Raw genomic sequence first — 55,507 nt, forward strand, 5'->3', positions numbered from 1 at the left:
AAATGCCGCGCTTCCGCAAGGCCGCGATTCGTATCGGGCCGCTTGAGAGCGAAATTGATTTGTTCCTTGACTTTGGAGTACTACCTTGAGAGCAGAACTGTACGCTTCCGCCGCTGGAGAATGAAATGACCGAGACCGCCCGCACCACCATCGACGCTTCGGAAATCGAGCATTTTTCGCGCATCGCCGCGGAATGGTGGAATCCGCAGGGCAAGTTCCGTCCCTTGCACAAGTTCAATCCAACGCGGCTTGCCTATATCAAGGAAAAGATCTGCGCCAAATTCAACCGTGATCCCAATGCGCCACGCCCCTTCGAGGGCCTGCGCCTGCTCGATATCGGCTGCGGCGGCGGGCTTCTCTGCGAGCCGATGGCGCGCCTCGGCGCGACCGTCATCGGGGCGGATGCTTCCACCACAAATATCGAAGTAGCGAAAATCCATGCTGCGCAAAGCAGCGTCGAGGTCGACTACCGCGCCACGACCGCAGAAGCGCTGGCTGAAGCTGGCGAGAAATTCGACGTGGTTTTGAATATGGAAGTGGTCGAGCATGTTTCAGACGTCGACCTGTTCATGTCCGCCACCAGCGAAATGGTAAAGCCCGGCGGGCTGATGTTCGTCGCCACGATCAATCGCACGCTGAAAGCCTATGGTCTGGCGATCATCGGCGCGGAATATGTCCTGCGCTGGCTGCCGCGCGGCACGCATCAATATGAAAAGCTGGTCCGCCCGGATGAACTGGAAGCTGCACTTGCGAAAGGCGGCCTGCGCCTCATCGACAAGCTTGGTGTGACCTATAATCCGCTGGCCGACAGCTGGAGCCGCTCCCGCGACACCGATGTGAACTATATGGTGCTTGCCGAACGGCCTGCCTGATCAAAGCACATCCCGAAAAGGGTGAAACGGTTTTCGGACAAGATGTGCGTAAAATAGACAGTTAGAACGCCAATCTGATTCAATCCGATCGAAACGGTCAACCTCTTTGTGCGCGTGTTGTCATGGCAACGCCTGCGCAGATGACCAGCGCGCCGATCCAGGTCAGCGGTGGATAATGTTCGCCGAGAAATAGCGTTCCGGAAATAAGCCCCAGTGCCGCTGCGACATAGCCGATCTGGCTGAGATAGACCGGCCCGCCAACCGCCTGCAGCCGGAAGAACAGGGCAAACATGCCCGCCGATGCGATCGACTGGGCCAATGCAGCCCATGGGGCGAATGCAAGTGTCTCGATCGGAAACTGGCCGGTGAATATGAGTATCCCCGCAGAAAGCATCAGTGCCGATGCGAGGTGGCTTCCGGCAGCAAGCTCGGTCGGATCGGAGTTCTTCGGCCAGTCGAGCGTGCGATAGACATTGCCGATGGCGAGAAACACCGGAATGAGCAATGCCGCGGCGATCCACAATGGATCAGCAGGTTTTCCCACTTCGCCGCGCGTCATTGCCACCATCACTGCACCGATAAACCCGGCAGCGATACCGCCGATCCCAAGTGCATTGGGACGCCGCAACCCGAACCCCATCGACAGAACAAGCGTGATGACCGGCGACAGCGTGTACATGATGCCGGTAAACCCCGCGCCAAGGCGTGGAATGGCGGAAAGAATGAGGAGATTGGGCACGGCATAGGAGATAAGCGCGGTACAGATATAGTAACGCAGTCTTCCGCCTGAAAAGCCGATCTTCTTCCCCTGCAGAAGAAGAACAGCGAACAGAATGATTCCGGCACTCGCCGAGAACAAAAAGGTCCAGATGGCAGGCGGAATACCAGCCTGCGCAGCGATCTTGCCGAGTGGCAGGATGAGGCCCAGCAAGGTGCCGGTTGCGATCAGCAAAAAAGGCGCAGAATCCGTCAGTTTCATGCGCCTTGTCTCCTGTACGGCAATCAGTTCTTGTCTTCTGGAAATACCGGCAACGGCAGAACGTCGACACCGTCTTCGAGCAGCGAATGCACATCCTCGCGCGACGCTTCGCCGTAGATACCACGTGTTTCGGTCTCGCCGAAATGGATCTTCCGGGCTTCCTCGGCAAATTTGTCGCCGACATAATCCGCATTCTCGCGAACCTTGCGGCTCAATTCCCGCATTTCGTCCAATATCTGCTTTTGCGTATCGCCCAGCGCCATGGCAATCTTTTCCTTGCCACGGCTTGTCGAGACCGCCGGCGCCATCAGCGACTTCTGAACGGCTTGCGAATTGCACACGGGGCAAGCGACAAGCTGCATTTCCGACTGACGGTCGAAATCAGCATTGTCGCGAAACCAGCCCTCGAATTCATGGCCCTGATCGCAATGAAGCGAAAAGCGGATCATGGAATTTACGCGTCCTCTTTCTGCTTCGCCGAAAAAGTCCGGACATCGAACTCCCGCGCATTCTTCAGGTTCGGTATCTTGCCGCGTGCAGCAGCGCTTTCCGCCACGTCGATATCAGCCAGGATGACGCCCGGCTCGTCGTGATCGGCTTCGGCGAGAATCTTGCCCCATGGTGAGACGATGATCGAATGACCGTAGGTTTCGCGCCCGTCCTCATGCAGACCGCCCTGTGCGGCAGAGATCAGGAATGCACCATTTTCGATGGCACGCGCACGCTGCAAGATGTGCCAGTGGGCCTCTCCGGTCTGTTTCGTGAAGGCGGCCGGACCGGTAATCACATTGGCACCGGCGAGAGCCTGAGCGCGGAACAATTGCGGAAAGCGGATGTCGTAACAGACAGCCATGCCGAACTTTGCGAAAGGCAGGTCGACAACGACAGTTTCCTTGCCCGGAATACAGGCATCCGATTCGCGCCAGCTCTCACCATTGTCGAGATCGACATCGAACATATGGATTTTATCGTAGGTCGAGACCTTCTCGCCCGACGGTGCAAAGATCGCGCCGCGATTATAGGATCTTCCGTCATCGCCCTTGATCAGGGTCGAACCTATATGAAGGAATATACCGTGTTTCGAGGCGAGCTTCGCCGCGGCAGCCATGACAGGATCGTTGGCCTCATCGCGCAATGACTGTGTGAGCAATGGCCGGTCACGCTGCATGATCCCGGTCACTTCCGGCGTCTGCACATATTGCGCACCTTTGACCGCCGCTTCCGCGACCAGTTTTTCCATGGCTTCAATATTGCGGGCCACGTCTGTGCCAGACCGCATCTGGACGGCTGCTGCGCGGAACATGCTCATCGACCTCTCCCTGTCCGATCGAATTCTAAACCAGTTCGCCAGTCTTGAGCAGGCCATCCAGCTTTCCCTGATCTTCCAGCTCGAAAAGATCATCACATCCGCCGACATGAACGGAGCCGACGAATATCTGCGGGAAGGTGTTACGGCCCGAACGCTGCTGCATTTCGGCGCGCAGTTCCGGCGATGCGCCTGCATCGATTTCATTATACGCAACGCCCTTGCGGGTCAGAAGATCCTTGGCCCGGGTGCAATAAGGGCAACCGACACGCGTGTAGATCGTTACATCAACCATCATAAACTCCAATCGTTTTGGCCACTATATAAGCGGCAAAGACGTTATCTGGAAGCCCCGACGCTTTTCACGAGCCTGTGTAGCCGGTTATCCGGCTCAATCCGGTAGAACGCGGCTGAACGTCAGTACATCCACGCTTTTCGCGCCACCACGCAGCAATGCCCGCGTTACCGCCTTGACCGTCGCGCCGGTCGTATAGACGTCATCGATGAGCAGAACCCGTCGCCCGCGCACATGAATCTCGTGTTCCTGCGGCACGCGGAACGCACCGTCCACATTGCGCTTTCGCTCCTTGATACCAAGGCCGATCTGCTGTTCGGTCCGACGCACACGCTTCACGCCTTGCGGCGCAAAGGGTTTCGATTCCAGTTTCGCCAGGGCACGGGCAAGTTCCGCCGACTGGTTGAAACGCCGCTGCCAGAACCGCCAGCGATGCAGAGGCACCGGAAGAATGACCTCGCATTCATCCAGTAATTCGCGACCCGCGCGTTGCATCCAGCGCGCCATCCACGGGGCCAGATCGGTCCGGTCGTGAAACTTGAGCGAAACCGCCATGCGCTGCGCTGCGCCCCGATGCAGGACGGCGGACCGGAGACGCCGGAAAGGTGGCGGATCGGCAATCGCCTCAGCACTCGTGAAGTTGTCGCCGAAATCATGGCTGAAAGGAATGCCCAGCACGGGGCAATAAGGCTTTTCTATAAAGCGTAGCTCCGGCCAGCATTTCGGACACAGCGTCCCCGGTTCGGATACATGCGCCCGGCAGCCGATACATGTCGGCGGAAACAACATGTCCGCAGAGGAGCGAAAAGCCCTGCCGGCAAACCGCCGAAGCCCTTCGCCCGCGCTGCGCAAAAAGGTTTGATGCGTTCTATCGTCATCCGCCATTGCATTCGCCCCCATTCGAATGCATCTATCCCCGCAACGATTGTACTGAACCTTGCTCGAAAGAGAAGACGGATTCCATGCCTGCGCCGACCGATGATAGCGCGATTTTCGATCGCGATCTCCTGCTCTCGTTTCGCCGTCGCGCCTTTGCGCGCGCCGAACCCGGCGCAGATTTCCTGTTGCAGCGCATTGCCGACGATCTCGCCGACCGCCTTGACGCTGTGGAGCGGCGTTTTCCCGTCGCCGTCGATCTCGCTGGCCATACCGGCGTAGCTGCAGCAGCCATCGCGCAGTCTGGCAAAGCCGACCTGATTGTCCGCATCGAACGCGACAGTGATTTCCTGCGAGGTCCTTTCCCGGCTATTGCCGGTGACGAGGAAATGCTGCCGCTGAAAGCTGGCAGCACCGATCTGATCGTGTCGCTAATGGCTCTTCACGCGACCAATGATACACCGGGTACGATGGTGCAGATCGCTCGCGCCCTAAAGCCGGACGGACTTTTTCTGGCGGCCCTTAGCGGCAGTGGAACACTCGGTGAATTGCGCGAAAGTCTTCTTCAGGCGGAAATCGAACTGACAGGCGGCGCCTCGCCGCGCATTTTCCCGTTCCCGGACGTGCGCGATGTGGGCGGCCTTCTGCAACGTGCAGGTTTCGCCCTGCCCGTAACCGACGTCGACAACATCACGGTGCGCTACGATTCGCTGTTCAATCTGATGGCCGATCTGCGCGCCATGGGCATGCAGAACATCCTCCGTGACCGTTCCCGCAAGCCGGTTTCGAAACGCCTTTTCCTGCGGGCCGCTGAAATCTATGCCGAGCGGTTCTCCGATCCGGATGGACGCATCCGCGCCACTTTCTCGGTCATCTGGCTATCAGGCTGGGCGCCGCATGAATCGCAGCAAAAACCATTGAAACCGGGCTCTGCAAAAGCATCGCTGGCAGAAGCGCTAAAAAAGGCTGCGAAAGACAGCTAACAGTCGCCGTGGTGGCTGCCGTTTGTCTCGATGATGCAGACGGAATTGGGGCTCGGCTGAAGCACGCTCTTGCGCACTGTATACGTCTGGCCTGTTGCATGCGGCTGGGCGCTGGCATCGCGCTTGATCGAGCCGGTCATGGTGCGGTCTATCCCGACCGGGAGCACTGACTGGGCTGCAACCTTGTTTGCCTGATCGTTGAGAACCGGCACAATGATGAGAGCCAGAGCGACAACGGCAGAGCCGAACAACAGCACAACGCGCAGGATTCCGCGACCAGCCTTCGTTAGCGGCTTGGCCGTATATTCGTTGTGATCAGCGCTAAAATAATTGTTGTCGAAACTCATGCTTCAAGACTCCGGGGCAGCTCCCAAACGAGAATGCCTCAACGGAGTGAATCATAGATTAACCAGCCAGTGGAATCGTAAGAAATTGCCAACCTTTTTCCACGGTTGTGGACAGGGGGCCGGTCTACAGCAGATCAAGCAGAAACGGGATCAGCGGTTCGTCGGCTGGCGGCATCGGATAGTCGCGCATATCCTTCGGACGAACCCATTTCAGCGCCTGCCCTTCGAGCCCCCGCGCGATACCTTCATAACGGCGGCAGACATAGAGCGGCATCAGCAGGTGGAAGTCATCATAGGTATGGCTCGCAAAAGTCAGCGGTGCAAGGCAGGCCGCTTTCGTCGTGATGCCGACTTCTTCCTGCAATTCGCGGATCAGCGTTTCTTCCGGCGTTTCGCCCGGTTCCACTTTGCCACCGGGAAACTCCCACAGCCCGGCCAGCTGCTTGCCTTCCGGGCGCTGCGTCAGCAGAACCCGGCCATCCGAATCCACCAGTGCGCAAGCAGCTACCAGAAGAATGCGGCGTCCCTTTACCTCGGTCATTTCTCGTTGCTCTCCCGATAGGCATAGCGATAGGCTTCCCGAAAGCCGAAGCTCTCGTAAAGAGCAAGTCCAGCAACGTTGTCCGCCTCGATCTGCAGCCATGCCGTCTTTGCACCGAGCTTTACGGCCCATTTGAGTGCAGAACCGACAATCGCATGTCCATGCCCCTTGCGCCTTGCGTCACGCAGGGTTCCGACATCGAACAGACCCGCCATCACACCGTCCTGCACACACAGCAGGTTGGATACAGCGCGACCACCTTCCTCCAGCACGAACATGCCCTTGTTCGGGCGAACGCTATTAAGAAGTTCGGAAAATCCGGGCCGCATATCCTCCGGTCTTTCATGGATGGAAAGCGAAGCATCCACGAAGCGCCCAATATCCTTCAGGGGTATCTGGTCGATGGCGTCCGACAAATCGAGTTCCTCGAGATTCGCCGTCATCACGATGGTTTCGTCCCGGCGCTTCCAGCCAAGCCCTTCGAGATAATCCTCAAGCTCGCGCGGTGCGAGCGGCGAAAGCCTGAAACAGGGAACACGGCCATAGGCACGAAAACGCTGCGCCGCCAGTTCCACACGTGTTGGAATATCGCGCGTGTCGCCGGGATCGAGCGGATTGATCGAGTTGAGACGCCGGGATGGATGCGCTGCAGTCATGCGTATCGCCCATGTGCCGTCATAGTGAACCGACGTGGCAGGCCAGGCACGGAAGCCGACGGCTTCAAGCTGGCGAACGATGGCAAGACTTGGGGTGCTGGGCTTTTCCATTACTTCGATCAACTTCTGTAATCGCCATTGATGGCGACATATTCCTTTGTGAGGTCGCAGGTCCAGACAGTTGCCTTGCCCTTGCCTAACCCCAGATCGACGCGAATGCGAATATCCTCGCCCTGCATATAGGTGGACGTCGCTGCTTCCGAATAGGCCGGATCGCGCTCGCCTTGATGCGCAACACGAATATCGCCGAACCAGATCGCGAGCAGGTCACGATCGGCAGGTTCACCAGCCTTGCCGACGGCCATGACCACGCGGCCCCAATTGGCATCTTCACCGGCAACAGCCGTCTTGACCAGCGGCGAATTGGCGATGGAAAGCGCGACCTTCTTGGCAGAAGCCGCAGATTTTGCGCCCGTCACTTCCACTTCCACCATCTTGCGTGCGCCCTCACCGTCGCGCACGACCTGCAGCGCCAGCGATTTCAGGAGGCGGCCGAGCGCCTTCTTGAATTCGCCAAGGCGCTTGTCGGCAGGATCAGTGATTTCAGGTGCACCGCGCTCTGCCGCCGCACCAGTGGCGAACAGCATCAGCGTGTCCGATGTAGAAGTGTCGCTGTCTACCGTCACAGCATTGAAGGTCGAGCCAACGCCCTTGGAGAGCAGGCTCTGCAACACGTCAGCCTTGATCGGTGCATCGGTAACGACGAAGGAAAGCATCGTCGCCATATCCGGCGCGATCATGCCCGCGCCCTTGGCGATACCGTTGATCGTGACCGGCACCTGACCGAGCAGTACCGTTTCGGTCGCGACCTTCGGATAGGTATCGGTGGTCATGATCGCCTTGGCGGCTTCGGTCCAGAAATCCTCGACCGCATCCTTGTTCATGTCGCCGAGCAGATGCGCGAATTTGCTTGCATCGAGCGGTTCGCCGATCACGCCCGTTGACGCCAGAAAGACATCCGTTGTGGCGCACCCGACCGCCTTGGCGGCAGCTTCAGCCGTTGCTTCCGTCGCTTCACGCCCCTTGACGCCGGTAAAGGCATTGGCGTTGCCGGAATTGACGACGACCGCGCGGGCCTTTCCGTACACGAGATTGCGGCGGCAAAAATCGACTGGCGCCGATGGACAGAGCGAACGTGTAAAGACACCTGCGGCTTCAGCCGGTCGGTCGAACACCATCAACATCACATCCGTTCGCCCCTTATACTTGATCCCCGCAGCAGCGGTGGCGATGCGCACGCCATGGACGACCGGCATTGTGGGGTAGTGTTTGGGAGCGAGCGGAGAAACAGACGCGGACATATGTGCCTCGATGGATGCGGTTTCGTAGAAACCCGAAAATCGTGATGCCCAGCAAACGGCGTTACGCGAATTTCGGATTCAAAATATGACGCGCGCATTGGAAAGGTTTGCGGTTTAAAATCAAGCGGGAAACGCAAGATCGGAATAAAAAACGCCCCGGCAAGCCGGGGCGTTGATATTTGAAACCAGTTTTTACTGCTGTGGAGCAGCTTCTTCCGGCCCGTCATCCTTGTCCGCGCCTTCCTGGGCAGCGGCGGCATCCTTCATGGCTTTCTCGACAGCCGGATCCTTGTAGTCGATCTTCATACCGTCACGCAGCTTCTTGACGGTTTCGACATAACGCTCGCGCATGATGATCGAACGGATCTGGTCCTTGACCTGATCGAATGCCGGTGGCTGCTTGGTGCGACGATCTTCGAGCTGGATCACATGGAAGCCGAACTGGGTCTGGACCGGCTCCTTGGTGTATTCACCCGGCTTGAGCGCAAAGGCGGCCTTTTCGAACTCCGGCACCATCTGGCCTTCGGCGAAGTAGCCGAGATCGCCACCATTGGCTGCCGTACCGTCGGTTGAGCTTTCCTTGGCGAGGTCCTCGAACTTGGCACCGCCTTCAAGCTTTTTGATGATGGCTTCGGCTTCTTCCTTGGTCTTCACGAGGATGTGACGAGCACGCACTTCCACCTGCGGCGGCATGGCTGCGATTTCCTTGTCGTAGCGCGCACGTACATCGTCATCGCTGATCTTATCGACAACGGCGTCCTTGAAATATTCGTTATGGAGCGCGCGTTCACGCAGGAATTCCATGCGATCCTTGAATTCCTGGGACTGATCGAGCTTTTCCTTTTCCGCTTCACCAGCCATTGCCTTGATGTCGATCAGGGCGGCAAGCGCAGCCAGACGGCGCTGCTCTGCAGGAAGGCGCGAGAACTGCGGATCGAGATCGCCTGCAGCCTGATCGACTTCACCGACTGTGATGTCGTTGCCGTTGACGGTCGCCAGAACCTTGGACGGATCTTCCTTTTCTGCAGGGGCTGCAGCCGGTGCGGCAGCAGGCTTTCCAGCATCCTGTGCGAATGCGGCGCCTGAGTAGCTTGCCAGCGCCACCGAGGCCGCCAGAGACATGCCGACGACAGCGAGAGCCTTGCGATAAGGGGCTTTCAGAATGGCTTTCATATGGAATTCTCTCCTTCGTGGCCGCTTACCGGCCCGATGAATGCGGCGGAATTTGGCCCGGATCTCCCCAATATTGCAACAAAGGAAAGGTTTTCCAGCCCATGATGTGGCGAATCCGAAATTCGCATCACTTTGGAACAGTGTTGCTAACGAATTTCGGATTCAAAGCCACACCAGCAATATATAGAATCGAGTGCGGTTTACAGATTTGAAGTTCATGAACGCAGATGCCATGCAAATGACAGGAACTTCAAATCCACCACACTGGAGCAACGTTGACATCGCCCGAAGCCCCTCTTATCTGTCCTTCGGCTTTACGTCCAGTAAGGGGCGGGGGAATTGCGCCGGAAATGCGCCGTAACGGGCAGCTTTCGCAGCGCAGTTTTCTTGCAATTGTTTCAATACGCGTGAATAAAGCATTCGACATTGCCGGAAGCGCTTCCGGCTGAACGGACAGGAAAGGACCAGTGATGGTCAGCTTTGGCGGTTTCGCCCGCAAGATATTCGGTTCATCCAATGACCGCCGCGTTAAAACCCTGCGCCAGCGGGCAAATCAAATTACTGCTATCGAGAAGAATTACGAAAATCTTACCGATGAGCAATTGCAGGCCAAGACCGCCGAATTTCGTGCGGCGCTGGCTGAAGGCAAGACGCTCGACTCTCTTCTGCCCGACGCTTTCGCTACGGCACGTGAAGCTGCGAAGCGCGTACTCGGTATGCGCCCGTTCGACGTGCAGCTGATCGGCGGCATGGTTCTGCACGAACGCGGCATCGCGGAAATGCGCACCGGTGAAGGCAAGACGCTGATGGCGACCCTACCGGTCTACCTCAATGCGCTTGAGGGCAAGGGCGTACACGTGGTGACGGTCAACGACTACCTCGCCACCCGCGACGCCGAAACCATGGGCAAGCTCTATAACTTCCTCGGCCTGACCGTCGGTGTCATCAAGCACGGTCTCGACGACGATGAGCGCCGTGCGGCCTATGCCTGCGACATCACCTACGGCACCAACAACGAGCTGGGCTTCGACTATCTGCGCGACAACATGAAATATGAGCGCGCCCAGATGGTGCAGCGCCCGCACAATTACGCCATCGTTGATGAAGTGGACTCGATCCTCATCGACGAAGCGCGCACGCCGCTCATCATTTCCGGCCCGCTGGAAGACCGTTCGGACTTCTACAATCTCATCGACACCTTCATTCCAGCCCTTGAGCCGGAAGATTTTGAAATCGACGAGAAACAGAAGACGGCAATCTTCACCGAAGTCGGCACAGAGAAGGTTGAGCAGCTTCTGGAAGCCGCAGGCCATCTCAAGGGTGAAAGCCTCTACGACATCGAGAATGTTGCGGTCGTGCACCACCTGAACAATGCGCTTCGCGCGCACAAGCTCTTTCAGCGCGACAAGGATTATATCGTCCGCAATGACGAAATCGTCATCATCGACGAATTCACCGGCCGCATGATGCCAGGCCGCCGTTATTCGGAAGGCCTGCACCAGGCGCTGGAAGCCAAGGAACATGTGACCATCCAGCCGGAAAATCAGACGCTGGCTTCGATCACCTTCCAGAACTACTTCCGCATGTACAACAAGCTGTCGGGCATGACCGGTACGGCTGCGACGGAAGCGGAAGAATTCGGCAATATTTATGGCCTCGAAGTGCTCGAGATTCCGACCAATCTGCCGGTCCAGCGCATCGACGAAGACGACGAAGTCTATCGTTCCGTCGAGGAAAAATACCGCGCCATCGTGCGCGATATCCGCGCCTCGCACGAGAAGGGCCAGCCGATCCTCGTCGGCACGACCTCGATCGAAAAATCAGAACAGCTGGCCGAACGCCTTCGCAAGGAAGGTATCAAGGAATTCCAGGTTCTGAACGCTCGCTACCACGAGCAGGAAGCCTATATCATCGCACAGGCCGGTGTGCCCGGAACCGTCACCATCGCCACCAACATGGCTGGTCGTGGTACCGACATTCAGCTTGGCGGCAACCTGGAAATGCGCGTTCGTCAGGAACTTTCCGATATACCGGAAGGTCCCGAGCGCGATGCCAAGATCGCGGAAATCAAGGCTGACATTGCACAGCTGAAGGAAAAGGCTCTGGCCGCAGGCGGACTTTACGTTCTCGCCACCGAGCGCCACGAAAGCCGTCGCATCGACAACCAGCTGCGCGGTCGTTCGGGCCGTCAGGGCGATCCGGGCCGTTCGAAGTTCTTCCTGTCGTTGCAGGACGATCTGATGCGCATTTTCGGTTCCGACCGCATGGACAGCATGCTGCAGAAGCTCGGCCTCAAGGAAGACGAAGCCATCGTCCATCCGTGGATCAACAAGGCGCTTGAAAAGGCGCAGAAGAAGGTCGAAGCCCGCAACTTCGAAATCCGCAAGAACCTTCTGAAATACGACGATGTCATGAACGATCAACGCAAGGTGATCTTCGAACAGCGTCTGGAAATGATGGACGAAGAGGACCTGACCGAGACCGTTGGCGAAATGCGCCATGAGGTCATCGAGGACATGGTCGCACTGCGCATCCCCAAGGACGCCTATGCGGAAAAGTGGGATATTGCCGGCCTCAAGGAAGACATCATCTCCAAGCTCAATCTCGACCTGCCGGTCGAGGATTGGGCCAAGGAAGAAGGCATCGCGGAAGAAGAGTTCGAGAACCGCATCAAGGAAGCCGCGGACAAGGCTGCTGCCGAGAAGGCCGAACGCTTCGGCCCGCAGATCATGACTTACGTTGAAAAGTCCGTGATCATGCAGTCGCTGGACAATCTCTGGCGTGAGCATCTGGTCAATCTCGACCATCTGCGTTCGGTCGTCGGTTTCCGCGGTTACGCTCAGCGCGATCCGCTGAACGAATACAAGACCGAAGCGTTCGAACTGTTCCAGTCGATGCTTGCCAACCTGCGCGAAGTCGTTATCTCGCAGCTGATGCGCGTCGAGATCGTTCGCGAAGCACCGCCGGAACCGGAACTGCCGCCGATGACCGGCCGTCATATCGACAGCACCACCGGCGAAAACGATTTCGACGAAGCGAGCTGGTCCGACCATCAGCATGACGAACGCAATGTGCCTGCTGCCGAACGCGATCCGGCCGACCCGCGCACATGGGGTAAGGTCAGCCGCAACGAGGCTTGCCCATGCGGCTCCGGCAAGAAGTACAAGCACTGCCACGGCGCTTTCGAGTGATGTGAGCCGAGCTCATCATCGCATCTATCGAACAAACCCCGGCAAGCCATTTGCCGGGGTTTGTGTTTTCTAGCACACGATGGACGTCGATATGCACCGCGAGCAGTTGTATGACTTGCTTTATTTTAGATGCTTCAAATATAGATGCCGTTTAGAAAATACTCACCATTCCTTGAAGTCTTGCGACCTTCGGCAGATTAGACTTTTTCTTTTTCTCTTTATAAAGAACTCCTGTCTAAGGTTTTCATGCGCCTCATGACCAACAAAGCATAGGCGTGAAAGCCGGGTTATCCGGTGCTAAACAAGCAGGTCCCAAGAGGCTTGCAAAGACAGGGTTGGCAAACAGTGCGGTTTTCGGCAGCTGAAACGGCGAGCCGGTTTCTACCCGGCAGGATCGCAGCCACGCTTCGTCCCGTGACGGAGCGGCTGGATGCCGTGCTTACGGATAGCGGACCGCAGGCAAGCGCACAGCGCTCTTCCCTCGTCGCCTTTTCCGTGCGCGTTGCGAGCGCTGCTATTGCTCTCCTGTCTCAGGTTATTCTCGCCCGTTGGATGGGGGAATTCGAGTACGGCATCTTCGTCCTCGTCTGGCTGACCATGATAATTATCGGCGATCTGGCCTGTTTCGGACTGCACACCACGATTATCCGCTTCGTACCGGAATATATGCAGCGTCAGATGTTCGGCCTCGTGCGCGGGATCATCCGGACCGGACGCGTCTTCGCTTTTGCAGCCGCTACATTTATCGCGCTTCTGGGTGCGGGCCTGCTGCTCCTGCTCAAAGACCATGTCACAAGCTATTATCTCGTGCCGTTCATCCTCGGCTTCATCTGCCTGCCAATGATTACGCTCGGCAATATGCTGGATGGCATTGCGCGCTCGCGCACCTGGGTGATGATGGCACTGACGCCAAGCTATATCGTCCGCCCACTTCTGGTTCTCCTGTTCATGATCATCGCACATGAAGCGGGACTACCTTCCAGTGCAACTATCGCGCTGGCAGTATCGATTGCCGCAACGTGGCTAACCACCGTCGGACAATTTCTGACCGTCGACCGCTCACTGGAAAAAGATATTCCCGCCGCAACGCGTGACCAGCGTCTTGGCGAATGGATGAAAGTTGCCCTGCCGATTTTCCTCGTGGAAGGCTTTTTCTTCCTACTCATCAATGTCGATGTTCTGATGGTTGGCCACGCGCTCGACCCCGAGCATGTCGCGATCTATTTTGCGGCAACGAAGATCATGGCGCTCGCGCATTTCGTCTATTTCGCCGTGAAAGCCAGTGTCGCGCAGCGCTACTCGGACCTGCTGCACAGCGGTGATCGCGCCGAATTTGCAAGCTTCGCCGAAGCGTCCGTCCGCTGGACATTCTGGCCGACGCTGTTCCTCGGCGCAGTCATTCTGCTCACCGGCTATCCGCTCCTGCGGCTTTTCGGTCCAGCCTTCACAGCGGGCTATCCGCTTCTGTTCATTCTGATCATTGGAGTGATCGCACGTGCCAGCGTCGGCCCGGCGGAAAGCCTTCTCAACATGTCGGGAAAGCAGAATATCTGCGCGCTCCTTTATGCCGTGACACTTGCTGTCAACGTCATTCTCAATCTGGTCCTGATACCACGCTTCGGCCTGACAGGCGCCGCCATTTCGACAGCTATTGCCATGCTGATGGAAGCGGCACTTCTTTCGGCAGCCGTATCACGCACCTTGCACATAACCATGTTCATTCTCATTCCACGAGACCGTACCAAGACCTCGGAGGGGACTTTGTAATGGCCGCGAAACCTTTGCTTGAAGAATCGGCAGGCGGAAATGCAGCTCACATCGTTTCGGAACTCTCCGAGAGCGGTATGGCGCACGAAGCTGTCAAAAAGCTGGAGGAAAGCCTTCACAGCCGCGATATACCGCGCAAGCTGGCGATCTATGGCGCTGCCGCAGGCTTCGAACTGCGCGACGAACTCGATCACTTGAGCAACCGGACCGTCGAACCGAATGTGTTCTTCAATGCACGGTTTCTGGCGCCAGCCATGCCGCGCCTTGAGGATCGCGAAGTTCGCTTCATGGTCATGCGCGACGAAAACGAAATCCGCAGCCGCCTGCGCTTCGTCATGCCCTATACGATCGAACGTCCCGGCTTGCCGCTATCGACGCCTGTGATCCGTGCATGGTCGACACCATTCGGACCGCAGGGCACGCCACTGATCGATCACGATGACCCTGTCGGCGTGCTGGAAGACCTGTTCGACATTCTGGCGCGCAGGCATCTCAAATTGCCTGATGTGCTTGTGCTGCCGGAAATGCGGGCTAACGGCCCGGCGGCAAAACTGATCCGTTCTGTGGCGGTGGGCCGTCAATTGCCTTTGGTCGCCATAGAGCAGAAGGAGCGTCCCTTTCTCGAGAGCGATCTGGACGGCGACGCCTATATCAAGCAAGCAATCGGTGCACACCATCGCCGGGATTACAATCGCCTGTGGCGCAGGCTGGCCGAAAAGGGCGAGCTTGCCTATCGCGTCGCCCGCACGCCCGACGATGTGCGTCACGCGTTCGAACATTTCCTGACGCTGGAAGCGAGTGGCTGGAAAGGCAAACGCGGCACCGCCATGGCAGTCGACCGGTTTCGCGCGGCTTTCGCCCGCGAGGCAGTCAACAATCTTGCTGAACGCGACTGCGTGCGCGTGCACACGCTTGAGCTCGACGGACGGGTTATCGCCATTTTGATCGTATTTACGGTTTCAGGAGAAGCCTGGACCTGGAAAACAGCTTATGACGAAAGCCTGAACGCCTGGTCGCCCGGCGTACTGCTCATGATCGAAGTCGTGAAGAACCATCTGAACGATCCGAACATCAACCGCACAGATTCCTGCGCCGTCCCCGATCATCCAGTCATGATGCGGCTGTTCGACAAGCGCGAGACAATCGAAACGCTGGTGATTGGCCTCAACCCGTCCACGGATAAGCTCGTCCGTCAGGCTGCCTCGCAGATTCATCTTTATCAGCGAACCCGCAATCTGGCCCGCATTGTGCGCAATCGCATCCGCAGCTTCACTGAGAGGAAATAGGGGCGAGTTTAAGCGACCTTAAAAAAGCCCTGAAATCGCTGTCCTGAATCTCCGATGCTGGATTATCCGGCAAGAATGTTGCGATTGCAGTTTTGCGGAAGCCCTGCGAAGCTCCATCCTCAACAGCCACTTCGGAATTTTGAAGGTTCAGGAATGCGGTTTCCACGCCCGACTATCGCCAGCGGCACGCTTTGCGTCCTGACCGCATTTTATTTCCTCGCTTTCACCAATAGCTCCTTCTGGCAGCGGCTGATCGCCTACTTTTCCGACCATCCGCAAAAGCTGGTTGTTGGGGCAGCGGCCATCCTTCTCATCCATATCGCCGTGCTGATGGCCTTCTCGGCAAAATATGTCATCAAGCCTGTTCTCATTTTCGCAATATGGGTCGCCGCAGGTGGGTCCTATTTTACGGATACTTTCGGCACGATCATCGATCGCAATGTGGTCGAGGCGACGCTCACAACGACAAAGGCAGAGTCGGGTCATCTGATAACGACGGGCTTTCTGCTGCATATCCTGCTTTATGCCGTCGTTCCCACGCTTTTCATCCTCTGGGTCCGTGTGAAACACCGGCCTTTGCTGCAAAAGCTTCTGGTCAATACTGTCTCGATCATCGTCTGCCTGGCTGTCGCAATCGCACTTATCGGCTCCGATTACGGCAGCTTCTCCTCGATGTACCGCGAACACCGCTCCGACATCATGGAACGGCTGATGCCCGGCACACCGCTCAAGAGCACCGTGCAATATATCGTGCGTGACCTGAATGACAGGCAGATCGTCATGCAGCCGCTCGGCCTCGATGCAAAACAGGTGCTGCCGCCGATTGCGTCGGGCAAGAAGCTCCTGACCGTTATCGTGGTGGGCGAAACGGCACGCGCCCAGAATTTCAGCCTTTACGGCTACCCGCGTGAGACCAATCCCGAACTGAAGCAGCAGGATATCGTTACCTTTCCAAACACAACAAGCTGCGGCACGGACACCTCCGTTTCCGTGCCATGTATGTTCTCGCCCTTTCCGCGCGAGGAATATTCGAGCTCCAAGTTCCATAGCTCGGAAAATCTGATGGACCTCCTTAATCATGCCGGCGTGCAGGTTGCGTGGTACGAGAATAATACCGGCAGCAAGGGCGTTTCGGACCGCATACCGACGGTCGACCTGCAGAATTCAAACGATGCGCAATATTGCGAAGGCGGCGAATGTCTCGACCAGATTCTGGTCGACCAGCTCCGTGACCACCTGAAGAACGTAAACGGCAACGCCACCATTGTCCTGCATATGACCGGCAGTCACGGACCGTCCTATTATCGGCGTTATCCGCCAGAATTCGCCAAGTTCAAGCCTGAGTGCCGCACGAGCGAATTTTCCGATTGCACGACGGACCAGATCGTCAATGCATACGACAATTCGATCCTCTATACCGATCACATAGTGTCGGAGATCATCAACGTCCTGAAGGCAAGCGAAGACCGTTTTGCCCCCGCCATGATCTATATGTCCGACCATGGCGAATCGCTGGGCGAAGATGGCCTTTATCTGCATGCAGCACCCTATTTCATCGCGCCTGACGTCCAGACACACATCCCATTCGTCGCGTGGTTCTCGCCGGACTATGCGAACGCCACCAGGCTCGACACGGCTTGCGTCAAACAGGATGCTGCCGCCCCTTCTTCGCACGACAATCTGTTCCACACGGTCATCGGCATGATGGGCGTGAAAACGTCAGCCTATGATCAGGCGCTCGACCGCTTTGCCAACTGCCGGAAAGCCAATGTCGCAACGTCGAACTAGGACATTTGGCATCGCGCGCAGATAGCTGATTATATTAGCCAAACCAATAATTTGAGCCATCCGACAAAGCGTGATACACTTTGCCGTGGGAGAGCGCATGGACAGGCGGAAGAGGAGGTCCGCACCGGTGCAATCCGGCACTTTGAACAAGTGTCCGAAGCCCGGATAATTATAAAAGCTTCCGTCTGGCTCAAACGCTATCGCGCCCTCCCGGGGAAGGAGATGCGCTATGGAATATTTTCACTATGTCAGCACGCTGGATTACGTCCTGCTGGGTTTCATCGCCTTGCTGGTCTTCTGGAATCTGGTTGAAGCGAACTTGCGCAGATAGATGACGGCGGCTTATCTCAAAGCCGCGCAACCACATAAAGCCTGCTGCGCCTGACACGATCAGGAACGGGCTTGTTGACTGGAACGCTGCCGTGACGATGAGCGGTTGATTGAATCACACGCCATTACTTCTTACCCTTTCAGCCGTCTGTCTGAAGAGGAGTGAAAGCTGCACTTTTGAGCAATTGACCTCGTTTCGTTTAGCCGGTATATCCCAACCCGCTGTCCCTTTGGACCATATCGAACTGCTTCGGCAGAAATGTGCGGGTGTGGTGGAACTGGTAGACGCGCCGGACTCAAAATCCGGTTCCGAAAGGAGTGTCGGTTCGATTCCGACCACCCGCACCATTCTTATCAATTATCCAGGTTGGAAAACTGCGAAGGCATAAAATACACCTCCGCAATCGATACTCTCAGCGCTTCAGCAGCTGTTTCATTTCACTTCCATTCGCGCCGTACTTGCTCTCGGCAATGGAACACAATTTCTTATCGGATACATTCTGATAGCGTAGTTTGGCGCTTTTGAAACCTTCCAGCGTGCCATCAATGAAGCTTCTTGCGACCTGATCGGGATTACACCCCCTGTTGTAAGCCTTGTTTGCCAGACAATAGACAATCACTGCGCCCTTCGTATCGATTTTCTTGTATTGAGGGCAACGCGACTTGAAATACCCCGCCTCCCCTAGATGAAGATCGGTCCTGAGTTTTTCTGGAATGCGATTGGTCGTACAAGCTGTGAGCACCAGTAATATTCCGACGCCTAGTATAAATTTGCCCCTCATAATCCCTCCAATATGTCTTCAATTTACCGTACTGGATTTAGCATCGGGGCATTCTTGGGGAAAGCACCGACAACCGCCCGCTGCTTTCCGTCGCATAAGGTTTTCACGCCGCTTCGAGCGCTTGCACCAGATCGGCAATCAGATCGTCCGGATGCTCTATGCCGATGGAAAGTCGGATCGTTGATTCCAGCACACCGATACGCTCTCTTACATCGACGGGAACGCCCGAATGGGTCATCGCGGCAGGATGGCTTGCAAGCGATTCCGTACCGCCGAGACTGACAGCAAGCTTCAATATCTGAAGCGCATTCAGGAAGCGGAATGCCGCCGCCTGCCCGCCTTTGATATCGAAGGAGAAAGTCGACCCCGCACCACTGCACTGGCGTTTGAACAAAGCACCAACGTCCGAATTCTCATCCTCAAATGGGAGATAATGCAGTTTCTCCACTTTCGGATGATCGCGCAGGAATTCCGCAATTGCCTGCGCGTTGTTGTTGGCGCGTTCCATGCGAAGTCCGAGCGTTTCAAGCGAGCGACCCAGCATCCAGCATGAATGCGGGTCAAGCTGCGTACCGATCGCACCACGCAATGCCTTGACCTGCTTTACAACAGCCTTGGCACCCAGCACAGCCCCGGCAATCAGATCCGAGTGCCCGCCAACATATTTGGTCAGCGAATAGACCGAAAGATCAGCACCGTGGTCGAGAGGCTTCTGATAGATCGGCCCAAGCAGGGTATTATCGCAAGCAATGATCGGACGATGCCCCTGCTTTTGTTCAATCTTTTCCGCGACACGCCGGATGGCGGCAATATCGACAATGCTGTTGGTCGGGTTGGCAGGCGTCTCGATCAGAATCACCGAAACACGTCCCTTGCGAACAGCCTCGTCGGCTGCCTGTTCTATCGAGGCTTCGTGCACGCCATCGGCGAAAGCAACGGCTTCAACGCCGAAATTGAGAAACGTCTTTGCAAGGAGCGTTTCCGTGCCGCCATAGAGCGGTTGCGAATGCAAAATGACATCGCCCGGGCGTGCAAAAGCAAACAGCGTCGTGGCAATGGCCGACATGCCGGAAGAAAACAGCGCACAGCTCTCGGTGCCTTCATAGACCGCGAGGCGATCTTCAACGATCTCGCTGTTGGGATGGTTGAAACGGGAATAGACGAGACCAGCACCGACACCGGCAGGCGGTTCCTTGCGACCGGAAACGAAATCGAAGAAATCGCGTCCGTCTTCGGCAGTCTTGAAAACGAAAGTCGACGTCAGGAATACCGGTGGCTTGACCGCTCCTTCGGAAAGCTCCGGGTCGTAGCCATAATTGAGCATCTGCGTTTCGGGATGAAGCGGATGATTGCCCAACATGGTCTTTGAAGGCCGTGGCGCAGTCATGAATACCTCCTTGAGAAAATCCTCCCGTCCGTATTCGGACAGGAGGAGCTTAACAGAGGTATTCAGGAATCTTCTTGCGTTGTTATGCCTTTTAGAGAAATCGCTGCGATGCCGGCAGAGGCGCGCATAGCCGTCGATTACTTGATGACCAGCACCGGCACGGTACTGAGCGACAACACCTCAGCTGCCTGACTTCCTAGCAATAATTTGTTCACGCCGCGACGGCCATGTGATGCGATGACGATCAGATCGGCATTCTTGGCATTCGCAGCCTCGACAATGCCCTGCGCCGGAGATTGATTTTCGACATGCACGGCCTCAGCACTGACGCCGATTTCCATTGCCTTGGCTTTGGCCTTCGACAGGATTTCGGTGGCCGCTTTGGTGATAGCCTCGCGATATTCCTGAAATGCCGCCGGGCTCGACGCCCATTCAGCCGCAACCACAATGCCATAGGATGGCAGAAGCTCGGTCACGGACACGAAAATAACCTTTGCGCCTGTTTCCTTGGCCAGCGCAACGCCTTGGTCGACGCCTTTCTCAGCGAGTTCCGATCCATCGGTTGCGATCAATATGTTCTTGTACATTCATGTTCTCCTGGCTGCCTGATACCCGATGATGCGCGCCTCCCCGTCGCAACGCATTGACGCGGATCAATCAAGCTTTACCCCAAGCTAATACGCTCCCTCCCAATTATGATGGAATTTACTTCCAATTTATTCAATTATAAAGAATAAATTTCTAAACTTGATGTGTCGGGCGCACGTACCCAACTATGCTTTTGCGCAGTTTCCTCTTAAACTTTGCGCGACAAATAGGGAGATCACGCCATGAACAAGCCCCTGAACGAACCACAAGCTGGTAAGACCGCAGGCCGTGGCCGCGTTTACGATTCCATCCTCGACACAATCGGCAATACACCGCTTGTGCGCATTGACAAGTTCGCCAAGGAAAAGGGCGTGGAAGCCAATCTTCTGGCCAAGCTGGAGTTCTTCAACCCTCTGGCCAGTGTGAAGGACCGTATCGGTCTGGCGCTGATCGAAGCTCTGGAACGCGACGGTCGCGCCGTGCCGGGCAAGACAGTCTTCGTCGAGCCGACTTCCGGCAATACCGGCATTGCCCTTGCCTTTGCCGCTGCGGCCAAGGGTTATCGCCTCGTTCTCACCATGCCGGAAACCATGTCGGTGGAACGCCGCAAGCTTTTGAAGCTTCTCGGTGCCGAACTGGTTCTGACCGAAGGCGCAAAAGGCATGAAGGGTGCTATTGCGGAAGCGGAAGCCATTGCGGAAGGCAACCCGAACGCAATCATCCCGCAGCAGTTCGAAAATCCGGCCAACCCGGAAATCCATCGCCTCACGACGGCTGAGGAAATCTGGAACGACACCAATGGGGAAGCAGATATCCTGATCTCCGGCATCGGCACCGGCGGCACGATTACCGGTGTCGGTCAGGTCATCAAGGGGCGCAAGCCGTCCTTCAAGGTGATCGCCGTGGAACCGAAGGATTCACCGGTACTTTCCGGTGGCGCACCCGGCCCGCACAAAATTCAGGGCATCGGCGCAGGCTTCGCCCCGAAGACGCTCGATACCAGCATCTATGATGAGGTCGTTCAGGTCTCCAACGAAGACGCTTTTGCCAATGCGCGCCTATTGGCCCGTCTCGAAGGCATTCCCGTCGGCATTTCTTCCGGCGCGGCTCTGACCGCCGCTGTTGAAATCGGCAAGCGCCCGGAAAACGCTGGCAAGAACATCGTCATCATCATTCCGTCCTTTGCCGAACGCTATCTTTCGACGGCTTTGTTTGAAGGTCTGGAATAATCCGCACTCACACGCGGTGGCCAAAAACAAAAGCCAGAGCGGTGAACCGTTCTGGCTTTACTTTTTTAAATGCCGGTCCGTTCGCCAAGCAAACGGAGGCTTTAAGCGCTCATATCAATGGTGCGTGCGTGCGGCGCAAGCCGGGCCTGGCCCGCGCATATAATGGCGCTCGGGCCTGTAGCTCGGTGCAACGAACTCGCGGATGACATTAACGCTGTCACGCAGCTGAACAAGAATGCTCATCGTCTTCACCTTCGTCAAAAAACATGCTGTTCGGAATGGATGCCCGTCCTGTCCCGACTAACCGGGCTCTGAAACGTTGTCCATTTCCGAACATCTTAATGAAAACTTTAACAATCAAAGATGAATAAGCTCTGAACCCTTATGGTTAAGGGTAAGTTAATGGTAAGGATGTTCAAGCTTTTCCACAGGTCGCGAATTGTCGCCACAATTAGAAAAGGCCGGTTTTAACCGGCCTTTCATGCTCAAAAGTTCAAGCGCCTTACCGCGTCGGAACCGGATGCTCACCACGATAATCGTAAAAGCCGCGACCCGTCTTGCGTCCCAGCCAGCCTGCTTCGACATATTTGACCAGAAGCGGGCACGGGCGATACTTGGAATCCGCCAGCCCGTCGTGCAGAACCTGCATGATGGAGAGGCAGGTATCGAGACCAATGAAATCGGCGAGCTGTAGCGGCCCCATCGGGTGGTTGGCGCCTAGCTTCATGGCTGTATCGATAGCTTCGACGCTGCCGACCCCTTCATAAAGCGTGTAGATGGCCTCGTTGATCATCGGCAACAGAATGCGATTGACAATAAAGGCCGGAAAATCTTCGGCAACGGTTACCGTCTTGCCAAGCGCGGTCACGAAATCGTTCGACTTGCGGAAGGTTTCCTCATCCGTTGCGATGCCGCGCACCAGTTCGACAAGCTTCATCACAGGAACGGGATTCATGAAATGAATGCCGATAAAACGCTCTGGACGGTCGGTCGTGGATGCGAGACGCGTGATCGAGATCGACGACGTGTTGGTTGCGAGAATCGCTTCGGGGTTCAGAACCGTGCAAAGCTGCGCAAAAATCTTGCGCTTGACGGTTTCGTCTTCCGTTGCCGCTTCGATGGCTAGATCGACACCCGCCAGATCCTCCATGGAATTTGCCGGACGGATAAGCTTCATCGCCGCTGCGCGTTGGTCTTCCAGCAGTTTGCCTGAGGCAACCTGACGCGCCATGTTGCCATTGATGGTGGCGATGCCCTTTTCCAGCCGGTCCGCTGCCGCATCGTGAAGAAGCACATCGAACCCGGCCAGCGCGCATACATGAGCAATACCGCTGCCCATCTGTCCTGCGCCGACCACCCCTACCGTCTTGATTGCCACAGTCATAACTCCTTCATTCAGCCGCCCCACAACAGAGCCGAGGCCGAGAGCATATGCTCTAACTTTTGTTCTTACATATTACCCCCAGCAAAACCGCTTCGCACTTTTGCTGGAAATGCTCTGTCTTTGTCTTTTCGCATTGTCCAACGCAAAACCGCTTCGCACTTTTGCTGGAAATGCTTCACTATACCAATTCTGCCCGAGACGGATACAGCCCTCATTCAGAGAAAAGCAAAACAGCGCTTTCGTATCAGAAGGCTTTCCAAATGAAAAAGCGGCGGGACTAGCCCGCCGCTTTCTGATCGATTAAAGCGCTTTTTGCAGTTCCGGCAGGATCGTAAAGAGATCGCCGACGAGGCCGTAATCGGCCACCTGGAAGATCGGCGCTTCCTCGTCCTTGTTGATGGCCACGATCACGCGACTGTCCTTCATACCGGCCAGATGCTGGATCGCACCAGAGATTCCGACGGCGATGTAGAGATCCGGGGCAACCACCTTGCCGGTCTGGCCAACCTGCCAGTCGTTCGGCGCGTAGCCCGCATCGACTGCAGCACGGCTTGCGCCGACCGCTGCACCAAGCTTGTCGGCAACCGGCAGGATCACTTCCTGGAACTTTTCGGCAGAACCGAGCGCACGACCGCCGGAGATGATGATCTTGGCCGAGGTCAGTTCCGGACGGTCCGAATCCGACAATGCATTGCCGACGAAGCTCGACAGCGCCGGATCGGCTGCTGCATTGACGCTTTCAACTGCAGCCGAACCACCCTCAGCAGTCGCCTGGAACGAAGCCGTACGAACGGTGATGACCTTCTTGGCGTCTGTCGACTGCACCGTCTGGATCGCATTGCCCGCATAGATCGGACGCTTGAACGTATCAGCCGACACGACTTCCATGATTTCGGACAACTGCATCACATCGAGAAGCGCTGCAACGCGCGGCAGGATGTTCTTGGCCGAGGTCGTTGCCGGAGCAATGATCGTGTCGTAATTGCCTGCCAGTTCCACGATGAGAGCGGCCGTTGGCTCGGCCAGACGGTTTTCCAGTCCATCACTTTCAGCGAGCAGAACCTTACGCACACCCTTGAGCTTGGCGGCGGCATCGGCTGCAGCCTTCGCGCCCTTGCCTGCAACCAGAACATCCACGTCGCCGCCGATCTGGGCAGCTGCCGTCAGCGCCTTCGCCGTCTGGTCGGAAAGGGTTGCATTGTCATGTTCGGCAATAAGAAGAATAGCCATTTATATCGTCCCTTCCGATTTCTTTAGAGTACGCCGTCGGCCTTGAGCTTCTCGACCAGTTCAGAAACTGAACCGACCTTCACGCCAGCCTTGCGGCCACCCGGCTCTTCAGTCTTCAGGACCTTGAGACGCGGCGCAATGTCGGCGCCGAAATCGGCAGGCGACTTCTCGTCAAGCGGCTTCTTCTTGGCCTTCATGATGTTCGGCAGCGACGCATAGCGCGGCTGGTTCAAACGAAGATCGACCGTAACGATAGCCGGAAGCTTCACGTCGATGGTCTGGAGACCACCATCAACTTCGCGCGTTACCTTGGCCGAACCGTCGCCCAGTTCCACCTTCGAGGCGAACGTCGCCTGGCTCCAGTTGAGAAGGGCCGAAAGCATCTGGCCAGTCTGGTTGGAATCATCGTCGATTGCCTGCTTGCCGAGGAAGACGAGATCCGGCTTTTCCGCATCGACCACGCCCTTGAGAACCTTGGCAACGCCAAGCGGCTCAACCGTTTCGTCCGACTTCACCAGGATCGCACGATCCGCACCCATGGCAAGGGCCGTGCGCAGTGTTTCCTGTGCCTGTGCCGGGCCGACCGAAACCGCGACGATTTCCGTCACCTTGCCCGCTTCCTTCAGACGGATCGCTTCTTCAACCGCGATCTCATCGAAAGGGTTCATCGACATCTTGACGTTCGCAAGCTCAACGCCCGAACCGTCTCCCTTTACACGGATCTTTACGTTGTAATCGACAACCCGTTTCACTGCGACAAGGACTTTCATCCGCGATTACCTCTTCAATGACTCTTGCAGCACGACTATGCCGCCGTGAACTCCCACCCGCATGTCAAAATCCGACATGAAAGCGGCACCAGCGCAACTTGGGTTATGACGCAAATGCGCTGCCTATCCGCCGGGAACCGGCACGAAACCTAAAGACGGTTGACGTGCACGTCAATCAGGCACAGGCCGCTATATCGATTAAAATCAATTTATTCTGACAAGAGGTCATTCCAAAACCGAGCAACCCGACACCTCCCGTTTTCATGTCGTTTACAAGCGATGCGCCATGCTTTAGGTAACGCCTCGCAATCCGGTCGCAGCCTACCCGGTCAAAACAAGGAACCCTGACTTATGAAAACGCTCGTCGTCTGCTCCGGCGGACTCGATTCCGTTTCGCTTGCTTACAGAATAGCAACCGAACACCAACTCACCGCCCTCCTCTCCTTCGACTATGGCCAGCGTCACAAAAAGGAACTGGATTCGGCCAAAGCCTGCGCCGAAAGGCTCGGCGTTCCCCACCAGATCATCGATATCACCAACATCGGTGCCAGCCTGACCGGCTCCGCCCTCACTGACAATATCGATGTGCCGGACGGACACTATGCCGAAGAAACGATGAAGATCACCGTCGTTCCGAACCGCAATGCGATCATGCTGGCAATAGCATTCGGCGTAGCCGCTGCCCAAAAAGCCGAGGCGATAGCCCTTGCCGTCCATGGCGGCGATCACTTCATTTATCCCGACTGCCGCCCCGGTTTTATCGATGCTTTCCAGACGATGCAGAACCATGCATTGGACGGTTATGCAGACATAAAACTGCTCGCGCCTTATGTGCACGCATCCAAAGCCGACATCGTTATCGACGGCGCAAAATACGGTACGCCTTTTGCAGCGACCTGGTCCTGCTACAAGGGCGGTGAACATCACTGCGGACGCTGCGGCACCTGCGTCGAGCGACGCGAAGCCTTCCATCTCGCCGGCATCCAAGACCCGACCCTCTATGAAGATGCGGATTTCTGGCGCTCGGCAATCGAGAAGAGGAACGCCTGATGTTTCGCATTACCAAGGAATTTCATTTCTCCGCATCGCATCAACTGACTGGCCTCCCGGACGATCATCAATGCGCCCGCCTGCACGGCCACAATTATATTGTTGAGGTCGAGCTCTCGGCTGACGATCTTAACCAGCACGGCTTTGTCCGTGATTATCATGAGCTGGCACCGTTCAAGCGCTACATCGATGATTGTTTTGACCACCGCCATCTCAACGATGTTCTGGGTCACGACCAGAGCACGGCTGAAACCCTTGCCCGGCATTTTTTCGAATGGTGTTATGCGCGCTGGCCGGAAATTTCCGCCGTGCGGGTCAGTGAAACGCCCAAGACATGGGCCGATTACAGACCGTGAAGCAAATACGCATCGCAGAGATTTTCGGCCCTACGATACAGGGCGAAGGTGTGCTGATCGGTGAGCCGACCGTCTTCGTGCGAGCCGGTGGCTGCGATTATCGCTGCGTCTGGTGCGACAGCCTGCACGCCGTCGAAAGCCGCTTTCGCCACGAGTGGAAGGCGATGAGTGTTGAAGCGATTTGGGGTGAAGTGACGACACTTTCCCGAAATAAGCCACTAACAGTGTCATTTTCGGGCGGCAATCCGGCCATTCAACCGCTGGGGCCCTTGATCGAGCACGGCAAGACCGAAGGCTATCGCTTTGCACTGGAAACCCAAGGATCGGTCGCGCAAGACTGGTTTTCCGCGCTCGACACACTGGTACTGAGCCCAAAACCACCTTCAAGCGGCATGAGCTCCGATTTCGACGCGCTGGCGGCCTGTGTCGAGGCTGCAGGCACAACGCCGCGAACGGTGCTGAAATTCGTCATCTTTAACGATGCCGATTATGCCTTCGCGAAAGATGTAGCCAGTCAATATTCCGGTCTACCGGTCTATCTCCAGCCCGGCAATCACACACCGCCGCCGCCCGAAGCACATGATGCCGCAATCGATATCGACGGCATCATGCGGCGAATGGAATGGCTGGTCGAAAAGGTAATTGCGGATGGCTGGTACGAAGCGCACGTCCTGCCCCAGCTTCACGTGCTGATCTGGGGCAACAGACGTGGCGTCTGATTAGCGGTTGGCGCCGGGCACCCAGAGAACGTCCTGCGCGCCGTTATCGTTGACGGTTCGCGACGCCACGAACAGAAAATCGGAGAGGCGGTTGATATATTGCAAAGCCTCCGCCGAAACGACCTCTCCTTCGACGCGAGCAAGCGCAACCATCAGGCGCTCGGCCCGGCGTGAAACCGTGCGAGCGAGATGCAACGCGGCAGATGCCGCCGAACCGCCCGGAAGAATGAACGAACGCAGCGGCTGTAAATCGGCATTGAGGAGATCAATATCGGCTTCCACACGCGAAACCTGCGATGCGACGATGCGCAACGGTTCATAGGCCAGCGGCTTGCCATCATCCGGCGTCGAAAGATCCGCGCCAAGGTCGAAAAGATCATTTTGGATACGACCCAGCATGGCATCGATTTGCGCATGAGGATTATCTTCGCCGCCGGTGTGAAGGCGCGCCATGCCAATGCAGGCATTGGTTTCATCCACCGTGCCATAGGCTTCGACGCGCAGGTCCGACTTCAGCCGCCGTGGTCCGCTGGCAAGTCCGGTCGTGCCCTTGTCGCCCGTGCGGGTATAGATCTTGTTGAGCTTGACCATATTTACTGGCCAGTTTTCTGGCGGGCAAAATAGATCGCACCAACGATCAGAACGATGGCAATGAACTGCAGGAAAACACGCAGCTGCATCATCTTGTTCGAGAAATTGCCGTCACCGCCGCGCATCATGTTGCGCAGACCGATGATCAGAACGACGGCCACAGCAAACATGGCCACCATTGCCGCGCCCTTGAACAGAACGTCCATTTTATTTCCTTCCCATGCGCACCGTCCCTGACCTCATGACTGGTCGGACAGCATCCGGTAGAGCCAGCGGGCAGGCATCAGACGTCGTGCCAGTGACCCAAGTTTCGCCGGTCTCGTCACCACATAATGCGGGCGGGGACGCGACGCCTCCAATGCATGAAGCAGTACAGCATAGACGGCTTCCGGTCCAAGCTTGTTCTTGGATTTTGTACCGCCACCTTCCAGTTTCGCCATCTGGCGCTGGTAAAGCTCGCGATGCACCGAAGCTTCCATGTCTATATTGGCTCTAGCATGGCTGGCGGCGTTGTAAGTGAAGCGCGAAGCAATCGGGCCGGGTTCGATCAGCGACACATCGATACCGGAACCTTCCAGCTCCATGCGCTGCGCAAGCATCAGCCCTTCAAGCGCAAACTTTGACGCCACATAAGCACCGCGCCATTTCATCGGCACGAGACCGAGGATCGACGAGCAATGCACGATGCGCCCATGCCCTTGCCTGCGCATGACCGGAACCAAGCGTCGGGTAAGGTCGTGCCAACCGAAGAAATTGGCTTCGAACTGCTGGCGTAAGGCTTCGACCGGCAAGTCCTCTATCGCGCCGGGTTGAGCATAAGCACCATTATTGAACAGGGCATCGAGCTTGCCGTCCGTCTGGCGCAGCACCTCATCGGCTAAGACCGCGATCGACTGCGGCTCCGTATAGTCGAGATAATGGGCTTCCATTCCCTTTGCCTTGAGTGCCGCAATATCCGCATCCTTGCGGGCGGTCGCAAAGACGCGCCAGCCTTGACTGTGCAGTGCTTCGGCACAATAGGCACCGATACCGGAGGAACAGCCGGTGATAATGATATTACGCTGTCGGTTCTGACCGGTTTGTGCCGGAGCCATATGTTCGTTTCCCGCTGCCGTTTCGCCAAGCTTGCTTGATTCGGCTCCGGTTTAAAACGGGTCCCGCCCTTGCAATCCGCAGACCAATGCTAGATTTAAGGCCTTGAAACACCGGCTGAACACTATCGAATACCGACCAAGGCTTTGAGGGACAAATCTGCGGATGCGAAAAATCAGACGTTTTCTCCGTCAGATCACCTATGATGTCATCGGTCATTTCAGTTCGGACGATGGCTGGGCCTTCGCCAGCCATATTGCCCTTTCCGGCTTGATGGCATTGTTTCCGTTCCTCATCTTTGCCACCACGCTTGCAAGCTTTCTCGGCACCAAGGAATTCGCCGATACGGCGGTGCATGTCATCTTCGATATGTGGCCGTCGAACATCGCTGCCCCAATTGCCAACGAAGTGATGAACGTGCTGACCGTGCAGCGCAGCGGACTGCTAACGCTCAGTGTCATCGCAGCCGCCTATTTTGCCTCCAATGGCGTGGAGGCGCTGCGCATCGCGCTCAACCGAGCCTATCGCGTCAGCGACCAGCGCTCGATCATTTTCTGCCGCTTGCAAAGTCTGGGCTTCGTTCTCGTCGGCACTCTGAGCCTGATGGCAATCAGCTTTCTGCTGGTTCTGGCCCCGCTTGCCGTGCGTCTTGCCGAACAATGGTTTCCCGATATAGCGCCGTTCACAGGCACGATTGCCTTCTGGCGCTATACTGTGGCAGTGGGGGTTCTGGTTCTGGCACTGTTCATGGTGCATATCTGGCTTCCAGCCGGACGGCGCAGCCTCGGCGATATCCTGCCCGGCATATTGATCACGCTCATCGCCTGGCTTGCCGCCGCAATGGCCTTTGCAAAATATCTGGAAACTTTCGCCACCTATGTAACGACCTATGCGGGCCTCGCCTCCATCATGGTGGCGATCGTCTTTCTCTATATGCTGTCAGCAATTTTCATCATCGGTGCGGAAATAAACGCCGCGATTATGATTTTTCGCAAGCGCGAACAACAACCCGAGCTCATCGACGTAAAGTAGTCAGTGCAACGCCGAGCGTCGTCACCACCATACCTGCAATCTGGATTGCCGACAGCGTTTCACCAAAAATCAGATAGGCCATGATCGCGGCCGTGCCGGGCACCAGATAAAACAACGATGCGACTTTCGACATTGCGCCTTCGCGGATCATGACGAGAAGCGCCAGAATGGCACCGATAGAAATGGCGAGCGTCAGCCAGACCAGCGCAAAGATCAGCGATGGCGACCAGATCATGACGCGTGTTTCGAAAGCAAAGGCACAGATAGCAGTCAAAATGGCCGCAGCGATATATTGCACCGCCGTCCCGGCCTTGAGATCACCAGCCGTGCCGAACCGCTTCTGCCAGACTGTGCCAGTGCTGATCGCCACCACAGCCAAAAATGCCGCCGCCAGGCTTTTCGGATCGACACCGCTGCCAGCCGAAAACTTCGGCCATACCACCATGGCGACGCCGCAGAAACCGATCAGAAGCCCCGTCCATTGCCGCCCGCTCGCTCGTTCTCCCAGAAGAATGGCCGCAATCAGCGTGGTCAACATCGGCTGAAGGCCCGCCACCAGACCTGACATTCCCGCAGGCAGGCCGTGGTGAACGGCCCAGAACAAGGCGGAAAGATAAACGCCGTGGATGAGACAACCGGCAATCGCCGCATGAAGAAGCACATCGCCTTTCGGCCAGATACTCCGGCTCGCCAGCGCCCAAAGTGTCATGATGACAGCCGCGATGGAAAAACGCACCGCCATGAAAGTAAATGGTTCGGCATAAGGCATGGAAAGCCCGGCTCCGATAAAACCGGTGGCCCAAAGCAGGACAAACATGATGGGGAACAAACGGGCGGCCATGGCAGAACTCTCACTTTCGCGGCCCGCCTTATACCGCTTTGCGGCAAACGCCTATCGCATAAAACTGATCGCAGCGTTGAATTTGCCAAACAGCCGCCCGCATTTTATGAAGCGGCATGAACATTGAACCTGAAACCATCCGCATTCTCGTCGATGCTGACGCCTGCCCGGTGAAAGCTGAAATCTATCGCGTGGCGGAACGGCACAATCTGCCGGTCATGCTGGTGGCCAACAGTTTCATTGCCATTCCCCGCGATGCGGAGCGTGTCGAACGGGTTATCGTATCGGACAAGCTCGATGCGGCCGACGACTGGATCGCCGAGAATTCGCGACCGGGTGCAATCGTGATTACCGCCGACATTCCTTTGGCCAGCCGCTCGCTCGAAAAAGGCGCTTCGGTGATCGCACCGAACGGACGCGTTCACACCCAAAGCACCATCGGCAACACGCTGGCGACGCGCAATCTAATGGATAGTTTGCGTTCCGCAGGCGAAGTTACAGGCGGACCCGCTCCATTTTCGCCCAAGGACCGCTCTGCATTCCTTTCCGCACTTGATCTTGCCATCGTCCGGCTAAAACGTGCGGGTTTCGTCTCAGGTTGATCGCATTGAGGCGGTCGCGACGCCAGCACCGATCAGCAATGTTCCGCCAGCCCGATTGAAAATGCGCAGCGCGCGTTCGCTTGAGAAGAAGCGGCGTGCGCGGGTCGCCAGAAGTGCATAGGCAAAGGCATTGAGAAAAGCGAGCACGAGGAACGTGCTTTCGAAAACCAGCATCTGGGTGAGGAAATCCCGGTGCGGGCTAAGAAACTGCGGAAGAAAAGCAACGAAAAAGGTGATGCTCTTCGGATTGAGCGCTGTCACGAGCCACGCATGAACCAGCATCCGCGCCGGATGCACCTTGTCGTGTCGGGCACTGGCATGAAGTGTTCCACCAGCGCGAAACAGTTTTATGCCGAGCCAGATCAGATAAGCGGCACCTGCCCATTTAACGGCGGTGAACACGGTTGCCGACGCTGCCAGCAGCGCACCCACGCCAAGCATGGAAAGCGTCATCGCGGTAAAGTCGCCAAGGGCGACACCGACAGCCATCGGGAAAGCCGCTTTCCAACCTTGACCCAAGGCATAGGAGACGACGAGCAAGACGGTCGGCCCCGGGATGACCAGAAGCACGATGGACGCGGCGGAAAATGCAAGCCAGACTTCAAGGCTCATGGGCGGCTCCCTCTCTTGAAAAGGGAGCAAGCCACTGATTTCGTCGTTTGTCGAGGCTAAAGATTCTTTGCCGCTTCGATGAGTTTAGTCGCTTCCGGGCTATCCCAAGGTGCTGGACCGTTCATGGATGCAATCTGGCAGCCGTCCTTGTCGACCAGCAGCGTCACCGGAAGGCCGAAGGCCAGATTCTCGCGCTTCAGTTCGTTGAAGCTCGACATGGAAGCGTCCCGGTGTAGCGTCAGATTCTTGATACCAATTTCGTTCAGAAAGCCCTTGGGCTTGTCATCCGAGCCGGTGTCGATGTTGATTGCGACGACCTCGAAATCGGCCCCGCCTTTTTCGGCCTCGAGCTTGTCGAGAGCGGGCATTTCCTCGCGGCATGGCGCGCACCACGTCGCCCAGAGATTGACCAGCAGTGTCTTGCCCTTAAAATCGCCGAGAGTCATCTGCTTGCCGTCCGGGCCTGTGAAAGCAATATGCGAGACGGAAATCGGCTTTTCAGCGGCACGCATCGCCGCCACGCCCCCGGTCGCAGCTGTATCAAGTGCCTTAAGCTTATCCGCTTTCAACACGCATTGCGCCGAAGCTTCATCGCTTTCCGCTGAAACATTCGTCGAAACATTCTGGGCAACCACATTGCCAGAAGGGCGCTCCATCACGTATACCGCCCCGATACCGGCAATGACACCGGCAAGGGCGGCAAGAAGGACGATCTTGCGATTTCCCGATTTCGCCTGCTGTTCGGAATTCGCCTTTTCGTTGTCTTCTGCCATGTCGCGTTACTTCTTTCCAATATTCCGCCAAACCGTCACTCGGGGCATATGAGCATGAGCGAACAAAAATCAAGCAACCAGATGTGGGGCGGCCGTTTTGCCTCAGGGCCCGATGCGATCATGGAAGAGATCAATGCATCGATCGGCTTCGACCGCAAGCTCTATGCGCAGGATATTCAAGGCTCGCTCGCCCATGCAGCCATGCTGGCAAAGACAGGCATTATTGCGGCAGAAGACCATCGACAAATCGAAGATGGTCTGAAAACCATCCTCAAGGAAATCGAGGACGGCAAGTTCACCTTCTCGCGCAAGCTCGAAGACATTCATATGAACATCGAGGCGCGGCTTGCCGATCTGATCGGCCCGTCCGCCGGACGGCTCCACACCGCCCGTTCGCGTAACGATCAGGTGGCCGTCGACTTTCGCCTCTGGGTGAAGCAGGAACTGGAAAAGACCGCCGCCGCCCTCAAGAATCTGATCGAAGCTTTTCTGGAACGCGCCGAAGAACATGCGGCGACGGTCATGCCGGGTTTCACCCATCTCCAGACCGCGCAGCCTGTCACTTTTGGTCATCATTGCATGGCCTATGTCGAAATGTTCGGTCGCGACCTGTCGCGCGTGCGTGACGCAATCGAACGTATGGACGAATCGCCTTTGGGTGCTGCAGCCCTTGCAGGCACCGGCTTCCCGATCGACCGCCACATGACCGCCAAAACGCTTGGCTTCCGCGAACCGACCCGCAATTCTCTCGATAGCGTTTCCGACCGCGACTATGCGCTGGAGTTTCTGTCGCTTGGCGCCATCTGCGCCGGTCATCTTTCGCGCCTTGCGGAAGAAATCGTCATCTGGTCGACGCCGCAATTCAATTTCGTGCGGCTGTCCGATGCCTTTTCCACCGGCTCGTCGATCATGCCGCAGAAGAAAAACCCGGATGCAGCAGAACTGGTTCGCGCCAAGACAGGCCGTATCAACGGTTCGCTGGTCGCGCTTCTGACCATCATGAAGGGCCTGCCGCTCGCCTATTCCAAGGACATGCAGGAAGACAAGGAACAGGTCTTCGATGCAGCTGAAAACCTGGAACTCGCCATCGCCGCCATGGCCGGCATGGTGCGCGACCTGACGATCAATGTAGCATCAATGAAAAAGGCGGCCGGTTCAGGCTATTCCACTGCGACCGATCTCGCCGACTGGCTGGTGCGTGAACTGGGGCTTCCCTTCCGTGAGGCACATCACGTCACCGGTCGCGCAGTCGCTCTGGCTGAAAGCCGCAAGGTTGATCTGGCGAAGCTTTCACTTGAGGAACTGCAGTCGATTCATCCGGGCATCACGGATGCGATTTTCGGCTATCTGACGGTCGAGAAATCAGTGAAAAGCCGTCAGTCCTTCGGTGGCACGGCCCCGCAGGAGGTGCGTCGCCAGATTCGTTACTGGAAGAAGCGCATCACCAAGGCCTGATAATCGATCAACATGACGTCATGTGGAATCATCTGTCGAACTGATGATTCCACTTTCGGGCATTATGAGTTAGACCTAGAGCATGTCTTCCAAAAGTGGGAACCGGTTTTGGAAGACATGCGTAAAGACAAAACTTAGAGCAAGATCATATATTTCGGGAACCAAAGCTGATGACAGGCCGCTCCGCCATTTCTTCCGTGCTTCTGATCGCCGCGCTTGCGGCAACGCTCGCCGCTTGCGGTCGCAAGGGCCCGCTGGAGCCGCCGCCATCCGCCGTCGTGACGGACGAACAGGGCCACACCAAGCCGAAACCGAAGGAAGACAAGCCGATCATCCTCGACAAGCTGTTGTAAGTTTCTGCTGCAGGGCATTCCCGTGAACCATTTCGAACATCGCAACGGCGTTCTTCACGCCGAAAATGTCAGCCTGCCTGAAATCGCACAGGCCGTTGGCACCCCTTTTTACGTTTATTCCCGCGCGACCATCGAGCGTCATTTCCGCGTGTTCAGCGAAGCCTTCGCCGGCATGGAAACGCTCGTGACCTACGCGCTGAAGGCCAATTCGAACCTGGCCGTGCTGAAAACTCTGGCGAAGCTTGGCGCCGGCGCGGACACCGTTTCGGAAGGCGAAATCCGCCGGGCGCTTGCTGCAGGCATCCCGGCCAACAAGATCGTCTTTTCAGGCGTTGGCAAGACTCCACACGAAATGGACTTCGCGCTTGAAGCGGGCATCTATTGCTTCAATGTTGAATCCGAACCAGAGCTGGAAATTCTTTCCGCTCGCGCCGTCAAGGCAGGCAAGGTCGCATCCGTGTCGCTGCGCATCAATCCCGATGTGGATGCGAAGACCCACGCCAAGATTTCAACTGGCAAATCTGAAAACAAGTTCGGCATTCCGCGCGTCAAGGCGCGTGAGGCTTATGCGCGCGCAGCGAGCCTGCCCGGTCTCGACGTGGTCGGCATCGATATGCATATCGGTAGCCAGATCATTGACCTCGAACCCTTCGACAATGCATTCGCCCTGATGGCGCAACTGGTCAAGGAACTGCAGGCCGACGGTCACAACATCCGCCACGTCGATGTTGGCGGGGGACTCGGCATTCCCTACCGCACAGACAATACACCTCCGCCGCTACCCGTCGCCTATGCAGAAATCGTCGCCAAGCACATCAAGCCGCTGGGCCTGAAAACGGTGTTCGAACCGGGCCGCCTGATCGTCGGCAATGCCGGGCTTCTGGTAACGGAAGTGATCTTCGTCAAGGAAGGCGACGCCAAGAACTTCGTCATCGTGGATGCGGCAATGAACGATTTGATTCGTCCGACGCTTTATGATGCGTTCCACGACATCAAGCCTGTCACTTTGCCGAAGGATGATGCGCCGCGTATTCGTGCCGATTTTGTCGGTCCGGTCTGCGAAACAGGCGACTATCTCGGCCTCGACCGGGAAGTGGCAAAGCCTGCTCCAGGCGATCTGATTGCCGTCTGCACGACAGGTGCATATGGCGCGGTGCTTTCCAGCACCTACAACAGCCGTCTGCTCATCCCCGAAGTGCTGGTCGACGGCGACCGTTATCATGTCGTGCGTCCGCGCCGTACCTATGAAGAACTGCTCGCGCTCGATTCCGTACCGGAATGGTTATAGGTCTCGCGACCATAATTATTCATGGCCCACATTTATCATGGCCCATAAATCTCGGGGCAAAGCCTCGCCTTTGCCATGATGCGTGTTATCCTGTCAGCCGAACCGAAATCGGCTGACGCGAAAGACGAGACCTATGACTGCCCCTAAGGCGGCCCCGCAGACAGATAGCAGCAACGACAGGAAAAACCCGCCGCGTCATGCGCGGGATGTTTTTCTGCGGCTGTTTTCAGGCGATGGCGCCAGCCTGCGCCGTCTGCGTCTGCGTGCCTTTCTTTCGATCAGCTTCGAGCGGTTCTGGCCGCTGATCCTGCCGCTGATTCTTCTCGTCGGTCTGTTTGCCAGCCTGAGCTGGTTCGGCCTGTTCGGCATGATGCCCCGTTGGCTGCATATCGGCGTGCTGACGCTATTCGGTATTGCCACCCTCATTGCGCTTTATCTGCCGTTCCGGTTTCGCACCCCAGCAGAAAGCGACGTCACAAGTCGTATCGAGGCGATCAACGGTCTCGTTCACGAACCGCTTTCCGTCCAGACAGGCCATATGGCAACAGGCGAACACGATCCATTCGCTGTCGCCCTGTGGCGGGAACACCAGCGCCGCATGGCGGACCGGCTCAAGAACCTGCAATCCGGCCTGCCTTATACGCGTGTTCCCGAACACGATCCCTTCGGCATTCGTGCGGTGGTCGCCCTGCTCTTCATGACCGCCTTCGCCTACAGCCTCAGCCCAAACAGCGGGCGCATTGCCGATGCCTTTCATATCCGTCCAAGCAATGGAACCGCCGTTGCCCGCATCGATGCATGGGTAACGCCGCCGCGCTATACCGGCCGTGCTCCGGTCTTCCTGACCACGACGAACGACAGCGAACAGGCCGCAATCAATGTACCGCAAGGCAGCATTCTATCGGTCCGCGTGATCGGTGGCGGTTCCGAACGCCTGACCGCGACCGATGCGAAGGGCGAGCGCCGCGACGTACAGCCGGTAAACGCGAAGGAAGACCAGAAGGAGCCTGCAGAACAGGCCGTCGTCGATGGAAGCCGCAACTTCCGCTACGATTTGCAGCAGGATGAAACCATAGCGCTTTCCGGCACCGATGCCCGCTGGAAATTTGTAGTCACGCCGGATAATCCGCCAACGATCCGCTTCACGAAAGAGCCGGGACACGCGCTGAATGGCACATTGCAACTTTCCTATCAGATCGAGGACGACTACGCGCCGGTAAAGGCCGAAGGTGAGATCATCCCGCTCAACAATGATGAGGATGAGGAAGCCGCACCACTCTACGATGCACCGGAACTGCCGCTTGCACTGCCGCGCCGCGGTGCGAAGGACGCCACGACGTCGAAAGACCTGACCGAGCATCCTTGGGCAGGTGAAAAAGTTGCGCTCACGCTGGTCGTAACCGACGCCGCCGGACAAACGGGGCGCAGCGAAACCAAGATCATCACTTTGCCCGAGCGCCCTTTCAGCAATCCACTTGCCCGCGCCGTTGCGGAACAGCGCCGTATCCTCGCGCTCGATGCGACGCAACGCGATCATGTGCTCGACATGCTGTCGGCAATCACGCTTCGCCCGGACGAAACCATCAAGAATGCAGCCCATTATCTGGGTCTGGTCACGATTGGTACACGTCTTCGTCTCGCCAGGAGCGATGACACCTTGCGCGATGCAGCGGATTATATGTGGCAGGTGGCCCTTGGCATCGAAGATGGAAATCTGTCCGCCGCCGAAAAGCGCCTGCGGCAGGCACAGGAGGCCCTGAAAAACGCTCTCCAGAACGGCGCCTCACAAGAGGAGATCGAAAAGCTTTCGGCAGAGCTACGCAAGGCGATGCAGGATTTCCTGCGGGAATTCGCCCAGCGCCAGCAACAGAATCCCAATGCGCGCCAAGCCGCTCCCGATCCCAATGCGCGAATGCTGACGGAAAAAGACCTCCAGCGCATGATGGACCAGATCGAAAATCTCGCGCGTCAGGGCTCACGCGATCAGGCGGAAGAACTGCTGTCGCAATTGCAGAACCTGATGAACAATCTGCAGATGGGACAGATGCAACAGGGCCAGCAAGGTCAGGGGCAAGGTCAGCAGGGCCAACAAGGCCAGATGCAGCAGCAGATGAACAAGCTCGGCGAACTGATGCAACGCCAGCAAAAGACGATGAACGAAACCTTCGATCTCGATCAGAAGATGCAACGCCAATTCGGTGGCAGCGATGGTGAGGGCGAATTCGGCGACAACATGTTCCCGGGTGATGACGGTTCCATGGGCGGCGGACAGCCGGGCGGTGAAACCGAAAACGGCCAGAGCGAGAACGGTCAGGGCGGGAAAGGCGATGTGCCACCCGATATGGCGGAAACCATGCGCAAGCTGCAGCAGCAGCAAAAGGACCTTCAATCCGATCTGCAAAAACTGATGGACGATTTGAAAGGCATGGGTATTGAACCCGGCAAGGATTTTTCGGATGCCGGAAAATCAATGGGCAACGCCACTGATGCGTTGGGCCGCAGCGAAGGTGCCGAAGCAAGCGACCAGCAGGGCAGCGCACTCGATGCACTGCGTCGCGGCGGGCGCGACATGATGCAGAAAATGCAGCAAGCCATGGGCCAGCAAGGTCAGGGGCAAAGTGGCGCCAATGGCAGTCGGGGAAGGGACCCGCTTGGGCGCCAGCAAGGTACCGGCGACAGCGGCCTCAACGATGACGTCAAGATTCCAGGTGAAATCGATATTCAGCGCGCGCGTGAAATTCTCGATGAAATCCGCCGCAAACTTGGTAATGCGCTGACGCCGCAGATGGAAAAGGAATATCTGCAGCGCCTGCTGAAGTTCGATTGAGAAGCAGGCCGGAGCCTTAATCCATCACACGACCGACAAAGGGCAACTGGCGGAAGGCGTGCCCAACGTCCATGCCATAACCGACGACAAAATAGTCGGGGCATTCGAAAGCCACGAAATCAGCATCAAGATCGACCTTGCGGCGCACGCTCTTGTCGAGAAGAACAGCAATGCTGACGCTCCGCGCTCCGCGTTCCAGCATAAGTTCGCGAACGAATTTCAGTGTCTTTCCAGACTCCAGAATATCATCGATCAGCAGTACATCGCGGTCGCGAACATCGCTGTCGATATCGCGCAGAAGACGAACTTCGGCGCTTGTCGTGCCCTTGCCGTAGCTTGAAACCGTGATGAATTCGACATCGGGCTCCACGCCCGCATCATGCATTGCGCGGATGAGGTCGGCTGCAAAGATGAAGGAGCCCTTCAGGATCGAAATCGTCAGCAGGTTGTGGAACTTGCGTTCAGCAATGGCCTTGGCGAGCTCGAGATTGCGACCGGCAATCTCGTCCGGGCTAAAGAGAACTTCGATTGTCTTGCCACCGACTTCGGGCATCTGCTGCTTCTCCTGATCATTCGCTTTCGCGCAGACTTTGGCGCGATCAAAGGCGCCGGAAAGGCACGCTCTATAGCATGGTTTGAGGAAATTGCACCCCACCAGATGAAGATGCTCCGGCTTCTCCATTTCCCAGCGTTAAGATTTCATATAGCGTGACATTCATGCATCCAGACATCATCGAACTGCGATCATTTTACGACACCACGCTGGGCCATCTCGCGGAACGCGCCATTCGCATGGCGCTTGCCGGCCTATGGGGTCACGTGCCGGGAGAGCGGCTTGTCGGCATGGGCTACAGCCTGCCCTATCTCGACCGCTTCAGCGCCGATACGGAGCGGACATTCGCCTTCATGCCTGCCGGTCAGGGAGCCGTCGCCTGGCCCTCAGTAGAGAAAACGGCAACAGCGCTTGTTTTCGATGAGGAACTGCCGCTACCCGATTCCTCGATCGATCGGGTGCTTATGGTGCATGCGCTGGAGTATGCGGAAAATCCGACAGAAACGCTGAAAGAGATGTGGCGCGTCCTCGCCCCCAATGGGCGGCTCGTCATCGTGGTGCCGAACCGGCGCGGTGTCTGGGCCCGCTTCGAGCATACACCCTTCGGCAGCGGGCGACCTTATAGCCGCACACAGCTGACGACCCTGCTGCGTGAAGCGAATTTCACCGTCAGTACGGTCAGCGACGCCTTGCATTTCCCACCCGCTACGCGCCGATGGATGATGCGGCCCTGTCTGGCGCTGGAAGGCATGGGGCGGAGGCTGTGGCCAGTCTTTTCAGGCGTTCTGGTGGTGGAAGCGCAGAAGCGTCTTTATCAGGGACTGCCTGTCGCACAGCGCTCCTCGCGCCGTGTCTTCGTTCCGGTTCTCGCACCTCAGGGCACACCTGTTGGCGGATTACGGAAAGCACCGGCACGGACCAGCAAGACAGATCAAAAGAGTTAGGGCATTTGCGCATCATCGCCCCGGAAAACGTACAGTTGCTGCGGTCTGCAAGTAGTACCGAACAAGGTTTTTCTCGACTTGGACGCAATGGCGGGATATGCCGCCATCGTAACTTTAACCCATCGTAACTTTAACATTGACCTTTTGGCGGAGCCAAAATCATGACCGATACGCAGAACCTTACCCGTCCCCAGCCCAAGGCAGGCCTGCTCGATATCGCAGCCTACGTACCCGGTAAGGAACATGTGGAAGGCGTTGCCAAGGTCTATAAGCTCTCCTCCAACGAAACGCCGATCGGGCCAAGCCCGCATGCGGTCGAAGCCTATCGACATGCAGGCGAGAAGCTGGAGCTTTATCCCGATGGGCAGGCCCTGGCGCTGCGTAAGGCAATTGCCGAAACGCAGGGGCTCAACATGGCCAACATCCTGTGCGGCAATGGTTCCGACGAGCTGCTTGGCCTGATCTGCCAGACCTATCTTGCTCCGGGCGACGAAGCCATCATCACGGAGCACGGTTTTGCCGTCTACAAGATCCAGACGCTGGGTGCCGGCGCGACGCCGATCACGGTGAAGGAGAAGAACGAGCGTATCGACGTGGATGCCATTCTGGCTGGCCTGTCGCCGCGCACGAAGATCGTCTTCATCGCCAATCCGGCCAATCCAACCGGAACCTATCTGCCTTTCGAGGAAGTCCGCCGCCTTCATGCCGGATTGCCGAAGCATGTGCTTCTGGTTCTCGATGCGGCCTATGCAGAATATGTTCGTCGCAATGACTATGAATCGGGCCTCGAACTCGTTTCATCCAACGAGAATGTTGTCATGACGCGCACCTTCTCGAAAATCCACGGGCTTCCGGGTCTACGTATTGGCTGGATGTATGCGCCGCTGCATGTAGTCGATGCCGTCAATCGCATCCGCGGGCCATTCAATATGAATTCGGCCGCCATTGCCGCCGGTGCTGCGGCCATCCGCGACCGCGCCCACGTCGAAAAATCGATCACCTACAACGACAAATGGCTTGGCTGGCTGACCGAAGAGTTCACCAGACTTGGTCTTCGGGTTACGCCGTCAGTCACGAACTTCCTGCTGATCCATTTTCCGGACAATGGCGCGCATTCCGCCGACAAGGCCGACGAGTGGCTCTCCAAGCGTGGCTATATCCTGCGTCGCGTCGGCGGTTACGGGTTCCCCAATGCCTTGCGCATGACGGTCGGACCGGAGGAAGCCAATCATGGCGTCGTCGTCGCCCTGACCGAATTTTTGAAGTAGTACAATGTCCACGATCCATTTCAACAAGATCGCCCTGATCGGCATCGGCCTTATTGGCTCATCGCTGGCGCGCGTCATTCGACGCGAAAAGCTCGCCGATCATATCGCCATCGCCACGCGCAGCAGTGAAACACTGAAGCGGGCCGAGGAACTGGGTCTCGGTGACAGCTACACCACCGACAGTGCTGAGGCCGTCAAGGATGCCGATCTGATCGTCGTATCTGTGCCGGTCGGCTCGTCAGGAACGGTTGCACGCCAGATCGCGGCAAACCTCAAGCCCGGTGCCATCGTCACCGATGTTGGCTCCACCAAGGCTTCCGTGATTGCGCAGATGCAGCCGGAATTGCCGGACAATGTGCATTTCATTCCCGGCCACCCGCTCGCAGGCACGGAATATTCCGGCCCGGATGCCGGCTTTGCAGAGCTTTTCACCAATCGCTGGTGCATTCTGACGCCCCTGCCCGACACGAGTGAAGCAGCTCTCGAAAAGCTGAGCGAGTTCTGGGTCGCCTGCGGCTCACGACTTGATCGCATGGACCCGCAGCACCACGATCTGGTGCTGGCCATTGTCTCGCATCTGCCGCACATCATCGCCTACAATATCGTTGGCACAGCCAGTGATCTGGAACAGGTGACCAAGTCGGAAGTCATCAAATACTCGGCTTCCGGTTTCCGCGATTTCACACGACTGGCCGCATCCGATCCGACGATGTGGCGCGATGTATGCCTGCACAACAAGGATGCCATCCTCGAAATGCTCGGGCGTTTTTCGGAAGATCTCGCCTCGCTTCAGCGCTCGATCCGCTGGGGGGATGGTGAAGCGCTGTTCGACCTTTTCACGCGCACGCGCGCTGTCCGGCGCGGCATCATCGATGCAGGTCAGGAAGTGGATGCGCCTGATTTCGGCCGTCAGGCTGCAACGCGTACCAGCGAGCAAAAATAGGGCGCATATTGCGCTACAGCGCAGGCAACCGCCCGAGCGGAATAAATCCAGCGCTGACCTTACCCTTGCGAACGGCAATCTCCATCACGGGATTGCCGTTTTCATCTTTCGGCATGGCCGAGAGAGCAAACAAAACGGTAGCGATATTGCCACCCTGCTCGGGAAACACTGTCTGACCAGCCTGCGCCAGCGATTGCGGGTTGACCAGTGTCAGCTTCACATCGGCATTAATCAGCCCGTCAGCATCGACCGAAAACGGCCCGGCTACCGAAACCATCGCTCCATTGGGCATGGACAGGAAAGCCTGATTGACGGTACCGGAATGCCCGCGCAACCGTTCATGAAAAGGAGCATCGCCCTTTGCGAGCAACGTCGCGGCATCGGACACATCGATATCCGCCACACCGTCGATTTCAGGGCTGGTGGCTGTACCAATCGCTGCCTTGGCAAGTTTCAGACCGGCAAAGCGACCATTGACCTTCAATGTGTCACCCGAGGCGCTCATGCGGAAATCCATCTGCTCAAGCGTGCTGAGCGGCACTGTCGTGGTGGCTTCGGTGCGAAGACCGACAGCCACTTCACGCGCGGCGAGCTCAATCTCTGTCGGGAACGGACGTGCCAGCCGGGTGTTGGAGGTAAACTTGCTCCAGTTGACTTCCAGCGGTTCCAGCCCCGGAAATTCGATGAAGGCGGGTCCTGTCAGATCGTTCGAGAGGGAACGTGGCGCATAGACCGGGGAACCCGAGGTGAAGCGCCCTGCGCGGAACGCCATGCCTTCAGAAGGACGCTGCCAGGAAATGCTGTCGCAGACGACATTGACGCGCAACGGATAGCCGCCCATGCGCAAGTCTTCGCATTTCACGCCGACGCCCTGAGAGGCGAGCTTGGCCATGTCGGCCTTGGCTCGTGCCTCTAGCCTGTTTGCGATATAGAACCAGCCCGCTGTATAGCCAGCGATCAAGACAAGCAGAATGACAATGAGCGCGATGGGACGCTTTCTGGACTTCGATGCGTTCATTCCAGTATGCGCCATTTCAAAAGCCTTACATTAATCAGACGGTTGTTTCGAAGAGCCTCGCTCCGGGGTCAGACTGAACATTCCAAACCCCGATATGTTTTGCTCCTCCCGACTGTTGGCCATATTATGGCAGGAATGTGCCTTGTGAAGCGATTGAGAATAAAAATCGAGGGATATCCGTTGATTACCGGTGGAAATCGGCGTCCACTGATCCATTATGGACACCCTTCATGACCACAGCTCTCAATGACAGGCGAATGAACGATTTCTGGGTTTTCGGCTATGGCTCGCTGATGTGGCGACCGGGCTTTGCACATGTGGAGACCGTCCGGGCGCGTCTTTACGGCTACAGGCGCAGCCTATGCATCTATTCGCATGTCCATCGCGGAACGCCGGACCGACCGGGTCTGGTCCTGGGCCTGGACACCGGTGGCTCATGTCTCGGCATCGCTTTTCGCGTGCCTGGTGACATGACTGGCGAAGTGATGACCTATCTGCGCGAACGTGAAATGTCGAACCAAGTCTATCACGAAAAGCATCTGCGCCTGCGCCTCGCTGACGGTCGCAATGTCGATGCGGTCACCTATGTCGCAGACCGGCACCACATTCAATATGCCGGATCACTTTCACCTGAGAGTGCCGCAGCGATCGTCGCATCTGCTCACGGCGATTCCGGGGCCAATGTGGATTATGTCGCCAATACGCTCCAGCATCTGCGCAACATGCGGGTACGCGATCATTGGCTGGAACATGTCAACGATCTCATTCACCACACTATCCAACATCAAACGGGCGGTTCCAGCGCCTAGAAACACACACCGCGCGCCTCAAAAATACCGGCGTTCAATCGCTCGGCCCTTGTTCTTGCCCGATGCAACCGCTACATCTCGGCCAATTGCCAAGGAGGCCTCCATGATCGCATTGTTCCGCACCATTGATTTGGCGCTCGATATCTACACCTATATCATTATAGCGAGTGCCATCTTCTCGTGGCTCTATGCGTTCAATGTCGTCAATTCCGGCAACCGTTTCGTGGCTTCGATCGGTGAGTTTCTCTACAAGGTGACGGAACCCGTTCTGCGGCCGATCCGCAATATCTTACCCAATCTCGGCGGCATCGATATTTCACCGATCGTCCTGCTGCTGATCATCTTCTTCATCCGCCAGTTCATGTGGACGACGCTGCTGCCGCTTTTCCTGTAAGCGCATCACTCGCAAGCTAAAAAACAAAAGCGCCCGGACATTGCCGGGCGCTTTTGTTTTAGAGCATAATCCGACCGGAGTGAAACGAGGATCGGTAAGATTATGCTTAAAATAGAAAAAGTTAGAGCGCCGATCTGATCCAATCAGATCGGCGCTCTAAACGGATCGGGAAGCTGTTGCTTACTTGCCCTTGGCGCGTTCGATAGCTTCGACGATGAACTTGCGTGCGTAATCTTCGTCACCCCAGTCACCGATCTTGACCCACTTGCCGGGTTCCAGATCCTTGTAGTGTTCGAAGAAGTGCGCAATCTGCTTCAGAGTGATCTCCGGCATATCGGTATAGTCGTGAATCTTCTCGTAGCGGCGCGTCAGGTGCGGCGACGGTACTGCAATGATCTTCTCGTCCTTGCCGGAATTGTCTTCCATGACCAGAACGCCGATCGGGCGAACATTGATCACGCAGCCGGGAACCAGCGGACGGGTGTTGCAGACGAGAACGTCAATCGGGTCACCGTCTTCCGAAAGCGTATGTGGCACGAAGCCGTAATTGCCCGGATAGGTCATTGGCGTATAGAGGAAGCGGTCGACGATGAGGGCGCCGGCCTTCTTGTCCATCTCGTACTTGATCGGCTGGCCGCCGACAGGCACTTCAATGATGACGTTGACGTCTTCAGGAGGATTGGAGCCGATGGAGATGGCATCAATATTCATGATGTGTCCTTTCGTGTCGGGCTCTGATAACGGGTTTCAAGGTTGCGCGCAAGAAAAACGAAAGTTCTAGAAAACGCGGCGAATTGTCGTTCTCGCAACGCAATTGAACGTGATCAGGCCGTTAACATGCTGTGAGGGTTAGGCGCCGAGCTCGTTCAGTCTTTGAACGGCGGTCGGTGGCATAGGTGGTGGATTGGGATCGCGGCTGGCGGCGACCAGAAATTCGTCGCAGGCCGTCTCGGTCGTTTCAATCAATCTTTTGAGAAATTCATCCTTCGGAAGACCTGCCGGAATTGGCGGCAGAATACGGGCGCGAATGGTTCCCGGATAACGCAGAAATTTGCGGCGCGGCCAGTAGAGGCCTGCATTGTGCGCAATCGGCAAAACCGGCAGATTGAGCGCTTCGTAAAGATGGACGATGCCATATTTATAGTGCGGTGGAGCACCTGGCGCCCGACGCGTTCCTTCTGGATAGATAAGAATCTGGCGGCCTTCCGCAATCGCCTTTTCCGCGCCCTTGGTGATGGAATGCAGTGCCTTGACGCGAGAACCGCGATCGACCGGGATCATCTGCATTTTCGCGATATACCAGCCGAAAAGCGGAATGCGCATCAATTCCCGCTTCAGGATCAGCACGGGATCGTCAAGATAGGGCAGGAAAGCATAGGTATCCCAGGCAGACTGGTGCTTTGGCGCACAGATATAAGCGCCCTCAGGAATGTTCTCCAATCCTTCAACCACATAGTCGGTGCCGACAATATGCTTCTGGAGCCAGAGATTGACCCGTGCCCACAGCTTCGGCACAATCCAGGCCTTCTTGCGGGGCAGAAGAAAATAGAAAGGCGTATAGACGATCATCTGAACCAGTGTGCAGATATAAAACGCCGCATTGAACAAGATTGAGCGCAGATAGAGAAGCATCAGTCGGTGGAGACCCTGGCTAAAGCATTTTCGTTCCCGACTTCCGGTAAACGATCACGCACGAATTCTGGACTTTCTGCAGAAAGTGACGGCATCGATATATCAGGAAGAACGGCCATTTCCATCAGGAAATCGTAATCCGGCAGCAAGATCAATTCTCGGTCGTTACACTCTGATTGGTCTGCGTTCCGAACAGTTCGGTCGTACCCACACGGACAGCGGCGCCAAGATATTTCACATATTCGATGAAGAGCACGCGCAATGTGTCGCCTTCGGAAACCCAGCTATGTTCGCGGCGGTCCCCGTTCACGACCGGATAGGGAATGAATTCCACATCCTTCATGCGATAGGACATTTCCAGCGTGCTGCGCGGAATATGGTAGTTGTTGGTGACCAGGATCACGCGACGATAGTTGTTGGTACGAATCCAGCGTTCGCTTTCGGTCGCGTTGCCAATGGTGTTGAGCGCCGACCGGTCTAGATCGACACAGCAATCGAAGAGACTCTGGTCGGCATGGGTCGCACGCTGCAGTGCCTTTTCATTGGTCGCCGGATGAACGCCGCTGATCAGGAGCCGCTTTCCTCGCTTGTCCTTCAGAAGATCGACCGCAGCCTGAATTCTGGACTGGCCACCGGTCAGAACGACGATGGCATCGGCAGGCTCATCGATAGCCGGCGGCTGCATGCTGGTGACCTTTTCACCAAACACGACAAAGCCGACGAGAAACGCCAGAAGAATAACAAACAGAACGATGGAAACGGGCTGGAGACGTCTGAACATGCGCATCATGACAGACCATAGGAAATTGCCGGAGGCAAGTGCAAGAGATTGCAGGTGAGCGCCATTCCGGCTGCGGCGCCAGACCACATCTCCTGAAGAAAACCCGTTTGCTGTCTGCCTCTGTGCCACTGCATCGTCACTCGACCGGTGCCCGCCCGATAGCGCTTGCGGGATTCGCGTACCATCTCTTCTTCCATCATAGCCAGCATTGCGGCGAGAAGTCGGAGAAGCGGACGAAAATCTTGCCCTGAAAGCGCCTGTATCGGAAAAGGTCTTCATTCGGAGCGCACTCCCGGACCGTCCATGGTTGCAAGCTGGCGGATCACCGTCAGGCGGCTGGTCAGCATGGTCAGGAAACTGACCAGAATAATGATGACGGCAGCGCCGATATAGCCATCGCGCCCGATGGCGAAATTACCAAACATGGCGGCAGCCTGATCGCCTTCAGGTGTCGCCATATGGCTCGACGCCCACCAGGAAAACATCAGAAAGACCAGCATTGCCGCCGTGCCACCGCACAGTGCGCCTTTCAGTGCTGTGCGGAAGAAGTGCCATTCAAACTCGCGCGCCACGAATTTCGATTCCGCGCCGATGAAATGTAGAACCTCGATAATATGGCCGTTGCCGGACATCGCACCGCGCGTGGCAAAGATAACGGTTAGAACGGTCGCAGCGATCACAAGCGAGAGAACGCCCGTGCCGACGAACACCGTCGTATGCGCCATGGAGACGAGACGGTCGACCCAGGTGCGGTGATCATCGAAGGTCGCAGCCGGAATGGCGCGGGTGATTTCAGTCCGCATGGTTTCGAAATCAGGCGGCGCATTTTCATCGATCGTAACGACGATAAGACGCGGCACAGGCAATTCATCGATGTTAAGGCCACTGCCGAGCCATGGTTCGAGCAACCGGGCGGTCGCATCCTTGTCGATGATGCTGGTGCCTTTCACACCGGCAAAACCACGCGCGATTTCGCTGGCCTGAGCCAACGCCTTTTCCATATCCTGCCCGTCGACAGGCCGGATCTGGATCGTGGCTTCGCGAGCTATCTGGCTCTGCCAGGCAGCGGCCGAGGCGCGAACGAGCGTCACGCCGCCCATCGTCAGGCATGCCAGAAAGGTCATGATCGCGATCACGATGACAAGTGCGGTTCCCGTTACGCTGCCATCAGGCACGATGGGACTCGGTCCCTGACGCTTCCGGCGTTTGCCGATACGAACGAGCAGCATGTCCTTGAGGTCTTCGAAACGAACCCGGATGTCATCCAATATACGTCGCCAGGCGTTCTTTGCATCAATCATAGATGTCGAGCCGCCCATGTTCGAGGATCATGCGTCGCGCATCCACCTGCTCCATCAGGGAAAGGTCGTGGGTCGCGATAATCACAGCCGTGCCCGAACGGTTCAGCTCGGTGAAAAGGCGCAGCAGACGCTTCGCAAGCGGCGGATCGACATTGCCGGTCGGTTCGTCGGCCAGAAGAAGTTCCGGCTGATCAATGAGCGCGCGCGCAATCGCTGCGCGCTGCTTCTCACCGCCTGAAAGAACCGGCGGCAGCACATTCATGCGGTCGCCGAGCCCGACCCAATGCAGAAGTTCCTCCACCTCATGACGATAGGTTGCCTCCTCCTTTCCGCGCACGCGCAGTGGAAGCGCCACATTCTCATAGGTGGTCATATGGTCGAGCAGGCGGAAATCCTGGAACACGATGCCGATACGACGGCGCAGAAGCGGAACTTCCGCATGATTGAGCCGCGCAACATCCTTGCCGAAAATATTGATAAGACCGCGCGTTGGCTTCAGGGCCATGAAAAGAAGGCGCATGAGCGACGTCTTTCCTGCCCCGGAAGGGCCGGTCAAAAACTGGAATGAACGCGGCGGAATATGGAAACTGACATCGCGCAGGATCTCAGGACCCATTCCATATCGCAGGCCGACATTCTCGAAACGTATCACCGGGCTGTTTCTCTTCAATTGTCCGCACGTTGAACGACGCACGGATGACATCGATATCAAATCGACCTTTATCCTCTATGGTTAATGTTGCGTTAATTCCGCTCGAACGAGCCTTAAAAAATGCGTGACCGTGGCTGCAGCCATGAAGCATTAACCATTATGAGCCAGTGTGTGGCACCGGTCGAAGGGGCGAAAAACGCAAAGGAAGATGACGGCATGATGGCGAAACAACCATCGACAGCGCAGATGTCGCGCGCGCCTTCGTGCGAAAACCATCGCGCGACACGGTTTGCTTCCGATGCCGGACTGATTGAAGACGCCGAATTCGAAACCATCGTTCCGGGGTCATCACCCCGGAAATTCCTCTCGTACGGCATTCCGCAGAAGCCGCTCGCCCCACGCAAGCTGATGTCCGAAACAAGTCTTCCCAGCGGATGGCCGGGATTCGGATATTGGGTTTTCGTCGCTCTTTGCGCGACAACCGCTTTCTGGATGGCGGGCGGATATACACTGCTTGCCGGCAAACCTCTTTCCGGCGGGCAGCCAACCTTGCCGCTCATTTCGGCACTTCAGCTTACTGATCTCAAAACCAGCGTCGGAATGCATGACAAGGGCAAGATTCTGAGTGTCGGCGGCCGCATCCGGAACACCACATCCGAAGAACGCGCCACGCCGCCGCTGATCGTCATGATCACCTATAGCGACGGCAGCAAACGCGAACGCCGTCTGGCTCCTGGTGAAGCAATGCTGAAACCGGGTGCATATATCGACTTCGAAACGATGCTTCCGGCGCTGCGCGGCACCATCGAGAAAGTCGATGTGCGATTGGCCACCCCGGCCTAGCAAGGCCGATCCAAAAAACGAGCCTGGCGCCTCCGGCTACTGCCAGCAACCGAGATTACGCCCTTTGAGATTATGCGCATCGATATCGACCACAAGGCGCGGGTCTTCGCGTAAAAGAACCAACGTCGTGCGCTGTTTGAGATCGATCTTCTGCCAGCCCGTGCATTCGGTTGGCATTGGCGTGCTGTCGATCTTCACCTTTTCCGTCCACGCAGTTGCCGTGCAGCCGGATAGCGCCGCAACAATCGGAACGACCCTAACGGCATTTAGAACAAGCCTTTGTGTTTTCGTCCCACGATGAGTGTTCAAGGCTGACAACTCCAATCTGCCCCGCGAAATCCCTGCCAATCGATCTTGCATTGGCCAGCGTCGCCCGTTCGACATCTGCGCTTATAACGTGCCGCCGCCCTTCTCCGCAATATAGCTGAGCGGGATCGACAGCTTTTAAAAAAGCCCAGCCGACCAACTCTTACTATCCATCGAAACCCAATTTAGAAGAGATATAAAAGCAAACACGAATATACGAAGAATAGCTTTTTCGTTTACTGAAATGACGGGAAAAATCCACAGAGAACAAAAGCCTCCAATCAAGTTAAACATGATTGTCCGAAGAAAAAGACGATTATATGCTTCTTGCTAAATGATTCGCATATGGCATTTTTCACTACACCAACCCTGGGGATTTCCATGCTGAACAAATTGTCGGCTGAATTTTTCGGAACATTCTGGCTTGTTTTCGGGGGCTGCGGCAGCGCAATCCTCGCCGCAGCCTTCCCTGAACTGGGCATCGGCTTTCTCGGCGTTGCTCTCGCCTTCGGTTTGACTGTCCTGACCATGGCTTATGCTGTGGGCGGCATTTCCGGCGGCCATTTCAACCCGGCTGTCTCCTTGGGCCTCATGGTGGCTGGTCGTCTTCCAGCCAAGGACCTGATCCCTTACTGGGTTGCACAGGTTCTGGGCGCCATTGCCGCCGCCGCAGTTCTCTTCCTTATCGCCTCGGGCAAGGAAGGCTTCTCCGCCGGTGGCCTCGCTTCCAACGGCTATGGTGAACTTTCACCGGGCGGCTACAGCATGATGGCGGGCCTGCTCATCGAGGTTATCCTGACGGCCTTCTTCCTTATCATCATTCTGGGCTCCACCTCGTCGCTGGCTCCAGCTGGTTTTGCCCCGATTGCCATCGGTCTCGGTCTCACCCTGATCCATTTGATTTCGATCCCGGTCACCAATACGTCGGTAAATCCGGCCCGCTCGACCGGTGTTGCTCTCTTCGCCGATACGGCAGCACTCAGCCAGCTCTGGCTGTTCTGGGTTGCGCCACTCGTCGGCGCGGCTATCGGCGCGATCATCTGGAAAGGCCTGCTCGGCAAGGATTGATCCAGAACGACAACAATGAAAGGCCGGTTCATTCCGGCCTTTCTTGCTTTCAGGGCTCTTTTGCAATCGTCTCGAACAGAGCCGCACAAAAAATGGTTCCGATCATGGGAAGGATGCTGTAAGTAACATCTATCTTCTTGTTGTAACGCATTATCCGACGCAAAGCTGCTACGCACTTTTGCTGGAAATGCTCCAGATGTTATGAGCAATGTCCCCCTCTACCGATGCTTCTTCTGCGGATCGTTACGCAGCTTTCCGGCACTCTGCCTTCAAAAAATACTGGGGCGCCCGTTTCCTGAGCGCATTTGCGGTGCAAATCGTGAGTGTGTCAGTGGGCTGGCAGATTTATGACCTCACCCGCGACGCCTTCAATCTGGGCATGGTCGGACTGGTGCAATTTCTACCGGCCCTGTTGCTGGTTCTGGTAACCGGTGCTGCTGCCGACCGCTTCGGCAGACGCTTCATCATGGGCTTGTCACTTATCCTGGAAAGCGTGGTGACCGCACTGCTGCTCGGTCTGACGCTCGCCGGTCTGTTCGAGCCCCTGACGGTCTTTGCCTCACTCACACTTTTCGGCGTTGCGCGCGCATTTCTCGGACCCTCCTCAGCATCGCTGGTCGTCAATCTCGTGCCGACCGAGGATTTCGCCAACGCCGTTTCGTGGAATTCATCTGCATGGCAGGTGGCAACAATCGTGGGACCTGTCGCAGGTGGTCTGCTCTATGGCATTTCGCCGGTTGCAGCCTATTCCGTCGCCACGCTGTTCCTGCTGATCGGCTCCGTGCTGATCTTTTCCATTCCAAAGCCCAAACAGCACACGCTTGCCGAGCAGCGCTCGCTGACAAGCATGCTCGCTGGCTTCCGCTACATCTGGAAGGAAAAGATCGTCCTTGGCGCCATCTCGCTCGACCTCTTTGCCGTTCTCCTTGGTGGAACGGTGGCGCTGCTGCCGATTTACGCACGCGACATCCTCGATCTCGGTCCGTGGGGTCTCGGCCTGCTGCGATCCGCTCCCGGTATCGGCGCCGTTCTTACCGCCGTCTGGCTGGCCGGACACCCGATCCGCGACCATGCAGGTCGCGTGATGTTCGTCTTCGTCGGCCTGTTCGGTCTGTTCAATATTATCTTCGGGGTCTCGACCCTGACATGGCTGTCGGTCATTGCTCTGGCACTTGCAGGTGCGGCTGACATGATCAGCGTCTATATCCGTGAAACGCTTATGCAGCTTTGGACACCCGATCACGTGCGCGGTCGTGTCAATGCCGTCAACATGGTCTTTGTCGGTGCATCGAATGAACTGGGCGAGTTTCGCGCCGGCCTGATGGCTGCGGCCATCGGCGCTGTTCCCGCTGTTGTCATCGGTGGATTGGGATCAATCGCCGTTGCTGTTGCCTGGGCGGCAATGTTCCCGCAATTGCGCAAGGCCCGTCACCTGCAGGGACGGACTTGATCTCTCAAATCAGAGATGATCAGGAGGCGGACGTGCTACGATTCGCCTTGTCCATGCGATCCTGAATGGCATTCCTGTCGTCCTGCCGGATGCCAACGAGTTCGGCCACGCGCCACATTACGTCGGCCTCGACTTCGCTCACCTTGCCGTCGGCGTAGACCATTTCCCACATCAGTCCGATCAGGTCTAGGCGAGCCTGATAATCGAGCTGCCGCTTCAGAACCGAAGTGAAATCCGAAAGGTCAATCGCTTCCTGATCGGCTTTTTCCGCTGCCTGGATGAGTTGTTTTAGACTGTCGCCTTTAAGGCCATATTTCTGTGACAGCATCGAAGAAAGCTTCTTACGCTCGCTTTCCCGCGTTTCGCCGTCGGCATCCATGATGTGATAAAGCAAAGCGGCGGCGGCCAGTCGTGGATCATCATTGGAAAATTTTTCGCTCCGGTCACGAAAACCGTTGGCGGGAAGCTCTTTTAAAAAATCCAGAAGACGATCGAACATTCACCCTCGCTGCCATGTTTGCGACTTGCCAGCCGGTACGGCGATTCCGGCATCTTTGTTAGCAACATCGAAGGTAACGAGCTGAATGCGCCACGCAAGACGGTAAACAGTCTTGCGCAACCGTTTACCGTCCAAGAGATGGGCTGCGTTGTTTTTCGGCAACGATTTCTCGGAAGCCTGATCAGAAAAGCCTCAATCCACTCTGGGCTTTTTGTGAAGATTTGTTTTCGTCAACACCCGGATCGTCCACCACCAGATGCGCGCGACGCGGCTCGTCTTCCCTATCGTCATCAGTCGCGACCACATTTGGGACAGGCGACTTCACCTCCTCGACCTTCTTTGCCGAAGGGGCTGGCGATACCTTGACCGGCTCGGCGGGCACGATGACTTCAGCTTCCTCAACATCGCGAACGGGCGACTTTCTCTCCACGACGGCTGATGCATCCACTACGCCAGCCTTGTCTTTCGGCTCTGCAAGAACCAGCGGATTGCCCGGCTTTGCTTCCACCGGGCCTTTGATTTCAGGTTTTTCCGCTTCAATGGCTGGAGCAAGTTCCACGACGGGAACCTTCCACTCGAAGCTGTTGAGGCGTCCCGTAACCGGCGATACAGGCGACCATTGTTCTGAAACATAACCGTCGGCAGTCCATGCAGGATCACGCGGCGCCTTGACGGCTCGCGCCAGCCATTCACGAACCTTACCCTGATCGCCCGTTTCAGCTTCTTCAATATCGGCCAGCAACAGATAGGCGCTTTCGCGTGGCGAAGCGCGCAGAACCTGCTCGGCATTGTCGCGGGCAAGGCGATAATCACCCGCCTCATAGGCAGCGCGTGCCAGAGCAAGACTGCCCTCGGCATTGTTGGAACGCAACGAGACGAGATGCCTTGCGCGCTTCAATCGATCCTGTGCCGTATCGCCGGATCGTGCATAGACATAGGTTGAGGCAATGTCAGGATGCGGAAACCGCTTCCAGGCCGCTTCCAGAATTTTCGAACCTTTTCGCATATCGCCATCGGAAAAAAGCGCACGCGCGGCAACCACGGCAGCAGGCACCAGATCGGGTGTCAGCTTGTTTGCCTCCAGCGCCAGCGCCTTTGCCTGCGCATGATCAACATCGGCGACTGCCATCGCCTTGGCGGTCAAAAGCGCAGCACGTTCTTTCTTCACCACATCCTTGCTATGGGCGAGTGCCTGTTTGCGTGCATCGACAAGCTTCAGCGCCGCATCCCAGTCGCCCTCGGCACAAAGCTGGCCCATCATGGCCGACGAGGCCCATTCAAGTTGCGGCGCTTGGCTGGCGGCTTCGGCGGCATAATGGCGTGCGGCATCGAGAGCGCCAACGCGCTGGGCTTCGATGTAAAGCCCACGCAAACCGAGCAACCGTGTCTCGGGATCATCCACCATCGCTTCGAAGCCTTTGCGGGCATCTTCCTTGCGCCCTTCCAGCATAGCGGTCTGCGCTTCGAGAAGCTTTATCAGCGGCTCCTGATCGGAACTCAGCAATTTGCCGGCCTGCTTGGTCATGCGGCGCGCTGCTTCCGCATCGCCGGCCCCGGCTGCAATCAATCCGGTTGAAAGCGACTGATAACCACGATCACGCTTGCGCGCACGAAAATGCCTGCGCAGCGTGTAAGGTGACTGGATGATGCTCTTGACCAGCCACCACAGGATCAGGATGGCCGCGACGATGGCAACGATCCCCGCAACAGCGGTTATCAGCGGTACATTGTAATGATTGCCCGCAAAAGTGACATCAAGTTCACCCGGACGGTCCGCAAGCCAGGCAAAGCCGAAACCAAGCGCGGCAACGACGACGAAATAGAACAGGACACGCAGCATCGGCCCGCCTCCTACTGACCGGAAGAGGCCGGAGCCTCGCCGGTTTCACCCATAGACGACTTGGGTTTCAAGCTGTCGGCAACGAGGCGCTGCACAAGCGCATCAGCGTCACGCCGCGCCCGAATCTGATCAGCGAATTCCTGCGAGGTAGCCTTGGCATCAGCAGGCAACTGTTCCCATTCGCTGAGAGCACGCTCCAGATCACCCGCCTGCAAGGCGGCCTCCATTCGGGCCGTGATCGGTCCGGCACCAGTGCCGGTGACATTGCCCGCAACCGGGCGCACGCTTACCAGTCCTCTGGCGCTGGCGACAAGCTGATCCCAAATTCCGGCATCGGCAGGCAGCTTGTTTTCCGTCGCGACGATCCGGTTCGCAACAGCACCGAACCACGCATTCAGGTCGGCAACGGTCGGAACGCCCTTGTCAGCGTGGGCGCGCAGCTGTTCGATGGATGCCTCGTCCGGTGCAACCGAAGCGTAAGTGTCCAGTTCCGC

Annotated in this window: 58 protein-coding genes and 1 tRNA gene (1 of these 59 cut by a window edge); 25 read left to right on the forward strand and 34 right to left on the reverse strand. The window is 56.8% G+C overall.

The window, feature by feature from the left end:
- Positions 1-125: 125 nt before the first annotated feature.
- The gene (gene ubiG / locus ABDF71_RS00005) at positions 126-872 is read left to right on the forward strand and encodes a bifunctional 2-polyprenyl-6-hydroxyphenol methylase/3-demethylubiquinol 3-O-methyltransferase UbiG (RefSeq protein WP_500060726.1); all 747 of its coding nucleotides are present in this window, start codon (positions 126-128) and stop codon (positions 870-872) included.
- A 97-nt stretch (positions 873-969) separates the two neighbouring features.
- Here the strand turns inward: ubiG and ABDF71_RS00010 are convergent, their stop codons facing one another.
- From ABDF71_RS00010 to ABDF71_RS00030, 5 genes are all read right to left on the reverse strand, one after another.
- Positions 970-1,851: a DMT family transporter gene (locus ABDF71_RS00010; RefSeq protein WP_029929753.1), complete on the reverse strand. Its 882-nt coding sequence runs from the start codon at positions 1,849-1,851 to the stop codon at positions 970-972.
- 23 nt (positions 1,852-1,874) lie between these two features.
- A complete protein-coding gene (locus ABDF71_RS00015) occupies positions 1,875-2,300 on the reverse strand; it encodes a DUF1178 family protein (protein WP_264358788.1) in 426 nt (141 codons plus the stop codon).
- Between the two features lie 5 nt (positions 2,301-2,305).
- Positions 2,306-3,160: a carbon-nitrogen hydrolase family protein gene (locus tag ABDF71_RS00020; protein ID WP_433760964.1), complete on the reverse strand. Its 855-nt coding sequence runs from the start codon at positions 3,158-3,160 to the stop codon at positions 2,306-2,308.
- A 25-nt stretch (positions 3,161-3,185) separates the two neighbouring features.
- A complete protein-coding gene (gene grxC, locus ABDF71_RS00025; RefSeq protein WP_029929749.1) occupies positions 3,186-3,452 on the reverse strand; it encodes a glutaredoxin 3 in 267 nt (88 codons plus the stop codon).
- Between the two features lie 96 nt (positions 3,453-3,548).
- The gene (locus ABDF71_RS00030) at positions 3,549-4,337 is read right to left on the reverse strand and encodes a ComF family protein (RefSeq protein WP_010657500.1); all 789 of its coding nucleotides are present in this window, start codon (positions 4,335-4,337) and stop codon (positions 3,549-3,551) included.
- Between the two features lie 77 nt (positions 4,338-4,414).
- Here ABDF71_RS00030 and ABDF71_RS00035 point away from each other — a divergent pair, with 77 nt between their 5' ends.
- Complete coding sequence (locus ABDF71_RS00035; RefSeq protein WP_010657501.1) at positions 4,415-5,311, forward strand: methyltransferase domain-containing protein; 897 nt, start codon at positions 4,415-4,417, stop codon at positions 5,309-5,311.
- Here the strand turns inward: ABDF71_RS00035 and ABDF71_RS00040 are convergent.
- The 5 genes from ABDF71_RS00040 to ABDF71_RS00060 all read right to left on the reverse strand — a co-directional run bounded on the left by ABDF71_RS00040 (position 5,308) and on the right by ABDF71_RS00060 (position 9,389).
- Positions 5,308-5,658: a hypothetical protein gene (locus ABDF71_RS00040; RefSeq protein WP_010657502.1), complete on the reverse strand. Its 351-nt coding sequence runs from the start codon at positions 5,656-5,658 to the stop codon at positions 5,308-5,310. The genes ABDF71_RS00035 and ABDF71_RS00040 overlap by 4 nt on opposite strands.
- Before the next feature lie 124 nt (positions 5,659-5,782).
- Positions 5,783-6,199 carry an 8-oxo-dGTP diphosphatase MutT gene (gene mutT / locus ABDF71_RS00045; protein WP_010657503.1) on the reverse strand — a complete coding sequence of 139 codons (417 nt, stop codon included), beginning with the start codon at positions 6,197-6,199 and terminating at the stop codon, positions 5,783-5,785.
- Positions 6,196-6,966, reverse strand: coding sequence for a GNAT family N-acetyltransferase (locus tag ABDF71_RS00050; protein ID WP_010657504.1), 771 nt, complete (start codon positions 6,964-6,966; stop codon positions 6,196-6,198). The genes mutT and ABDF71_RS00050 overlap by 4 nt, the downstream gene beginning before the upstream one ends.
- 8 nt (positions 6,967-6,974) lie before the next feature.
- Positions 6,975-8,216, reverse strand: a complete 1,242-nt coding sequence (argJ, locus tag ABDF71_RS00055) for a bifunctional glutamate N-acetyltransferase/amino-acid acetyltransferase ArgJ (RefSeq protein ID WP_151616176.1) — start codon at positions 8,214-8,216, stop codon at positions 6,975-6,977.
- A gap of 192 nt (positions 8,217-8,408) precedes the next feature.
- Entirely contained in the window at positions 8,409-9,389 is a 981-nt protein-coding gene (locus ABDF71_RS00060; protein ID WP_500060732.1) for a peptidylprolyl isomerase, read from the reverse strand.
- Positions 9,390-9,859: 470 nt separating this feature from the next.
- Here ABDF71_RS00060 and secA point away from each other — a divergent pair, with 470 nt between their 5' ends.
- The 5 genes from secA to ABDF71_RS00085 all read left to right on the forward strand — a co-directional run bounded on the left by secA (position 9,860) and on the right by ABDF71_RS00085 (position 18,099).
- Entirely contained in the window at positions 9,860-12,580 is a 2,721-nt protein-coding gene (gene secA, locus ABDF71_RS00065) for a preprotein translocase subunit SecA (protein WP_010657508.1), read from the forward strand.
- 345 nt (positions 12,581-12,925) lie between these two features.
- Positions 12,926-14,347, forward strand: coding sequence for a lipopolysaccharide biosynthesis protein (locus ABDF71_RS00070; protein WP_036563224.1), 1,422 nt, complete (start codon positions 12,926-12,928; stop codon positions 14,345-14,347).
- Entirely contained in the window at positions 14,347-15,633 is a 1,287-nt protein-coding gene (bspF, locus tag ABDF71_RS00075; protein WP_010657510.1) for a type IV secretion system effector crotonyl transferase BspF, read from the forward strand. Before ABDF71_RS00070 ends, bspF begins: the two co-directional genes overlap by 1 nt.
- 153 nt (positions 15,634-15,786) lie before the next feature.
- Positions 15,787-17,421 carry a phosphoethanolamine transferase gene (locus ABDF71_RS00080; protein ID WP_500060735.1) on the forward strand — a complete coding sequence of 545 codons (1,635 nt, stop codon included), beginning with the start codon at positions 15,787-15,789 and terminating at the stop codon, positions 17,419-17,421.
- A 593-nt stretch (positions 17,422-18,014) separates the two neighbouring features.
- Positions 18,015-18,099: transfer RNA gene (locus ABDF71_RS00085), tRNA-Leu, on the forward strand.
- A 65-nt stretch (positions 18,100-18,164) separates the two neighbouring features.
- Here ABDF71_RS00085 and ABDF71_RS00090 read toward each other — a convergent pair.
- From ABDF71_RS00090 to ABDF71_RS00100, 3 genes are all read right to left on the reverse strand, one after another.
- Positions 18,165-18,533, reverse strand: a complete 369-nt coding sequence (locus ABDF71_RS00090; RefSeq protein ID WP_500060737.1) for a hypothetical protein — start codon at positions 18,531-18,533, stop codon at positions 18,165-18,167.
- Positions 18,534-18,636: 103 nt separating this feature from the next.
- Complete coding sequence (locus ABDF71_RS00095) at positions 18,637-19,920, reverse strand: cystathionine gamma-synthase family protein (RefSeq protein WP_500060739.1); 1,284 nt, start codon at positions 19,918-19,920, stop codon at positions 18,637-18,639.
- A 137-nt stretch (positions 19,921-20,057) separates the two neighbouring features.
- Complete coding sequence (locus ABDF71_RS00100; protein ID WP_010657513.1) at positions 20,058-20,507, reverse strand: universal stress protein; 450 nt, start codon at positions 20,505-20,507, stop codon at positions 20,058-20,060.
- Positions 20,508-20,750: 243 nt separating this feature from the next.
- On the opposite strand from ABDF71_RS00100, the gene cysK reads away from it, so the two are divergent.
- Positions 20,751-21,737, forward strand: coding sequence for a cysteine synthase A (cysK, locus tag ABDF71_RS00105; RefSeq protein ID WP_010657514.1), 987 nt, complete (start codon positions 20,751-20,753; stop codon positions 21,735-21,737).
- Positions 21,738-21,851: 114 nt separating this feature from the next.
- Here cysK and ABDF71_RS00110 read toward each other — a convergent pair whose 3' ends face one another.
- From ABDF71_RS00110 to ABDF71_RS00125, 4 genes are all read right to left on the reverse strand, one after another.
- Positions 21,852-21,980 carry a hypothetical protein gene (locus tag ABDF71_RS00110; protein WP_255362115.1) on the reverse strand — a complete coding sequence of 43 codons (129 nt, stop codon included), beginning with the start codon at positions 21,978-21,980 and terminating at the stop codon, positions 21,852-21,854.
- A gap of 259 nt (positions 21,981-22,239) precedes the next feature.
- Complete coding sequence (locus ABDF71_RS00115; RefSeq protein WP_029375798.1) at positions 22,240-23,115, reverse strand: 3-hydroxybutyryl-CoA dehydrogenase; 876 nt, start codon at positions 23,113-23,115, stop codon at positions 22,240-22,242.
- 306 nt (positions 23,116-23,421) lie between these two features.
- Positions 23,422-24,351 (reverse strand): electron transfer flavoprotein subunit alpha/FixB family protein, encoded by a 930-nt coding sequence (locus tag ABDF71_RS00120; protein ID WP_010657516.1) that lies wholly within the window; start codon positions 24,349-24,351, stop codon positions 23,422-23,424.
- 23 nt (positions 24,352-24,374) lie between these two features.
- Positions 24,375-25,121, reverse strand: a complete 747-nt coding sequence (locus ABDF71_RS00125) for an electron transfer flavoprotein subunit beta/FixA family protein (protein WP_010657517.1) — start codon at positions 25,119-25,121, stop codon at positions 24,375-24,377.
- 351 nt (positions 25,122-25,472) lie between these two features.
- On the opposite strand from ABDF71_RS00125, the gene queC reads away from it, so the two are divergent.
- The 3 genes from queC to queE are packed head-to-tail and all read left to right on the forward strand — an operon-like array spanning position 25,473 to position 27,246.
- Positions 25,473-26,171 carry a 7-cyano-7-deazaguanine synthase QueC gene (queC, locus tag ABDF71_RS00130; protein WP_010657518.1) on the forward strand — a complete coding sequence of 233 codons (699 nt, stop codon included), beginning with the start codon at positions 25,473-25,475 and terminating at the stop codon, positions 26,169-26,171.
- Positions 26,171-26,527, forward strand: a complete 357-nt coding sequence (gene queD, locus ABDF71_RS00135) for a 6-carboxytetrahydropterin synthase QueD (RefSeq protein WP_500060744.1) — start codon at positions 26,171-26,173, stop codon at positions 26,525-26,527. Before queC ends, queD begins: the two co-directional genes overlap by 1 nt.
- Positions 26,506-27,246 (forward strand): 7-carboxy-7-deazaguanine synthase QueE, encoded by a 741-nt coding sequence (queE, locus tag ABDF71_RS00140; RefSeq protein ID WP_500060746.1) that lies wholly within the window; start codon positions 26,506-26,508, stop codon positions 27,244-27,246. The genes queD and queE overlap by 22 nt, the downstream gene beginning before the upstream one ends.
- Here the strand turns inward: queE and ABDF71_RS00145 are convergent, their stop codons facing one another.
- Genes ABDF71_RS00145 through ABDF71_RS00155 form a run of 3 tightly spaced genes read right to left on the reverse strand, consistent with a single transcriptional unit; the run spans position 27,247 to position 28,931 of the window.
- Positions 27,247-27,837: a cob(I)yrinic acid a,c-diamide adenosyltransferase gene (locus tag ABDF71_RS00145; RefSeq protein WP_151645420.1), complete on the reverse strand. Its 591-nt coding sequence runs from the start codon at positions 27,835-27,837 to the stop codon at positions 27,247-27,249.
- Between the two features lie 2 nt (positions 27,838-27,839).
- Positions 27,840-28,043: a twin transmembrane helix small protein gene (locus ABDF71_RS00150; protein ID WP_010657522.1), complete on the reverse strand. Its 204-nt coding sequence runs from the start codon at positions 28,041-28,043 to the stop codon at positions 27,840-27,842.
- A gap of 33 nt (positions 28,044-28,076) precedes the next feature.
- The gene (locus ABDF71_RS00155; RefSeq protein ID WP_500060749.1) at positions 28,077-28,931 is read right to left on the reverse strand and encodes an SDR family oxidoreductase; all 855 of its coding nucleotides are present in this window, start codon (positions 28,929-28,931) and stop codon (positions 28,077-28,079) included.
- A 163-nt stretch (positions 28,932-29,094) separates the two neighbouring features.
- Here ABDF71_RS00155 and ABDF71_RS00160 point away from each other — a divergent pair, with 163 nt between their 5' ends.
- Positions 29,095-29,961 carry a YihY/virulence factor BrkB family protein gene (locus ABDF71_RS00160; protein ID WP_010657524.1) on the forward strand — a complete coding sequence of 289 codons (867 nt, stop codon included), beginning with the start codon at positions 29,095-29,097 and terminating at the stop codon, positions 29,959-29,961.
- Here ABDF71_RS00160 and ABDF71_RS00165 read toward each other — a convergent pair.
- On the reverse strand, positions 29,945-30,802 hold the full coding sequence (locus ABDF71_RS00165; protein ID WP_500060751.1) for a DMT family transporter: 858 nt from the start codon (positions 30,800-30,802) through the stop codon (positions 29,945-29,947). The two genes, ABDF71_RS00160 and ABDF71_RS00165, sit on opposite strands and share 17 nt — an antisense overlap.
- A gap of 116 nt (positions 30,803-30,918) precedes the next feature.
- On the opposite strand from ABDF71_RS00165, the gene ABDF71_RS00170 reads away from it, so the two are divergent.
- Entirely contained in the window at positions 30,919-31,404 is a 486-nt protein-coding gene (locus tag ABDF71_RS00170) for a YaiI/YqxD family protein (protein WP_012091181.1), read from the forward strand.
- Here ABDF71_RS00170 and ABDF71_RS00175 read toward each other — a convergent pair.
- Positions 31,396-32,016, reverse strand: coding sequence for a LysE family translocator (locus ABDF71_RS00175; RefSeq protein ID WP_029929738.1), 621 nt, complete (start codon positions 32,014-32,016; stop codon positions 31,396-31,398). The two genes, ABDF71_RS00170 and ABDF71_RS00175, sit on opposite strands and share 9 nt — an antisense overlap.
- Before the next feature lie 56 nt (positions 32,017-32,072).
- On the reverse strand, positions 32,073-32,789 hold the full coding sequence (gene tlpA / locus ABDF71_RS00180; RefSeq protein ID WP_500060754.1) for a thiol:disulfide interchange protein TlpA: 717 nt from the start codon (positions 32,787-32,789) through the stop codon (positions 32,073-32,075).
- 54 nt (positions 32,790-32,843) lie between these two features.
- Between tlpA and argH the strand changes: the two genes are divergently transcribed.
- The 4 genes from argH to ABDF71_RS00200 all read left to right on the forward strand — a co-directional run bounded on the left by argH (position 32,844) and on the right by ABDF71_RS00200 (position 38,712).
- The gene (gene argH / locus ABDF71_RS00185; RefSeq protein ID WP_010657529.1) at positions 32,844-34,244 is read left to right on the forward strand and encodes an argininosuccinate lyase; all 1,401 of its coding nucleotides are present in this window, start codon (positions 32,844-32,846) and stop codon (positions 34,242-34,244) included.
- 170 nt (positions 34,245-34,414) lie between these two features.
- On the forward strand, positions 34,415-34,597 hold the full coding sequence (gene lptM / locus ABDF71_RS00190) for an LPS translocon maturation chaperone LptM (protein WP_006467922.1): 183 nt from the start codon (positions 34,415-34,417) through the stop codon (positions 34,595-34,597).
- 22 nt (positions 34,598-34,619) lie between these two features.
- Positions 34,620-35,885, forward strand: a complete 1,266-nt coding sequence (gene lysA / locus ABDF71_RS00195) for a diaminopimelate decarboxylase (RefSeq protein ID WP_012091177.1) — start codon at positions 34,620-34,622, stop codon at positions 35,883-35,885.
- 133 nt (positions 35,886-36,018) lie between these two features.
- Positions 36,019-38,712, forward strand: a complete 2,694-nt coding sequence (locus ABDF71_RS00200; RefSeq protein WP_500060757.1) for a TIGR02302 family protein — start codon at positions 36,019-36,021, stop codon at positions 38,710-38,712.
- Between the two features lie 16 nt (positions 38,713-38,728).
- On the opposite strand, the gene hpt is transcribed toward ABDF71_RS00200, so the two are convergent.
- Entirely contained in the window at positions 38,729-39,265 is a 537-nt protein-coding gene (hpt, locus tag ABDF71_RS00205; RefSeq protein WP_010657532.1) for a hypoxanthine phosphoribosyltransferase, read from the reverse strand.
- Positions 39,266-39,429: 164 nt separating this feature from the next.
- Between hpt and ABDF71_RS00210 the strand changes: the two genes are divergently transcribed.
- The 3 genes from ABDF71_RS00210 to ABDF71_RS00220 all read left to right on the forward strand — a co-directional run bounded on the left by ABDF71_RS00210 (position 39,430) and on the right by ABDF71_RS00220 (position 42,420).
- Positions 39,430-40,209 (forward strand): class I SAM-dependent methyltransferase, encoded by a 780-nt coding sequence (locus ABDF71_RS00210; RefSeq protein ID WP_012091175.1) that lies wholly within the window; start codon positions 39,430-39,432, stop codon positions 40,207-40,209.
- A 161-nt stretch (positions 40,210-40,370) separates the two neighbouring features.
- Entirely contained in the window at positions 40,371-41,477 is a 1,107-nt protein-coding gene (gene hisC / locus ABDF71_RS00215) for a histidinol-phosphate transaminase (RefSeq protein ID WP_151663739.1), read from the forward strand.
- A 4-nt stretch (positions 41,478-41,481) separates the two neighbouring features.
- The gene (locus ABDF71_RS00220) at positions 41,482-42,420 is read left to right on the forward strand and encodes a prephenate/arogenate dehydrogenase family protein (protein WP_151663738.1); all 939 of its coding nucleotides are present in this window, start codon (positions 41,482-41,484) and stop codon (positions 42,418-42,420) included.
- A gap of 13 nt (positions 42,421-42,433) precedes the next feature.
- On the opposite strand, the gene ABDF71_RS00225 is transcribed toward ABDF71_RS00220, so the two are convergent.
- Complete coding sequence (locus ABDF71_RS00225; protein WP_029375802.1) at positions 42,434-43,453, reverse strand: DUF2125 domain-containing protein; 1,020 nt, start codon at positions 43,451-43,453, stop codon at positions 42,434-42,436.
- Between the two features lie 215 nt (positions 43,454-43,668).
- Between ABDF71_RS00225 and ABDF71_RS00230 the strand changes: the two genes are divergently transcribed.
- Positions 43,669-44,247: a gamma-glutamylcyclotransferase gene (locus ABDF71_RS00230; protein WP_151663736.1), complete on the forward strand. Its 579-nt coding sequence runs from the start codon at positions 43,669-43,671 to the stop codon at positions 44,245-44,247.
- 103 nt (positions 44,248-44,350) lie between these two features.
- Positions 44,351-44,641, forward strand: coding sequence for a YggT family protein (locus ABDF71_RS00235; protein ID WP_010657538.1), 291 nt, complete (start codon positions 44,351-44,353; stop codon positions 44,639-44,641).
- Between the two features lie 180 nt (positions 44,642-44,821).
- Here the strand turns inward: ABDF71_RS00235 and ppa are convergent, their stop codons facing one another.
- From ppa to ftsE, 5 genes are all read right to left on the reverse strand, one after another.
- Positions 44,822-45,352, reverse strand: a complete 531-nt coding sequence (gene ppa / locus ABDF71_RS00240; protein ID WP_010657539.1) for an inorganic diphosphatase — start codon at positions 45,350-45,352, stop codon at positions 44,822-44,824.
- A 138-nt stretch (positions 45,353-45,490) separates the two neighbouring features.
- A complete protein-coding gene (locus tag ABDF71_RS00245) occupies positions 45,491-46,273 on the reverse strand; it encodes a lysophospholipid acyltransferase family protein (protein WP_010657540.1) in 783 nt (260 codons plus the stop codon).
- A 151-nt stretch (positions 46,274-46,424) separates the two neighbouring features.
- Positions 46,425-47,333: a YdcF family protein gene (locus ABDF71_RS00250; RefSeq protein ID WP_151663735.1), complete on the reverse strand. Its 909-nt coding sequence runs from the start codon at positions 47,331-47,333 to the stop codon at positions 46,425-46,427.
- Complete coding sequence (locus ABDF71_RS00255) at positions 47,330-48,355, reverse strand: cell division protein FtsX (RefSeq protein ID WP_029929718.1); 1,026 nt, start codon at positions 48,353-48,355, stop codon at positions 47,330-47,332. The genes ABDF71_RS00250 and ABDF71_RS00255 overlap by 4 nt, the downstream gene beginning before the upstream one ends.
- Entirely contained in the window at positions 48,348-48,971 is a 624-nt protein-coding gene (gene ftsE, locus ABDF71_RS00260; protein ID WP_029929716.1) for a cell division ATP-binding protein FtsE, read from the reverse strand. Before ftsE ends, ABDF71_RS00255 begins: the two co-directional genes overlap by 8 nt.
- Positions 48,972-49,223: 252 nt before the next feature.
- On the opposite strand from ftsE, the gene ABDF71_RS00265 reads away from it, so the two are divergent.
- Positions 49,224-49,850: a hypothetical protein gene (locus ABDF71_RS00265; protein ID WP_259030192.1), complete on the forward strand. Its 627-nt coding sequence runs from the start codon at positions 49,224-49,226 to the stop codon at positions 49,848-49,850.
- Positions 49,851-49,886: 36 nt separating this feature from the next.
- Here the strand turns inward: ABDF71_RS00265 and ABDF71_RS00270 are convergent, their stop codons facing one another.
- Complete coding sequence (locus ABDF71_RS00270; RefSeq protein ID WP_029929715.1) at positions 49,887-50,159, reverse strand: hypothetical protein; 273 nt, start codon at positions 50,157-50,159, stop codon at positions 49,887-49,889.
- A 378-nt stretch (positions 50,160-50,537) separates the two neighbouring features.
- On the opposite strand from ABDF71_RS00270, the gene aqpZ reads away from it, so the two are divergent.
- Together aqpZ and ABDF71_RS00280 are read left to right on the forward strand one after the other, a co-directional pair.
- Complete coding sequence (aqpZ, locus tag ABDF71_RS00275) at positions 50,538-51,224, forward strand: aquaporin Z (RefSeq protein ID WP_010657546.1); 687 nt, start codon at positions 50,538-50,540, stop codon at positions 51,222-51,224.
- Positions 51,225-51,432: 208 nt separating this feature from the next.
- Positions 51,433-52,674, forward strand: coding sequence for an MFS transporter (locus tag ABDF71_RS00280; protein WP_010657547.1), 1,242 nt, complete (start codon positions 51,433-51,435; stop codon positions 52,672-52,674).
- A gap of 19 nt (positions 52,675-52,693) precedes the next feature.
- On the opposite strand, the gene ABDF71_RS00285 is transcribed toward ABDF71_RS00280, so the two are convergent.
- The 3 genes from ABDF71_RS00285 to ABDF71_RS00295 all read right to left on the reverse strand — a co-directional run.
- The gene (locus tag ABDF71_RS00285) at positions 52,694-53,173 is read right to left on the reverse strand and encodes a tellurite resistance TerB family protein (protein ID WP_012091163.1); all 480 of its coding nucleotides are present in this window, start codon (positions 53,171-53,173) and stop codon (positions 52,694-52,696) included.
- Between the two features lie 181 nt (positions 53,174-53,354).
- Entirely contained in the window at positions 53,355-55,013 is a 1,659-nt protein-coding gene (locus ABDF71_RS00290) for a heme biosynthesis protein HemY (RefSeq protein ID WP_500060765.1), read from the reverse strand.
- A gap of 11 nt (positions 55,014-55,024) precedes the next feature.
- Positions 55,025-55,507, reverse strand: the end of a protein-coding gene (locus ABDF71_RS00295) for a COG4223 family protein (RefSeq protein WP_010657550.1). It continues 861 nt past the right edge of the window; only the last 483 of its 1,344 coding nucleotides appear in the window; the start codon falls outside the window, past its right edge; the stop codon is at positions 55,025-55,027.

The organism is Ochrobactrum sp. WV_118_8 (assembly GCF_039631535.1).
Taxonomy (GTDB): Bacteria; Pseudomonadota; Alphaproteobacteria; order Rhizobiales; family Rhizobiaceae; genus Brucella; species Brucella anthropi.

Excerpts from the sequence above, each read along its gene's own strand:
- bspF (WP_010657510.1), top strand. The coding sequence starts at position 14,347 with ATGGCCGCGAAACCTTTGCTTGAAGAATCGGCAGGCGGAAATGCAGCT.
- ABDF71_RS00165 (WP_500060751.1), bottom strand. The coding sequence starts at position 30,802 with ATGGCCGCCCGTTTGTTCCCCATCATGTTTGTCCTGCTTTGGGCCACC.
- queE (WP_500060746.1), top strand. The coding sequence starts at position 26,506 with ATGGGCCGATTACAGACCGTGAAGCAAATACGCATCGCAGAGATTTTC.
- ABDF71_RS00120 (WP_010657516.1), bottom strand. The coding sequence starts at position 24,351 with ATGGCTATTCTTCTTATTGCCGAACATGACAATGCAACCCTTTCCGAC.
- ABDF71_RS00050 (WP_010657504.1), bottom strand. The coding sequence starts at position 6,966 with ATGGAAAAGCCCAGCACCCCAAGTCTTGCCATCGTTCGCCAGCTTGAA.
- mutT (WP_010657503.1), bottom strand. The coding sequence starts at position 6,199 with ATGACCGAGGTAAAGGGACGCCGCATTCTTCTGGTAGCTGCTTGCGCA.
- ABDF71_RS00170 (WP_012091181.1), top strand. The coding sequence starts at position 30,919 with ATGAACATTGAACCTGAAACCATCCGCATTCTCGTCGATGCTGACGCC.
- ABDF71_RS00020 (WP_433760964.1), bottom strand. The coding sequence starts at position 3,160 with ATGAGCATGTTCCGCGCAGCAGCCGTCCAGATGCGGTCTGGCACAGAC.
- ABDF71_RS00095 (WP_500060739.1), bottom strand. The coding sequence starts at position 19,920 with ATGACTGCGCCACGGCCTTCAAAGACCATGTTGGGCAATCATCCGCTT.
- ABDF71_RS00030 (WP_010657500.1), bottom strand. The coding sequence starts at position 4,337 with ATGGCGGATGACGATAGAACGCATCAAACCTTTTTGCGCAGCGCGGGC.
- ABDF71_RS00175 (WP_029929738.1), bottom strand. The coding sequence starts at position 32,016 with ATGAGCCTTGAAGTCTGGCTTGCATTTTCCGCCGCGTCCATCGTGCTT.
- ABDF71_RS00220 (WP_151663738.1), top strand. The coding sequence starts at position 41,482 with ATGTCCACGATCCATTTCAACAAGATCGCCCTGATCGGCATCGGCCTT.
- ABDF71_RS00040 (WP_010657502.1), bottom strand. The coding sequence starts at position 5,658 with ATGAGTTTCGACAACAATTATTTTAGCGCTGATCACAACGAATATACG.
- ABDF71_RS00255 (WP_029929718.1), bottom strand. The coding sequence starts at position 48,355 with ATGATTGATGCAAAGAACGCCTGGCGACGTATATTGGATGACATCCGG.
- argJ (WP_151616176.1), bottom strand. The coding sequence starts at position 8,216 with ATGTCCGCGTCTGTTTCTCCGCTCGCTCCCAAACACTACCCCACAATG.
- ABDF71_RS00145 (WP_151645420.1), bottom strand. The coding sequence starts at position 27,837 with ATGGTCAAGCTCAACAAGATCTATACCCGCACGGGCGACAAGGGCACG.
- ppa (WP_010657539.1), bottom strand. The coding sequence starts at position 45,352 with ATGAATATTGATGCCATCTCCATCGGCTCCAATCCTCCTGAAGACGTC.
- ABDF71_RS00200 (WP_500060757.1), top strand. The coding sequence starts at position 36,019 with ATGACTGCCCCTAAGGCGGCCCCGCAGACAGATAGCAGCAACGACAGG.
- ABDF71_RS00235 (WP_010657538.1), top strand. The coding sequence starts at position 44,351 with ATGATCGCATTGTTCCGCACCATTGATTTGGCGCTCGATATCTACACC.
- ABDF71_RS00125 (WP_010657517.1), bottom strand. The coding sequence starts at position 25,121 with ATGAAAGTCCTTGTCGCAGTGAAACGGGTTGTCGATTACAACGTAAAG.
- secA (WP_010657508.1), top strand. The coding sequence starts at position 9,860 with ATGGTCAGCTTTGGCGGTTTCGCCCGCAAGATATTCGGTTCATCCAAT.
- ABDF71_RS00015 (WP_264358788.1), bottom strand. The coding sequence starts at position 2,300 with ATGATCCGCTTTTCGCTTCATTGCGATCAGGGCCATGAATTCGAGGGC.
- grxC (WP_029929749.1), bottom strand. The coding sequence starts at position 3,452 with ATGGTTGATGTAACGATCTACACGCGTGTCGGTTGCCCTTATTGCACC.
- ABDF71_RS00245 (WP_010657540.1), bottom strand. The coding sequence starts at position 46,273 with ATGCTTCTCTATCTGCGCTCAATCTTGTTCAATGCGGCGTTTTATATC.
- ABDF71_RS00290 (WP_500060765.1), bottom strand. The coding sequence starts at position 55,013 with ATGCTGCGTGTCCTGTTCTATTTCGTCGTCGTTGCCGCGCTTGGTTTC.
- queC (WP_010657518.1), top strand. The coding sequence starts at position 25,473 with ATGAAAACGCTCGTCGTCTGCTCCGGCGGACTCGATTCCGTTTCGCTT.
- queD (WP_500060744.1), top strand. The coding sequence starts at position 26,171 with ATGTTTCGCATTACCAAGGAATTTCATTTCTCCGCATCGCATCAACTG.
- lptM (WP_006467922.1), top strand. The coding sequence starts at position 34,415 with ATGACAGGCCGCTCCGCCATTTCTTCCGTGCTTCTGATCGCCGCGCTT.
- aqpZ (WP_010657546.1), top strand. The coding sequence starts at position 50,538 with ATGCTGAACAAATTGTCGGCTGAATTTTTCGGAACATTCTGGCTTGTT.
- ABDF71_RS00035 (WP_010657501.1), top strand. The coding sequence starts at position 4,415 with ATGCCTGCGCCGACCGATGATAGCGCGATTTTCGATCGCGATCTCCTG.
- ABDF71_RS00080 (WP_500060735.1), top strand. The coding sequence starts at position 15,787 with ATGCGGTTTCCACGCCCGACTATCGCCAGCGGCACGCTTTGCGTCCTG.
- ABDF71_RS00265 (WP_259030192.1), top strand. The coding sequence starts at position 49,224 with ATGATGGCGAAACAACCATCGACAGCGCAGATGTCGCGCGCGCCTTCG.
- argH (WP_010657529.1), top strand. The coding sequence starts at position 32,844 with ATGAGCGAACAAAAATCAAGCAACCAGATGTGGGGCGGCCGTTTTGCC.
- ABDF71_RS00160 (WP_010657524.1), top strand. The coding sequence starts at position 29,095 with ATGCGAAAAATCAGACGTTTTCTCCGTCAGATCACCTATGATGTCATC.
- ABDF71_RS00250 (WP_151663735.1), bottom strand. The coding sequence starts at position 47,333 with ATGAAGACCTTTTCCGATACAGGCGCTTTCAGGGCAAGATTTTCGTCC.
- ABDF71_RS00010 (WP_029929753.1), bottom strand. The coding sequence starts at position 1,851 with ATGAAACTGACGGATTCTGCGCCTTTTTTGCTGATCGCAACCGGCACC.
- ABDF71_RS00280 (WP_010657547.1), top strand. The coding sequence starts at position 51,433 with ATGTCCCCCTCTACCGATGCTTCTTCTGCGGATCGTTACGCAGCTTTC.
- hpt (WP_010657532.1), bottom strand. The coding sequence starts at position 39,265 with ATGCCCGAAGTCGGTGGCAAGACAATCGAAGTTCTCTTTAGCCCGGAC.
- ABDF71_RS00155 (WP_500060749.1), bottom strand. The coding sequence starts at position 28,931 with ATGGCTCCGGCACAAACCGGTCAGAACCGACAGCGTAATATCATTATC.
- hisC (WP_151663739.1), top strand. The coding sequence starts at position 40,371 with ATGACCGATACGCAGAACCTTACCCGTCCCCAGCCCAAGGCAGGCCTG.
- ABDF71_RS00225 (WP_029375802.1), bottom strand. The coding sequence starts at position 43,453 with ATGGCGCATACTGGAATGAACGCATCGAAGTCCAGAAAGCGTCCCATC.
- ABDF71_RS00110 (WP_255362115.1), bottom strand. The coding sequence starts at position 21,980 with ATGAGCATTCTTGTTCAGCTGCGTGACAGCGTTAATGTCATCCGCGAG.
- ABDF71_RS00060 (WP_500060732.1), bottom strand. The coding sequence starts at position 9,389 with ATGAAAGCCATTCTGAAAGCCCCTTATCGCAAGGCTCTCGCTGTCGTC.
- ubiG (WP_500060726.1), top strand. The coding sequence starts at position 126 with ATGACCGAGACCGCCCGCACCACCATCGACGCTTCGGAAATCGAGCAT.
- ABDF71_RS00150 (WP_010657522.1), bottom strand. The coding sequence starts at position 28,043 with ATGGACGTTCTGTTCAAGGGCGCGGCAATGGTGGCCATGTTTGCTGTG.
- ftsE (WP_029929716.1), bottom strand. The coding sequence starts at position 48,971 with ATGGGTCCTGAGATCCTGCGCGATGTCAGTTTCCATATTCCGCCGCGT.
- ABDF71_RS00285 (WP_012091163.1), bottom strand. The coding sequence starts at position 53,173 with ATGTTCGATCGTCTTCTGGATTTTTTAAAAGAGCTTCCCGCCAACGGT.
- ABDF71_RS00210 (WP_012091175.1), top strand. The coding sequence starts at position 39,430 with ATGCATCCAGACATCATCGAACTGCGATCATTTTACGACACCACGCTG.
- ABDF71_RS00230 (WP_151663736.1), top strand. The coding sequence starts at position 43,669 with ATGACCACAGCTCTCAATGACAGGCGAATGAACGATTTCTGGGTTTTC.
- cysK (WP_010657514.1), top strand. The coding sequence starts at position 20,751 with ATGAACAAGCCCCTGAACGAACCACAAGCTGGTAAGACCGCAGGCCGT.
- ABDF71_RS00090 (WP_500060737.1), bottom strand. The coding sequence starts at position 18,533 with ATGAGGGGCAAATTTATACTAGGCGTCGGAATATTACTGGTGCTCACA.
- tlpA (WP_500060754.1), bottom strand. The coding sequence starts at position 32,789 with ATGGCAGAAGACAACGAAAAGGCGAATTCCGAACAGCAGGCGAAATCG.
- ABDF71_RS00100 (WP_010657513.1), bottom strand. The coding sequence starts at position 20,507 with ATGTACAAGAACATATTGATCGCAACCGATGGATCGGAACTCGCTGAG.